The 55,205-nt window shown below is 41.8% G+C and carries 53 protein-coding genes, 1 tRNA gene and 1 pseudogene; 23 read left to right on the forward strand and 32 right to left on the reverse strand.

Features of this window, described 5'->3' with window-relative positions:
- Positions 1-137: 137 nt before the first annotated feature.
- Positions 138-617, reverse strand: a complete 480-nt coding sequence (locus tag MUN53_RS11470) for a phosphatidylglycerophosphatase A family protein (RefSeq protein ID WP_243325536.1) — start codon at positions 615-617, stop codon at positions 138-140.
- A 211-nt stretch (positions 618-828) separates the two neighbouring features.
- Between MUN53_RS11470 and pdxA the strand changes: the two genes are divergently transcribed.
- The 11 genes from pdxA to MUN53_RS11525 all read left to right on the forward strand — a co-directional run bounded on the left by pdxA (position 829) and on the right by MUN53_RS11525 (position 9,894).
- Positions 829-1,932: a 4-hydroxythreonine-4-phosphate dehydrogenase PdxA gene (pdxA, locus tag MUN53_RS11475; protein WP_243325537.1), complete on the forward strand. Its 1,104-nt coding sequence runs from the start codon at positions 829-831 to the stop codon at positions 1,930-1,932.
- 245 nt (positions 1,933-2,177) lie between these two features.
- Positions 2,178-2,645: an adenylyltransferase/cytidyltransferase family protein gene (locus tag MUN53_RS11480; RefSeq protein WP_022455595.1), complete on the forward strand. Its 468-nt coding sequence runs from the start codon at positions 2,178-2,180 to the stop codon at positions 2,643-2,645.
- A gap of 8 nt (positions 2,646-2,653) precedes the next feature.
- On the forward strand, positions 2,654-3,382 hold the full coding sequence (locus MUN53_RS11485) for an SDR family NAD(P)-dependent oxidoreductase (protein WP_243325538.1): 729 nt from the start codon (positions 2,654-2,656) through the stop codon (positions 3,380-3,382).
- 6 nt (positions 3,383-3,388) lie between these two features.
- Positions 3,389-4,279 (forward strand): CDP-alcohol phosphatidyltransferase family protein, encoded by an 891-nt coding sequence (locus tag MUN53_RS11490; RefSeq protein ID WP_022455593.1) that lies wholly within the window; start codon positions 3,389-3,391, stop codon positions 4,277-4,279.
- A gap of 6 nt (positions 4,280-4,285) precedes the next feature.
- Positions 4,286-5,119 carry a lysophospholipid acyltransferase family protein gene (locus MUN53_RS11495; protein ID WP_022455592.1) on the forward strand — a complete coding sequence of 278 codons (834 nt, stop codon included), beginning with the start codon at positions 4,286-4,288 and terminating at the stop codon, positions 5,117-5,119.
- A 96-nt stretch (positions 5,120-5,215) separates the two neighbouring features.
- Positions 5,216-6,397 carry a sigma-54 interaction domain-containing protein gene (locus tag MUN53_RS11500; RefSeq protein ID WP_243325539.1) on the forward strand — a complete coding sequence of 394 codons (1,182 nt, stop codon included), beginning with the start codon at positions 5,216-5,218 and terminating at the stop codon, positions 6,395-6,397.
- Positions 6,398-6,400: 3 nt separating this feature from the next.
- Positions 6,401-6,913, forward strand: a complete 513-nt coding sequence (locus MUN53_RS11505; RefSeq protein ID WP_022455590.1) for an LptE family protein — start codon at positions 6,401-6,403, stop codon at positions 6,911-6,913.
- Between the two features lie 11 nt (positions 6,914-6,924).
- A complete protein-coding gene (locus MUN53_RS11510) occupies positions 6,925-7,683 on the forward strand; it encodes a hypothetical protein (protein ID WP_243325540.1) in 759 nt (252 codons plus the stop codon).
- A gap of 9 nt (positions 7,684-7,692) precedes the next feature.
- A complete protein-coding gene (gene secG, locus MUN53_RS11515; RefSeq protein ID WP_022455588.1) occupies positions 7,693-8,067 on the forward strand; it encodes a preprotein translocase subunit SecG in 375 nt (124 codons plus the stop codon).
- 95 nt (positions 8,068-8,162) lie between these two features.
- A complete protein-coding gene (locus MUN53_RS11520; RefSeq protein WP_243325541.1) occupies positions 8,163-8,462 on the forward strand; it encodes a DUF4491 family protein in 300 nt (99 codons plus the stop codon).
- A gap of 211 nt (positions 8,463-8,673) precedes the next feature.
- On the forward strand, positions 8,674-9,894 hold the full coding sequence (locus MUN53_RS11525) for a PDZ domain-containing protein (RefSeq protein WP_243325542.1): 1,221 nt from the start codon (positions 8,674-8,676) through the stop codon (positions 9,892-9,894).
- Between the two features lie 77 nt (positions 9,895-9,971).
- Here MUN53_RS11525 and MUN53_RS11530 read toward each other — a convergent pair whose 3' ends face one another.
- Both MUN53_RS11530 and MUN53_RS11535 read right to left on the reverse strand, forming a co-directional pair.
- Positions 9,972-12,179 (reverse strand): BspA family leucine-rich repeat surface protein, encoded by a 2,208-nt coding sequence (locus tag MUN53_RS11530; protein ID WP_243325543.1) that lies wholly within the window; start codon positions 12,177-12,179, stop codon positions 9,972-9,974.
- A gap of 2 nt (positions 12,180-12,181) precedes the next feature.
- Positions 12,182-14,710, reverse strand: a complete 2,529-nt coding sequence (locus tag MUN53_RS11535; RefSeq protein ID WP_243325544.1) for a BspA family leucine-rich repeat surface protein — start codon at positions 14,708-14,710, stop codon at positions 12,182-12,184.
- Between the two features lie 524 nt (positions 14,711-15,234).
- Here MUN53_RS11535 and MUN53_RS11540 point away from each other — a divergent pair.
- The 8 genes and pseudogenes from MUN53_RS11540 to MUN53_RS11575 all read left to right on the forward strand — a co-directional run bounded on the left by MUN53_RS11540 (position 15,235) and on the right by MUN53_RS11575 (position 23,778).
- Positions 15,235-16,518, forward strand: a complete 1,284-nt coding sequence (locus MUN53_RS11540; RefSeq protein WP_004292952.1) for a site-specific integrase — start codon at positions 15,235-15,237, stop codon at positions 16,516-16,518.
- A gap of 67 nt (positions 16,519-16,585) precedes the next feature.
- A pseudogene (locus tag MUN53_RS11545) lies at positions 16,586-17,884 on the forward strand (PDDEXK nuclease domain-containing protein).
- Positions 17,885-17,889: 5 nt separating this feature from the next.
- Positions 17,890-18,927 (forward strand): hypothetical protein, encoded by a 1,038-nt coding sequence (locus MUN53_RS11550; RefSeq protein ID WP_004292950.1) that lies wholly within the window; start codon positions 17,890-17,892, stop codon positions 18,925-18,927.
- A 223-nt stretch (positions 18,928-19,150) separates the two neighbouring features.
- Positions 19,151-19,459 carry a DUF3853 family protein gene (locus MUN53_RS11555; RefSeq protein ID WP_004292949.1) on the forward strand — a complete coding sequence of 103 codons (309 nt, stop codon included), beginning with the start codon at positions 19,151-19,153 and terminating at the stop codon, positions 19,457-19,459.
- Positions 19,460-19,473: 14 nt separating this feature from the next.
- Positions 19,474-20,550 (forward strand): AAA family ATPase, encoded by a 1,077-nt coding sequence (locus MUN53_RS11560; RefSeq protein WP_004292948.1) that lies wholly within the window; start codon positions 19,474-19,476, stop codon positions 20,548-20,550.
- Between the two features lie 214 nt (positions 20,551-20,764).
- Positions 20,765-21,721, forward strand: a complete 957-nt coding sequence (locus tag MUN53_RS11565) for a toprim domain-containing protein (protein ID WP_004319668.1) — start codon at positions 20,765-20,767, stop codon at positions 21,719-21,721.
- A gap of 211 nt (positions 21,722-21,932) precedes the next feature.
- Positions 21,933-23,336 carry a hypothetical protein gene (locus MUN53_RS11570; RefSeq protein WP_004308779.1) on the forward strand — a complete coding sequence of 468 codons (1,404 nt, stop codon included), beginning with the start codon at positions 21,933-21,935 and terminating at the stop codon, positions 23,334-23,336.
- Positions 23,337-23,424: 88 nt separating this feature from the next.
- Entirely contained in the window at positions 23,425-23,778 is a 354-nt protein-coding gene (locus tag MUN53_RS11575) for a nuclear transport factor 2 family protein (protein ID WP_004308780.1), read from the forward strand.
- 71 nt (positions 23,779-23,849) lie between these two features.
- Here MUN53_RS11575 and MUN53_RS11580 read toward each other — a convergent pair whose 3' ends face one another.
- The 20 genes from MUN53_RS11580 to MUN53_RS11675 all read right to left on the reverse strand — a co-directional run bounded on the left by MUN53_RS11580 (position 23,850) and on the right by MUN53_RS11675 (position 45,251).
- A complete protein-coding gene (locus MUN53_RS11580) occupies positions 23,850-24,041 on the reverse strand; it encodes a hypothetical protein (protein WP_004308781.1) in 192 nt (63 codons plus the stop codon).
- 21 nt (positions 24,042-24,062) lie between these two features.
- Complete coding sequence (locus MUN53_RS11585; RefSeq protein WP_005786088.1) at positions 24,063-24,215, reverse strand: hypothetical protein; 153 nt, start codon at positions 24,213-24,215, stop codon at positions 24,063-24,065.
- Between the two features lie 10 nt (positions 24,216-24,225).
- Positions 24,226-24,738 (reverse strand): lincosamide nucleotidyltransferase Lnu(AN2), encoded by a 513-nt coding sequence (lnu(AN2), locus tag MUN53_RS11590; RefSeq protein WP_004308783.1) that lies wholly within the window; start codon positions 24,736-24,738, stop codon positions 24,226-24,228.
- A 24-nt stretch (positions 24,739-24,762) separates the two neighbouring features.
- Complete coding sequence (gene mef(En2), locus MUN53_RS11595; protein ID WP_005786079.1) at positions 24,763-25,968, reverse strand: macrolide efflux MFS transporter Mef(En2); 1,206 nt, start codon at positions 25,966-25,968, stop codon at positions 24,763-24,765.
- Between the two features lie 327 nt (positions 25,969-26,295).
- Positions 26,296-26,380: transfer RNA gene (locus MUN53_RS11600), tRNA-Ser, on the reverse strand.
- A 204-nt stretch (positions 26,381-26,584) separates the two neighbouring features.
- Complete coding sequence (trpA, locus tag MUN53_RS11605; RefSeq protein ID WP_243325545.1) at positions 26,585-27,367, reverse strand: tryptophan synthase subunit alpha; 783 nt, start codon at positions 27,365-27,367, stop codon at positions 26,585-26,587.
- A complete protein-coding gene (locus MUN53_RS11610; RefSeq protein ID WP_243325546.1) occupies positions 27,364-27,981 on the reverse strand; it encodes a phosphoribosylanthranilate isomerase in 618 nt (205 codons plus the stop codon). The genes trpA and MUN53_RS11610 overlap by 4 nt, the downstream gene beginning before the upstream one ends.
- On the reverse strand, positions 27,971-28,798 hold the full coding sequence (gene trpC, locus MUN53_RS11615) for an indole-3-glycerol phosphate synthase TrpC (RefSeq protein ID WP_243325547.1): 828 nt from the start codon (positions 28,796-28,798) through the stop codon (positions 27,971-27,973). The genes MUN53_RS11610 and trpC overlap by 11 nt, the downstream gene beginning before the upstream one ends.
- Before the next feature lie 4 nt (positions 28,799-28,802).
- Complete coding sequence (trpD, locus tag MUN53_RS11620; protein ID WP_243325548.1) at positions 28,803-29,798, reverse strand: anthranilate phosphoribosyltransferase; 996 nt, start codon at positions 29,796-29,798, stop codon at positions 28,803-28,805.
- A gap of 4 nt (positions 29,799-29,802) precedes the next feature.
- On the reverse strand, positions 29,803-30,369 hold the full coding sequence (locus MUN53_RS11625; protein WP_243325549.1) for an anthranilate synthase component II: 567 nt from the start codon (positions 30,367-30,369) through the stop codon (positions 29,803-29,805).
- A gap of 285 nt (positions 30,370-30,654) precedes the next feature.
- A complete protein-coding gene (locus MUN53_RS11630; RefSeq protein ID WP_243325550.1) occupies positions 30,655-32,058 on the reverse strand; it encodes an anthranilate synthase component I family protein in 1,404 nt (467 codons plus the stop codon).
- Between the two features lie 4 nt (positions 32,059-32,062).
- Entirely contained in the window at positions 32,063-33,256 is a 1,194-nt protein-coding gene (gene trpB / locus MUN53_RS11635; RefSeq protein WP_022455577.1) for a tryptophan synthase subunit beta, read from the reverse strand.
- A 268-nt stretch (positions 33,257-33,524) separates the two neighbouring features.
- Positions 33,525-34,385: an MBL fold metallo-hydrolase gene (locus tag MUN53_RS11640; protein ID WP_243325551.1), complete on the reverse strand. Its 861-nt coding sequence runs from the start codon at positions 34,383-34,385 to the stop codon at positions 33,525-33,527.
- 98 nt (positions 34,386-34,483) lie between these two features.
- A complete protein-coding gene (locus MUN53_RS11645; protein ID WP_022455575.1) occupies positions 34,484-36,184 on the reverse strand; it encodes an alkaline phosphatase in 1,701 nt (566 codons plus the stop codon).
- A gap of 17 nt (positions 36,185-36,201) precedes the next feature.
- Entirely contained in the window at positions 36,202-37,377 is a 1,176-nt protein-coding gene (locus MUN53_RS11650) for a M24 family metallopeptidase (RefSeq protein WP_243325552.1), read from the reverse strand.
- 183 nt (positions 37,378-37,560) lie between these two features.
- Entirely contained in the window at positions 37,561-38,481 is a 921-nt protein-coding gene (locus MUN53_RS11655) for a DUF368 domain-containing protein (protein ID WP_243325553.1), read from the reverse strand.
- Between the two features lie 159 nt (positions 38,482-38,640).
- Entirely contained in the window at positions 38,641-40,380 is a 1,740-nt protein-coding gene (locus MUN53_RS11660; RefSeq protein ID WP_243325554.1) for a glutamine--tRNA ligase/YqeY domain fusion protein, read from the reverse strand.
- Positions 40,381-40,501: 121 nt separating this feature from the next.
- Positions 40,502-41,260, reverse strand: a complete 759-nt coding sequence (locus tag MUN53_RS11665; RefSeq protein WP_243325555.1) for a phosphatase PAP2 family protein — start codon at positions 41,258-41,260, stop codon at positions 40,502-40,504.
- Positions 41,257-43,005 carry a DNA polymerase III subunit gamma/tau gene (locus tag MUN53_RS11670; RefSeq protein WP_243325556.1) on the reverse strand — a complete coding sequence of 583 codons (1,749 nt, stop codon included), beginning with the start codon at positions 43,003-43,005 and terminating at the stop codon, positions 41,257-41,259. Before MUN53_RS11670 ends, MUN53_RS11665 begins: the two co-directional genes overlap by 4 nt.
- 134 nt (positions 43,006-43,139) lie before the next feature.
- A complete protein-coding gene (locus MUN53_RS11675) occupies positions 43,140-45,251 on the reverse strand; it encodes a M3 family metallopeptidase (protein WP_243325557.1) in 2,112 nt (703 codons plus the stop codon).
- A gap of 93 nt (positions 45,252-45,344) precedes the next feature.
- On the opposite strand from MUN53_RS11675, the gene MUN53_RS11680 reads away from it, so the two are divergent.
- Together MUN53_RS11680 and MUN53_RS11685 are read left to right on the forward strand one after the other, a co-directional pair.
- Positions 45,345-45,650, forward strand: coding sequence for an FtsB family cell division protein (locus MUN53_RS11680; RefSeq protein ID WP_022455843.1), 306 nt, complete (start codon positions 45,345-45,347; stop codon positions 45,648-45,650).
- A complete protein-coding gene (locus MUN53_RS11685; protein WP_022455842.1) occupies positions 45,651-45,986 on the forward strand; it encodes a hypothetical protein in 336 nt (111 codons plus the stop codon).
- A 198-nt stretch (positions 45,987-46,184) separates the two neighbouring features.
- Here the strand turns inward: MUN53_RS11685 and MUN53_RS11690 are convergent, their stop codons facing one another.
- From MUN53_RS11690 to nusB, 5 genes are all read right to left on the reverse strand, one after another.
- Positions 46,185-46,646 (reverse strand): DUF5606 family protein, encoded by a 462-nt coding sequence (locus MUN53_RS11690; protein WP_243325558.1) that lies wholly within the window; start codon positions 46,644-46,646, stop codon positions 46,185-46,187.
- A gap of 63 nt (positions 46,647-46,709) precedes the next feature.
- On the reverse strand, positions 46,710-47,297 hold the full coding sequence (gene coaE, locus MUN53_RS11695) for a dephospho-CoA kinase (protein ID WP_243325559.1): 588 nt from the start codon (positions 47,295-47,297) through the stop codon (positions 46,710-46,712).
- A complete protein-coding gene (locus MUN53_RS11700; RefSeq protein WP_022455839.1) occupies positions 47,294-48,307 on the reverse strand; it encodes a CdaR family protein in 1,014 nt (337 codons plus the stop codon). The genes coaE and MUN53_RS11700 overlap by 4 nt, the downstream gene beginning before the upstream one ends.
- An 18-nt stretch (positions 48,308-48,325) precedes the next feature.
- Positions 48,326-48,637, reverse strand: a complete 312-nt coding sequence (gene yajC, locus MUN53_RS11705; RefSeq protein ID WP_022455838.1) for a preprotein translocase subunit YajC — start codon at positions 48,635-48,637, stop codon at positions 48,326-48,328.
- A gap of 61 nt (positions 48,638-48,698) precedes the next feature.
- Complete coding sequence (gene nusB / locus MUN53_RS11710) at positions 48,699-49,625, reverse strand: transcription antitermination factor NusB (protein ID WP_022455837.1); 927 nt, start codon at positions 49,623-49,625, stop codon at positions 48,699-48,701.
- Between the two features lie 284 nt (positions 49,626-49,909).
- On the opposite strand from nusB, the gene MUN53_RS11715 reads away from it, so the two are divergent.
- A complete protein-coding gene (locus MUN53_RS11715) occupies positions 49,910-50,287 on the forward strand; it encodes a DUF3276 family protein (RefSeq protein ID WP_022455836.1) in 378 nt (125 codons plus the stop codon).
- Positions 50,288-50,398: 111 nt separating this feature from the next.
- Here MUN53_RS11715 and MUN53_RS11720 read toward each other — a convergent pair whose 3' ends face one another.
- A complete protein-coding gene (locus MUN53_RS11720; RefSeq protein ID WP_022455835.1) occupies positions 50,399-50,569 on the reverse strand; it encodes a DUF362 domain-containing protein in 171 nt (56 codons plus the stop codon).
- A gap of 148 nt (positions 50,570-50,717) precedes the next feature.
- On the opposite strand from MUN53_RS11720, the gene porT reads away from it, so the two are divergent.
- Positions 50,718-51,419, forward strand: a complete 702-nt coding sequence (gene porT, locus MUN53_RS11725) for a type IX secretion/gliding motility protein PorT/SprT (RefSeq protein ID WP_022455834.1) — start codon at positions 50,718-50,720, stop codon at positions 51,417-51,419.
- Here the strand turns inward: porT and MUN53_RS11730 are convergent.
- The 3 genes from MUN53_RS11730 to rsfS all read right to left on the reverse strand — a co-directional run bounded on the left by MUN53_RS11730 (position 51,406) and on the right by rsfS (position 54,779).
- The gene (locus MUN53_RS11730; RefSeq protein ID WP_243325560.1) at positions 51,406-52,242 is read right to left on the reverse strand and encodes a phosphatidate cytidylyltransferase; all 837 of its coding nucleotides are present in this window, start codon (positions 52,240-52,242) and stop codon (positions 51,406-51,408) included. The genes porT and MUN53_RS11730 overlap by 14 nt on opposite strands.
- A gap of 120 nt (positions 52,243-52,362) precedes the next feature.
- Positions 52,363-54,390, reverse strand: coding sequence for an ATP-dependent zinc metalloprotease FtsH (ftsH, locus tag MUN53_RS11735; protein WP_243325562.1), 2,028 nt, complete (start codon positions 54,388-54,390; stop codon positions 52,363-52,365).
- Positions 54,391-54,419: 29 nt separating this feature from the next.
- The gene (gene rsfS / locus MUN53_RS11740) at positions 54,420-54,779 is read right to left on the reverse strand and encodes a ribosome silencing factor (protein ID WP_022455831.1); all 360 of its coding nucleotides are present in this window, start codon (positions 54,777-54,779) and stop codon (positions 54,420-54,422) included.
- Positions 54,780-55,205 lie beyond the last annotated feature (426 nt).

A 55,205-nucleotide genomic window follows, 5' to 3' on the forward strand; every position in this document is an offset into this window, starting at 1 on the left:
TTGCAACACTAAGATAAGTGAAAATTCTGACATGGCAAAATCCTGGGCAACTTTTTGTTGCTCAGGAACTTATAAATAAAGTTAAATTATAGTGTTGCGGAATTAAGGATGTATTGGTCTTATATGGATAGTTATTCTTAAGTGCAGATGAATCGATATGCATATAAGATGATCAGACTGTATATTCCGGATAAAATATCGTCGGCCATGATTCCGTAGCCGGAAGGAAACTTTTCCATTTGCCTTATGCCTAAAGGTTTGAGTATATCGAAAAAGCGGAAGAGGAGAAAGGCTGCTAACATATATCCCCATTGTAAGTGACTGGTCACAGCCAGTAACGCAATCCATGTTCCCACCATTTCGTCAATAACCACCTTCGAAGGATCTTTTCCCCAGTATTTTTCGGCAACGCTAGCCGACCATGTTCCTAAAACAGTAAAGATGATGACAAGCGAGAGTGTACATAGGAAAACAAGATGACTGGCATTTAAAAGTGTTGCATAAGCCCACCAGATCAGCATGGCTAGCAAAGCTCCGGCTGTACCGGGTGCTATCGGACTATATCCAGAACCAAAACCGCTGGCTATTAATTGATGTATAAGGGGTATTCTTGGCATATTCATGTGTTTAATACGTCGCTATTCCGAATAAATATGCAAACGTACTGCATTTATTCGAAGAATCATTTGATTGCTTCCGTTAAATTAGGCTAAATAAAAAGGAGGAATCAACCATATTCTGATAGGATTTTTGGTGGTTTGTATATGAAATTCGCCAATTTTTGTAACTTTGTCAGACAGATTTTTATTAATAGAAGTTTTTTATAGCATGGAAGATAAAATGATACGGGTGGGTATCACCCATGGCGATATAAACGGAATCGGATATGAAGTGATTCTGAAGACATTCTCTGATCAGCGGATGACAGAGTTGTGTGTACCTATTATTTATGGATCTTCTAAGGTTGCGGCTTATCACAGAAAGGCATTGGATCTGCCGGCTGTCAATATAAATGTAGTTTCACGGGCCGAAGAAGCCGGACTAAACCGGGTTAATATCATTAATTGTGTAGAAGATGATATTAAGGTAGAACTGACTCAGTCAACACCGGTTGCGGGTAGGGCAGCGTATAAAGCCCTGGAGGCGGCTGTAGCGGATCTGAAAAGTGGAGCGATAGATGTATTGGTTACAGCTCCTATCAATAAACATAATATTCAGAATGCCCAATTCCATTTTCCGGGTCATACGGAATATCTGGAACAAACCTTGGGAGATGGCCAGAAAGCATTGATGATTCTGATGACGGATACTTTGCGTGTGGCTTTGGTAACCGGGCATATTCCGGTTTCGCAAGTTCCTTCTCAGATTACGGTTGAGAATATTGTAACAAAGCTGCAAGTATTCAATCAGTCGCTGAAACAAGACTTTACGATTATCAAACCACGAATAGCCGTTTTGGCTCTCAATCCTCATGCCGGAGATAATGGTGTAATAGGAAACGAAGAGGCAGAAATTATTAAACCGGCGATGGAAGAAGCCGAGCGTCTGGGTGTCATGTCTTTTGGACTATTCCCGGCAGATGGCTTTTTCGGATCAAAGATGTATGAAGATTTTGATGGAGTGTTAGCGATGTATCATGATCAGGGATTGGCTCCGTTCAAGGCATTGGCGATGGAAGAAGGTGTGAATTACACAGCCGGTTTGCCTTTTGTCCGGACTTCTCCGGCACATGGTACGGCTTATAATATAGCAGGTCAGAATCTGGCTTCCGAATCATCATTTCGCCAGGCTGTTTATACGGCATTGGATGTATACCGGAGTCGTCAGTCATATCGGGAAGCAACGGCGCATCCTTTGCGTAAACAGTATTTTGACAAAGGCAGCGATAATGTCAAGTTGGATTTGACAAAAGATGAAGAGCCTGAATTATAAACAGTAAGAAGAATCGTCGGTTTCTTCCGATTGATAAGGATACACAACATAACAGATGTTTGCATGAAAATGATAAATGGCTGTTATGTTGTGTTTTTGTTTTATGTAGAAGATAATTGCTGTTTACTGTTCAATTTGTTTGATAAACTGTTCTATTGCTTGGTTGGAAATTCTTTTTCAAAGGATTTTTTTTCAGATAGCGAAAGATTATGTAAGTTTGCGGCTTAAAAACAAGTTTATAAACCATGTTTAAGGATAAAACAATTGTATATACTTCTGGAACATTTGATATGTTTCACTATAATCATCTTCGAATGATCAATTATGCACGTAGTTTGGCAGATATTCTGATTGTCGGAGTAAGTACGGATGAATTGGTTGAATCGTATAAACCGAAACCAATTATTCCGTTTCATGAGCGTTTGCAGATTATCGAAGCATTGAAAACACCGGATATCGTAATTCCCCAGCATACATTAGACCATACGGAAATAGTAAAGAAATTGAATATTGATGCTTTTGTGGTAGGTGATGATTGGTATGGTAAGTATGATTACCTGAAGGATTTGGGAGTTCAAGTCTTTTATTTCCCGTATGGAACAGGTGTCTCTTCATCAAATTTAAAGAAGACAATCCATGATTCGTATGAGGCTAATTTGCGTTCGCAGCGTCAGGCAAAACCGCAATCGGTAAAAGGCTTTTCTGAAAAATAAGGCAGGTTATGAGTAAATATGTATTTATAACCGGTGGAACCAAAGGAATTGGTAAGGCGGTAGCTGAATGTTTGGCAAAATCGGGTTATCATTTGATTTTAACCTATTCGGCAGATCAGAAGACAGCCGTAAATACTCAGCAGGAACTTCAGGTGAAGTACGGAATTTCTGTTTCTGTTATTCAGGCCGACAATTCGAATCTTCAGGCGATTGATACAATTGCCTCTTATCTGGCGGAAAAGGATTTGTATTTGGATGCCCTTGTGATGAATGCCGGAACAACCTGTCGGGATTCATTTGAACAAATGCAGTATGAAGACTGGGAACGAGTGTTTTGTACCAATGTGCATTTCCCTGTATTTTTGTTGCAACGGATTATTACCCGGATCAAGAAGGGAGGAAGTGTCGTATTCACCGGTTCTCTGATGGGAATTGAGCCTCATTCCGTCTCATTGGCTTATGGGGTGACGAAAAGTGCCGTTCATAGCTTAGTAAAGAACTTGGTCAAGTTTTTGGTTCCTTACGAAGTTCGGGTAAACGGGGTTGCTCCAGGGTTTGTAGATACGGAATGGCAGAAGAACAAGCCTGCCGAGATTCGCCGGAATATAGAACGGAAAGTCGCTTTAGGACGGTTCTGTGATCCAATGGAAGTTGCCGAGGTCTATAAAATGTTGATAGAGAATAGTTATTTTAATGGAGAGGTGGTCGTCGTAGATGGCGGTTATTCTTATAAATAAAAGAACATGGGAGAATTGAATAAAGAATATGAGGCTTCGTTGAAGTCTATTGAAACAGAAAACTTTGTCGATCGTATATTTTATCGTCCTATAGGTTTTCAAATAGCAAGGGCCTTACGTAATACCGGCGTGACACCGAACATGATTACCGTTATATCGATTTTTGTAGGTGCGGCAACCGGTTTTTTATTTTATCATAGCGATTTAAAATATACCGTGTATGGTATTTTATGTTTGGTCTGTGCCAATATTTTAGATTGTGTAGACGGACAGTTGGCTCGTTTGACTGGTATTAAATCAAAAATAGGGCGAATATTGGATGGCTTTGCCGGTGATATTTGGTTTGCCTGTATTTATATTGGTCTGGCTTTGCGGTTGGCGAATGAAACCGGAACGTATGCTTTCTTTATTCTGGCTGTGTTGTCAGGAATGTCACATTTACTACAAGCCAATATAACGGATTATTATAAGACGTTGCATCTTTATTTCATCAGTAAAGACAAAGGGGCAGAGTTTCAGTCGTTAGAGCAAGTTGTTGCCCAGCATAAAGAGATGAAATATGGAATTACGAAGTTCTTCTATTTTCTGTATCGGTGGTACACGTTGATACAAGTAAAGGCAACGCCAACCTTACAGTTAATGTTGAAGAATCTACACGCTAAATATGGTGATGATTTCCCGCAGGATGTTCGGTTGGATTTTCGTCGGCAAAGTAAACAATTGATGAAAATGATCGACTTGATGACATTCAACGGGCGTACGCTTATTATGTTTATTATTGTCTTGTCTGGCCATGTATGGGCTTATTATCTATATGAAATCATTGTTTTGAATATCGTGTTGATGATAAGTATGCGTCGCCATGAAAAGATGTGTCAATCTTTCTTGAATAGGTGATTCGTTATGAAGGAAACTGTTATAGACAGTAATGATTTGAAAGAACTTTCACCTTTCTTTAAAACTCGATTGGGTGTATGGATTGGAAAATTACTCATCAAGTGCTTAAAGATAGATAAAGTCAATCAAGCTCATAAGAATAGTTGTCATTTGCGAGGTGCAGATTTCACATCGGCCTTGTTGAAAGATCCATTAATTGACTTGAAATACCGGATTCACGGTGCTGAGCGGTTGGAACATTTGCCTGAAGGATCGTTTGTGACGGTATCGAACCATCCGATAGGTTCATTAGATGGAATTATGCTGATTGATATGTTTGCGGCCCGCCGCCCTGATTTTAAGGTGATGGTGAATGGTATTTTGTCGAAGATTGGAGCGATGAATGATAATTTTATAACCGTTCATCCGGATACTAAACGAGACGGGAAAGGAAACCGGAACAATATGAATGGTGTCCGACTATGTCTTCAGCATATTAAAGAAGGACATCCGATGGGATTTTTCCCGGCGGGAGCCATGTCTTTTTATAATAGTCAATATCATGCTGTACGAGATCTTCCTTGGACACGCAGCGTGATTCGCTTGATTCAGAAAGCCAATGTTCCTGTTTATCCTGTATATTTTGATTTTCTGAATTCCAAGTATTTCTATTTTTTAGGTTGGCTGAATTGGAAGTTGCGTACGATTCGGATAGTTCCAGAAGTATTCAATAAGCGAGGACGAACTGTTGATGTTTATATCGGAGCTCCCGTTTCTGTTGAAAAAATCCAATCGTTTACTTCTGATGAGGCATTGGGACAGTATCTGTACGACTTGACTTATTCTTGTAAGAATAGTTGAGGTCCATTCTGTTCTTTGGCATATTTTATCAGTTGTGAAGACGGTAATTTGATAGAATATTTATACTTTTGATACATTAATCAGTATCATTGAAAAATGAAAATAGATCTTCAGCAAATAAAACAGCGTTTTGGTATTATCGGTAATAGTGTTGGATTGAATCGGGCTATCGATGTCGCTTTGCAAGTAGCCCCTACAGATTTATCCGTATTGATTACTGGTGAGAGTGGTGTTGGTAAGGAGGTTTTTCCTCAAATCATCCATCAGAACAGTGCCCGTAAGCATGGATCGTACATCGCTGTCAACTGTGGAGCCATACCGGAAGGTACTATTGATTCGGAATTATTTGGTCATGAGAAAGGTTCTTTCACGGGAGCCTTGGCTGATCGTAAAGGATATTTTGAAGTAGCCGACGGGGGAACCATCTTTTTGGATGAGGCAGGAGAATTGCCTTTGCCTACTCAGGCCCGCTTATTACGTGTGTTGGAAACTGGAGAATTTATAAAAGTCGGTTCGTCGAAAGTACAAAAGACAAACGTTCGTATTGTGGCTGCTACCAATGTTAACTTGGTTCAAGCTGTGGCCGACGGTAAGTTTCGTGAGGATTTATACTATCGTTTAAATACAGTCCCTATTCAAATTCCGCCATTGCGGGAACGGTCGGAAGACATTATCTTATTATTCCGTAAGTTTGCAGCCGACTGTGCCGAGAAATACCGGATGCCTGCTGTCCGGTTGGATGATGATGCCCGTCAGTTATTGCTTTCTTATCGTTGGCCTGGTAACATCCGTGAGTTGAAGAACGTAACGGAACGAATTTCGGTCATCGAAGAGAAACGGGAAATAAGTGCAGACATTTTACGGCTATATTTACCGAATGTGAATGTAGTCAAGTATCCAGTTCTGGTAAAACAAGAAAACGAACAGCGTTCATTCAATAATGAACGGGAAATCTTGTACCAGATTCTGTTTGATATGCGGAAAGATGTCAATGATCTGAAAAAGCTGGTTCATGATATTATTGGTGGAACAGTGCCTGTTTCTGTTGATAAGAGTGAAACATATCCTTCTACTATTCATCCTGTGACAACAATTCAACCTCCTGTGCAGGAAGCCGAGACGGTAGAAGAAGAATCAATGTCGCTCGAAGATGTTGAGAAAGATATGATTCGGAGAGCATTGGAACGACATAATGGAAAGCGGAAGAATGCGGCTGCTGACTTGAAGATCTCGGAACGAACATTATACAGAAAAATTAAAGAATATAATTTGGAATAATCTATGAAGAAATCAGGAATCATTTATCTGTTTCTTGTCTTGTCTGTTATTATGGCAGGATGTACGATATCTTATAAATTTAATGGTGCTTCGATAGATTATACGAAGGTGAAGACTATTTCCATCAAGGATTTCCCTAATCAAGCACCTTTGGTTTATCCGCCCTTGTCTCAACAGTTCACAGAAGGTGTAAAAGATATTTATGTACGTCAGACCCGTTTGTCGTTGGTTCGGGATAATGGTGATTTGCAATTGGAAGGAGAGATCACGGGCTATGATCTGACTCCAATGGCTGTAAAGGAAGATGCTTATTCTTCAAAGACTAAGTTAACCATCACGGTGAAGGTCCGATATACGAATCGTACCAATGCTGATGAAGACTTTGAGCAATCATTCTCGGCCTATCGTGAGTTTGACAGTAATGTTATGTTACAAGATGTTCAAGACCAGTTGTGTTCGGAAATAATCGAGGAACTGGCTGACCAGATCTATAATTCGACAGTTGCCAACTGGTAATGGAGTGAGGCATGAATGCGGTTGAATTACATGAATATATGCAGAATCCGGATTTGCTGACGGAAGATACGTTGGCTGATATCCGGCAGACCATGAACTCATATCCGGCCTTTCCGGCCTTAAAGATGCTTTATTTGCAGAATTTATGGAAAGTGAATAGTCCGGATTTCAAACGGGAACTGGAACAGTTGGCAATAGGTATTGCCGACCGAAAGCGACTGTATGTTCTGTTGAAAGGTTCGCCATTCATGCGTGAAGAATCGGCCGTTGATGCAGCGGCTAAAAAGGATTCTTTTGCTTTGATTGATGCCTTTTTATCAGATACTTCGACTGGGAAAGATACCGTGGATGAAGATAAGCCTCTTTTGTTGGAATCTTCAGCTTCGTCTGATTATTTTCACTGGAAGGATGTAGCGCAGACCGATTCGACTTCTCGGTCGGAAACAGAGCCGGAAGACGTGAAGTTAAAACACCAGGATTTAATCGATTCGTTCCTGGAAAAGGACCATTCACAGAAACCGGTATGGAAGGAAAAAGAGATAGACGATAATCCGGTTCAGGAAGACGAGGAGGAAGAAGATGTTTCACTTAAGCAATTGGATGACTCTTATTTTACGGAGACTTTGGCCCGAATTTACGTAAAACAGAAAAGATATGATAAAGCTTTGCAAATTATTAAAAACTTAAGTTTGAAATATCCAGAAAAAAATATTTACTTTGCAGACCAAATTAGATTTCTTGAGAAATTGATTATTAACACTAAAAAATAAATTAAAAAAATGTACGTATTTATTTCGATCTTGATTCTGATCGCTTCAATCTTGTTGATTTTGATTGTTTTGATTCAGAATTCTAAAGGCGGTGGTTTGGCTTCAGGATTTTCTTCTTCTAATCAAATCATGGGCGTTCGTAAAACAACCGATTTCTTGGAAAAGGCAACTTGGACTTTGGCAGGAACAGTGGTTGTATTGAGTATCGTTATTACAGCATTCATTCCTCGTGGTGAACAAAATGCCAATCAGTCTGAAATCAAACAGCAAGTTAATGATGCAGTAACGATTGATCCGAATGCCGTTTCTCCAGATTTTGGTACAGCACAACAAGCTGAAACTCCGGCAGAAGAAGCTCCGGCTCAAGAAGCAGAACAAAAATAATAAAAGCTGTCTGAGAAAATATATAGAAGGCTGTTCGGCTGCAAAGCTGTACAGCCTTTATTTGTTTGATAACCGAATAAGATAAGAATAAAGAGATGAACTGGAATGGATTATTAATCGGAGTGGTTACTTTTTTGGTCATTGGTTTATTTCATCCACTTGTGGTAAAAGCCGAATACTATTGGGGAACAAAGAGCTGGTGGCTTTTTTTAGTAGGAGGAATCTTGGCCGCTATTGCTTCTTTGTTTATAGAAAATATATTGGGCTCTACGATTTGCGGAGTATTTGCCTTCTCTTCATTTTGGTCTATTAAAGAAGTCTTTGAGCAAGAAGAACGGGTTTTGAAAGGTTGGTTCCCTAAAAATCCGAACAGAACGTATCCGGACCGGAAATAAATATTCCTGTCTAAGCTTTTCATAGTCCCAATCTTGCAAATGATTCCAACGAGTTTCAAAAACAGTTCTCGTTATTTCCGTTTTCGATTCTAGCGAGTTTTGTTTTCCGAAGAAACAGGTATTAGCTGGGAGCTTTGCCGGCATTGATCATCTCCATTTATAACGGACTAAGTGAAGGTAGGTTCTACAAATTACAATTTGATAGATTTATATGAAACTCAAAAAGATTGTTTGTACTTTGTTTAAAGTACTACTTGCCTTGTTGGTTATAGCATTTGCTTATTTTGTATACGCTGTTATTTGGATTTATCGGTTTAATGCCGATCAGAAAAGAGCAGTAGAAAATATTGATTCCGATTTTTATCAAACTTCGCAGTTGATTCGTGATCCGAATGGCTATTTCGGGATCGTTGCCACAATCAATAATCTATGTGCGGATACATTGCTGATAGATACGCAAGCCTCGACTTCTTTGGCCAAGCAGGAACTATTAGACAAGTATGAAGCCGAATATTGGAAAAGGAAACCCATACCGACTTTTAACTTTTACAAGCAGGCCTATTTCTCAAAACTATATAGGGTAAATGAAATAGGTATCGGTGATTGTACGCTGAAAGATGTAGTTTTTACTTCCGTTCCGAAAGATAACGGGATGTATAATGCTTTATACCGAACGGTATTAGGACGTACCATAATCGAAAATATGGGTTGGAAGTTCGATTTGGATAAGAATGAAATGACTTTATTCTCTCTTGAGAATAAGAATTTATTGAAACGGGAAGCGGATGGCTTCACGTTAGTAAAGAATGGCATAAATGATTTATCGCTTTATGGCGAACAAACCGATAGTTTGCAGTTAATATTTGACTTAGGGTCTAATTATGATATGTTAATCGATCAAACTGTTTATGAGAAATTACGGAAACATCAGACGCCAAGACGGTATGCCATCTTTCGTAGAGAAGGATTAACGGATACGGTTGAAGAGTTCCATGGTATTACAATGTATTGCAACGGGATCGCTATTCCGGATTGTACATTAGATTATATACCTTCAATTAATAAAAATGTTGCAGGAAATATCTTTGCTGGGAAAATGAACTTCATACTTGCCGGTGAAGATTTATATATTAAACAACGAGTTGATACAATTCCAACTAATCAAGCCAAACTTTCTGTTCTCGGTTTAAGCTTTAATCTCCGCGGCAATGCTGTTTGTGTTACAGCATTGGAAATTAACGGATTGGCAGAAACAGTTGGATTAAAGTTAGGCGATAAGGTCATTGCTGTCGATAATGGGTCGATTTCTGTAGATGCGATGTCAGTATCGAGCGGTAAATTAGAAAGATATATTCAACAAGCGGATAGTCTTACTTTGGAAATAGAACGTAATGGGGAAAGGAAAAATTACATGATCGTACATAATGGGTGATTAAAACATATCAAATACTTTCAGAAAGAGTAAAAAGGATAATTCTTTTACTCTTTCTGCTTTGAGGTAGATTGTTCCTAATATTCCTTAAGACCATATTTAGCACTGTAAAGCTGCAGTGCATCTTTAACTGCCTTCTCTCCGAATATTTTTATCATATCTTCCAAATCGTATTTCATCGCTTCTTCGTTAAGAGGAGTGAGACACATGACGCGCGACTCCATGTCAAAGTAGTCAGGCAGTCTGAGGAACATACCTTTTGTAGATTGACCACACAGTCGCCATGCCGTTATCGGTTGCCGGAATGAGGTTGCTTCGCAGAACATATAGGCCATATCTTTGACATTTGAGATGTCCCATTTGTCGAGCGGCTGATTAAAACTTTTCGCCTCGTTGAACATACAGAACATATTCTGTACGTTCGAGACATTCCAATCGTTCAGTGGTTGGTTGAAGCTTGACGCTTCGCTAAACATCTCACGCATATCCTCTACATTTGAAACATCCCAATCGTTCAACGGCTGATTAAAACTCGTTGCTTCGCAGAACATCTCGCGCATGTTTTGCACGTTCGAGACGTTCCAATCGTTCAGAGGCTGGTTAAATGCCGATGCCCGTACGAACATCTCTCTCATATTTGTAACGGCTGATACATTCCACGCACCGACAGATTGGTTGAAGCTCTTTGCCATATCGAACATGTGGCACATATCAATAACGCTTGAGACATCCCACGAGTTAAGATTCTGATTGAAGGAGAAGGCACGGTAGAACATGTACTTCATACTGCGGACTTTTGAGACATTCCAACCATCGAGTGGCTGGTTGAAGTGCTCTGCACAGGAGAACATATTGCTCATGTCTGTTACGCTGATCACGTTCCATTTCCGTAAAGGCTGGTTAAAGCGTTCGGCTTCGTTGAACATGAAACTCATATCCGTAACAGATGAAACGTTCCACGCTTCAAGCGGCTTGTTAAATCTGTGCGCTCCTTCAAACATGTGTGACATATCACGCACGTTGGAGACATCCCATCCACTTATGTCATGGTTGAAGTAGATTGCTCCGGCAAACATGTGCCTCATCGTTACGACATTTGACGTATCCCACGTCTCAATACCGGCAAAGTTACTTCGTTTAGACTTTCTAAAAAGGCCTTCCATGTCAGTTATCAGAGAAGTGTCAATATTGGCGAGTGGCATTTTTGCGCCCAAGTCCAAAAGCTCTATAAGCTCACGTTTTGAACGAGGCTTATGCTTTTCCTCTCCCACGCCGGCACTGGCGGAGACTTGCAGCTCCGGATACGCCGTTTCAAGCTCATGCTTATATTCCGCTGTATGCTCGCTGCCGTAACGTGAAAGTTCCGTGCATACTTCCGCAGGTGAGAGTTTGTCCAGCTTTTCTTTCAGCCTTGCGCGGCAGTTCTTCCTAGTTGTAAGATGGAAACAGAGTGTCAACGTCTTCACGTCGGTGAAGAGCGGAGTATAAAGGAACATGTTGTTTACATCACAAAACCGTGGTATCAGCCACATATCTAGCGGCTGGTTGAAACTTCGTGCGTTTTTAAACATACGTTCCGCATCTTCGACGCGGCTTACGTTCCAGCGGTCGAGCGGCTGATTGAAGCTTTTCGCACCGTCGAACATGCGTAACATATACCGCACGTTCGAAACGTCCCAATCGTTCAGAGGCTGGTTAAAGCGTACTGCTCCCTCAAACATACCTTCCATTCTAAAGACTTTTGATGTATCCCACGAGCCGATATTCTGATTGAACTTGGTGCAACCGGCGAATGTCCACGCCATTTCACGGACTTCCGACGTGTCCCATTTGTCGAGCGGCTGGTTAAAACTCTCGGCTTCGCAGAACATACACGAAATTTTCTGGACCTTTGAGACGTTCCAATCATTAAGCGGCTGATTAAATTTGACGCAGCTGCCAAACATCGACTCCATATTCGTTACGGACGAAACGTCCCAATCCTCTAACGGCTGATTAAAATCACTGCAGCCACAAAATATGCATTCCATGTTCGTTACGGATGAAACATCCCAATTTCCTATAGGATGGTTAAAATGCTTTACCCTGTGAAACAAGCGTTCCATTGTAGTGACGTTCGACGTGTTCCACGTTTCAAGCCCGTCGAAGTTTGTACGTTTTGAATCGCAAAACAGCCAACTCATATCAGTTATCAGAGAAGTGTCGATGTCTCCGAGACAAATGCTATCATCTTTTACCAATTCCCTTAGTTCCTTACTACTGCAAGGTTTGTATTTTTTTATCATAATTACTCTCCATTATTTTGTAAATACTCCTTAAGACCGTATTTCGCGCCGTGAATCCGAAGCGCGTCCTGAACTTCCTTCTCTCCTAATATTTCTATCATCTCTTGAAGTTCGTATTCCCGGTTGTTCCCGTCAAGCGTGGCAAGGCACATGACACGTGACTCCATATCGCGATAGTCAGGCAAATCGAGGAAAATACCTCTCGTAGACTGGCTACTCAGCTTCCATGCTGTTATCGGTTGCCGGAAAGAGGTCGCTCCATAGAACATACAAGTCATATCTTTGACTTTCGATACGTTCCAGCGGTCGAGAGGCTGGTTGAAACTCGACGCATCGTCGAACATCTGTACCATATTCTCGACGTTTGAGACATTCCAATTATTCAGCGGCTGGTTGAAACTCGACGCTTTACAAAACATCTTACTCATGTTCCGCACGTTTGATACGTTCCAATCGTTCAATGGCTGATTAAATTTTTCCGCCCCTTCGAACATCTGCGTCATATTCTCAACGTTTGAAACATTCCATTTGCTAATTGGTTGATTAAAACTCAATGCGTTGAAAAACATCTTGCTCATGTCTTGGACGTTCGATACATCCCAATCGTTCAGTGACTGATTAAATTTTTCCGCTCCATTAAACATCTGTGTCATATTTGTAGCGGCTGAAACATTCCACGTACCGACAGGCTTGTTGAAACTAGATGCACCGTAAAACATGAGAGACATCTCCCGAACATTTGAAACGTTCCAATTATTCAGTGACTGATTAAAGCTCGACGCATTGTAAAACATTTCGAGCATGTTCTGCACGTTCGAGACGTCCCAATCGTTCAGCGGTTTGTTAAATTTCTCTGCTCCGCCAAACATACGACACATATTCTGTACATTAGAAACATTCCAATTATTCAAAGGCTGATTGAATTTTTCCGCGTAATAAAACATCTCAAACATGTTCTGTACGTTCGATACATTCCAATCATTCAATGGCTTGTTGAATTTGGATGCCCAAGCAAACATACGAGACATATTTTGCACGTTAGAGACATTCCAATTGTTTAGTGGCTGATTAAATTTTCTCGTCCAGGCGAACATCTCGTACATGTTCTGTACATTTGAGACATTCCAATCGTTCAGCGGTTGATTAAATCTTCTTGCCCCGTCGAACATGTGAGACATATCCCGTACGTTTGAGACATCCCATTTACTTATGTCGTGGTCGAAGTATTCTGCACCGGCAAACATTTTCTTCATCGTTACGACGTTTGAAGTATCCCATGTCTCAATGCCGGTAAAGTCTCGGCTCTTGGAGTTTTGAAAGAGACCTTCCATGTCGGTTATGCACGACGTATCAATCTTATCAAGCGGCATTTGAAGCCCCATACTCAAGAGCTCTATAAGCTCAGCTTTTGAGCGAGGCTTGTACTTTCCCGTTTCTGCAACGGCGCGGACGGGACCTTTCAGTTCCGGATGGGCTGTTTCAAGCTCGCGCTTATATTTCGCCGTGTGCTTATCGCTGTAACTTGAGAGCTCAGCGTACACTTGTGCAGCGTCGAATCTTCCGAGAACTTCTTTCAGATATTCTCTGTATCTCATTTTGTTGGTATGAGCGAAGTTAAGCGTCAAAATCTTGACGTCGGAGAAGCACGTGGCGTTCAGGAACATGTCGTTAACATCGCAATCTCTCGATATTTGCCACATATCGAGAGGCAGGTTGAAACTCGTCGCGTTCTTGAACATCATTTCGGCGGTTTCGACACGGCTTACATCCCATTTATCTAGTGGCTGGTTAAAGCTTGATGCCCCTTGGAACATACGCCTCATAAATTTTACCTTGCCTGTCTTCCACGAGTTAAGCGGCTGGTTGAAGTTTTTCGCACGGTCGAACATGCCATCCATATATGTGACCTTCGACGTATCCCACGAGTCGATGTTTTGGTCGAACTCGTAACATTCGGAGAAGGTGTACGCCATTTCTTGAATTCCCGACGTATCCCATTTGTCGAGCGGCTGGTTAAAGCTTTTCGCACCGCCAAACATACAAGTGATGGTATAAACCTTTGAGACATTCCAGTTGTTAAGTGGCTGATTGAAACTCTTTGCGAAATACAGCATCGCTCTCATGTTACATACGTTTGAGACGTCCCATCGCTCGATCGGCTGGTTGAAACTGTACGCCCAGGCGAACATGGACTCCATGCAACGAACGTTTGAAACGTTCCATTTATCAAGCGGCTGATTGAAGGCAGGGGCTTCGCAAAACATGAATGTCATATCTTCCACCTTCGCAACATCCCAGTCGCCTATGGGATGGTTGAAATATTTCGCTCTGTAAAACATGCCCTTCATCGTGGTTACGTTTGAAGTATCCCACGTTTCAAGGCCGTTGAAGTTTTTACGTTTTGAGTCTTTAAACAGCTCTGTCATATCCGTAATCAGGGAAGTGTCAATATCACCGAGATGAACGCTCTTGTCGTTCACTAACTCCTTCAACTCCTGCAGAGACTTGGGTTTGTATATTTTAGCCATCATTAATTCCCTTATTTTGTAAATACCAAATAAAAAGTACACATTCTACTAACTGAAAAGTGCACCAACAAAAGATATCTAAAGAAATAAAAGAAAGAGGAATTAATCAACTGGATAAATTAAATTTGATCTTCTTTAACTCTAAAGGAATGTTTGGTAATATTGAAAAGGAATATTATCATATAATTTACGAATAAATCATTATCGTTTTCGTCCGGTAGTGAATAGATAACTAGTAACGAAACTTAGGCTTTTTCGGTACTTTTAAAGTCTTGGAAGGTGGAATTTGTGGTAATAAAAAAAGCTACAAATCATTGATTTGTAGCTTTATATTCATTTACTTACATATTCTCTTGCGGAGAGAGAGGCTCTCGAACCTATGCTTTCAAGAAATATCATAAAATTGCAAATCACTGATAATCATATACTATCTAAAGCGCAGAGTAAATCTAAATCTTTCTGAATATCTTTTGCTATTCCAAATATTGGGTGTATATTTGGGTGTAGAATTTCAAACGCACCCAATTATGAATATCAAACGTAACATCATTTTTGCATTGGAAAGCCGGAAAAAGAACGGTGTGCCAATCGTAGAGAACGTACCCATCCGTATGCGTGTCATATACGCAAGCCAACGCATCGAGTTTACAACAGGCTACCGGATTGACGTAGCCAAATGGGATGCCGACAAACAACGGGTAAAGAACGGATGCACCAACAAACTAAAACAAAGCGCATCCGAAATCAATGCGGACTTGCTGAAATATTATGCCGAGATTCAAAACGTGTTCAAGGAGTTTGAGGTACAGGAAACCATACCGACCACCCAACAGCTAAAGGATGCGTTCAACCTGCGGATGAAAGACACCAGCGAAGAGCAGCAGGAAGAAACACAAATAAGTTTTTGGGAAGTATTCGATGAGTTTGTAAAGGAGTGTGGCAATCAGAATAACTGGACGGCATCCACCTACGAGAAATTCTCAGCAGTGAAAAACCACCTCAAAGAGTTCAAGGAAGATGTAACCTTTGAATACTTCAACGAGTTCGGCTTGAACGAGTATGTAAATTTCCTGCGTGACAAAAAGGATATGAGGAACAGCACCATCGGCAAACAGATGGGATTCCTCAAATGGTTTCTGCGCTGGAGCTTCAAGAAAGGGCATCATCAGAATATTGCATACGACACTTTCAAGCCCAAATTGAAAACCACCTCTAAAAAGGTGATATTCCTGACTTGGGACGAATTGAACAGGCTGAAAGATTATCGGATACCGAAAGACAAACAATATCTGGAACGTGTCAGGGATGTTTTTCTGTTCTGTTGCTTCACAAGCCTGCGATATTCAGATGTTCGTAATCTGAAAAGAAGCGATGTGAAACCCGACCACATCGAAGTTACCACAGTCAAAACGGCAGACAGCCTGATAATTGAACTGAACGACCACAGTAAAACCATACTCGAAAAATACAAGGAAGTCCATTTTGAAAACCACATGGCACTGCCTGTTATCAGCAATCAGAAGATGAATGATTATCTGAAAGAACTGGGGGAACTGGCTGAAATCAACGAGCCTGTACGGGAAACATATTATAAAGGAAATGAACGTATAGATGAAGTCACCCCGAAATACGCATTATTAACCACCCATGCAGGAAGAAGAACATTCATCTGTAATGCGCTGGCTCTCGGTATTCCGGCACAAGTCGTGATGAAATGGACGGGGCACAGTGACTATAAAGCCATGAAACCCTATATTGACATAGCGGATGATATTAAGGCAAATGCCATGAACAAGTTTAACCAACTATAAAAGTATCAATCAGTTTCATAGATTATCAGCTATTTGAATTATATTTGCGACAACAATAAACATTAGAATGGAAAATAACAGAGAATATCATATAGGAAGAACGGACTTTGACGCATTTGTTCATGCCGTCGGTTCGGAAATAGAACAGGCGCAAGTCCGGCTGATTGCCGCAGCCAATGCGTAAATGCTGTTCCATTACTGGAAAATGGGCAACTATATCCTGTATCATCAGAACTTGCAAGGCTGGGGAAGCAAAATCATCAAGCAACTGGCAAAGGCTATCCGGTTCAATTACCCCGAAAAGAAAGGTTATTCGGAGCGTAACCTTACTTATATGTGCCAATTTGCACGGTCATATCCGTTGAACGTGCTACGAAGTTTCATTGATACAGACACAAGGCTGTCTGTTCCAAGCATACAGAATGTTACAGATGAAGTATTGAAACTGAACAACGGACAATTTACGCAGGAACTTACTGCGCAAATACAATCCGCTGATTGTCAATCTTTAGAAATTACGCAGGAAGTTCCTGCGCAAATTCAGGATGTGGAGAAAACAGTTTCTGCCATTTACAGGATGGAGATTAGGGAAATAGAAAAAGTTTTCCTGAAATCCCCTGTTGCCAAAATAAACTGGGCAAGCCAAATGGTCATACTTAACGGTTCGTTACCGTTAGGCATAGGATATTGGTATATGAAACAGGCTGTAGAAATGGGCTGGAGTAGCAATGTGCTGAAAATGCAAATTGAAAACAACCTATATAACAGACAAATCAACAACAACAAGGTAAACAATTTCACAGCCACACTTCCAGCACCACAAAGCGACCTTGCCAATTACCTATTGAAAGACCCGTACATCTTCGATTTGGCTGGAGCGAAAGAAAAGGCAGACGAAAGGGACATAGAAGAGCAGCTGGTAAAGCACGTTACCCGTTATTTGTTGGAAATGGGCAATGGTTTTGCCTTTGTCGCCCGGCAGAAGCATTTTCAAATAGGTAACAGTGATTTCTTTGCCGACTTGATTCTATATTCTATTCCGCTACACGCATACATTGTTGTAGAACTGAAAGCTACTCCATTCAAACCGGAGTATGCAGGGCAACTGAATTTCTACATCAATGTGGTGGATGACAAACTGAGGGGAAAAAATGACAACAAGACTATCGGGCTGTTGCTGTGCAAAGGAAAAGATGAGGTGGTAGCACAATACGCATTGACAGGCTACGACCAACCGATAGGCATCAGCGATTATCAACTGAGCAAGGCTATACCCGAAAACTTGAAATCAGCTTTGCCAAGTGTGGAAGAGGTGGAAGAAGAACTGGCATCTTTCCTTGACAAGGACAATAATCCCCAAAATTGAAGTCTATGGCAGGAGAAATAAACAAACTGATTCCCCAATATGGAGAACTCAATAGAATATATAATGATTGGGTAACCAATTATGCTTTTTCTTTTGACAAGCAGAAATTCATCACCGACTTTTACAGGCAGCACAATGATACAAAGGCTTTTGAAGCCGCTATCCTTGAACTGGTACTTGACAAGCAGAAAGAACAATACACATTGATTCTCAATAGTCTGAAAATCGAAATAGAAAAAAATATACGGGCTTATGAAACAAAACCGCTGAATGATGACGTCATAAAGCGTGTGTGTTTTCACTACGCAGACAGGCATAATTCTGCAATTAAAGACCAGTTGGAGATTACCACCAAGTTGCACGAGCCTTTGAATGACGCATACCACAGATATGATTTCATTGGTTTTCGGGAGCATACGGACGAAGAAGAAATACAGGCAGAAAAGGAATATGAACGCTGCAAGGCTGAATACGACAAGGAAAAGAAAGAATTGGATAAACTTTATGAACTGCAAAAGCAAGACAGGAAAGAGGCTTTTCAATATATAGAAAACCTTTCCGGCAATGTTTACCGCCTAAGTCTTCTTTTTATGGAAGTCCTAAAAAAGTACCTTCCTAATGATAGGGAAGAAAAACAGCAGGATGAACCAGTCAAGCAAAACGAACAAGAAGAAGTACAGAATAGCCCGGAGGGACAACATGAATATTTTGACATGAAGCAGCTTTCGCCCATTCATGAAACCTGTGTCGGGGAACAGTTCGAAGCCATTACCATAGCGGATTTCTATGCCAATATAAACCTGTACCCCTGCAAGAATAAACTAAAAATCAAGGCAAGGGAAAAGATACGGGTGTGTTACCTGATATTCCTGATGAGCGAGAAACTATCCAAGCAATACAGGGATGAATGGAGAAGCCAAATATTAAAATTGTTGGATATTGACGAGAGCTATTACAGGTCGAAATACAAAGAACCTGTTTCCGATTTTCCGAGTGACAGCAACCAGAAATTCGCAAAGGAAATGGAAAGCATATTCGGATAATTCGTGATATAACCTGACATTCTACGAAATTACCACTTTTACCACTCAAATTAATTTTTGAGTGGTATTTTTATTGTCTGATATTTAATGAGATAGCGCAGTATCCCATTTGTATTATCCACATCCTTACCACTTACAGCCATACCTAATTTTGCATCGTTCGAGAACAGAAATAACAGCCAGTGCGCAGGGCTGATTGTTTAACGACTAAATAGATTGGACGATGACAAATCTTCAAGAGTTATTATTAAAACCCGTCTGGCAGATGACAGGCGAAGAGTTCATATTTCTAAGCAAGTACGCTTCCAACCAAACGGAAGCGCAGCCACAGCCCGTTACGGACACAGAAAGAAAGTATGTGTACGGAATACTTGGCATTGCCAAATTGTTCGGGTGCAGTCTGCCTACCGCCAACCGTATAAAGAAAAGCGGAAAGATAGACAAAGCCATTACGCAAATAGGGCGCAAGATTATCGTGGATGCGGAACTTGCCCTTGAACTGGCTGGAAAGAAAACCGGAGGACGAAAATAACGGGAGGTGTACTTATGGATTATATGAAAGATATAAAAGAAATATCGGCGGAAGAAGCCGTAATCCTTTGGCAAGCCTCACGCCTGAGCCTGTCGAAAATCTATGAGAAAGCACCTGAGATTCTAAAAGTGCAAGGTTCGGTCATTGGTACACTGGGTAATTTCAGTGCATCAATCGGCAAAGCCAAAAGCAAAAAGACTTTCAATGTGTCGGCTATCGTGGCGGCAGCATTGAAGAATGGTACAGTGCTAAGATATGTGGCGGAACTACCCGAAGAGAAACGGAAAATCCTGTATGTGGACACGGAACAAAGTCCTTATCATTGTCTGAAAGTCATGAAACGTATTTTACGGATGGCTGGGCTTCCAGATGACAGGGACAATGAGCATCTGGAATTTCTTGCTTTGAGGAAATACACGCCCGAACAGCGTATCAGGATTGTAGAGCAGGCTATTTACAATACGCCTGACATAGGGCTTGTAATCATAGACGGCATCCGTGACATGGTATATGACATCAACAGCCCCGGTGAATCGACACGCATCATATCAAAGCTGATGCAGTGGACGGACGACAGGCAGATACATATCCACACGATACTCCACCAAAACAAGGGCGATGAGAACGCAAGGGGGCATATCGGTACGGAACTGAACAACAAGGCTGAAACTGTCCTTCTTGTGGAAAAGGACAAGAGCAATGGAGATATAAGCAATGTTTCAGCCATGCACATACGGGCAATGGACTTCGAGCCTTTTTCATTTCGCATCAATGACAATGCCATACCTGAACTGTTGGAGGGTTACAAGCCCGAAACCAAGAAACCGGGAAGACCGGAAGAGGAAAAGTTCGACCCTTACAGGCATATCACCGAACAGCAGCACCGCATCGCATTGGAAGCAGTTTTCGGGCTGAAAGAGGAATATGGCTACAAGGAACTGGAGGACACCTTAATTAAGACTTATGTGTCTGTGGGGGTAAAGTTGAACCACAAAAAGGCGGTATCGCTCATCACCATGCTTCGGAACAAACGAATGATAGTGCAGGAGAACGGCAGAAAGTACACGTTCATGCCCGACTTCCACTATTAGCCCACACCTTGCAATCGCTTCACTTTATTCCGGGGGTCTATATATTAGGGATAAAGCGAAGTGGTTGCGAAATGTGGCAAAACCGCTTCACTTTATTACCGTACTCTATATATACGAAAATAAAGTGAAGTGATTATACAGACCGTACTTCATAAAGAGGTACGGGCGAAAAGAGAAAATAAACCAATTCAACTATCATTAAACCTATCGTCTTATGGATATACAGACAGCGAAACAAATCAAAATAGCGGATTATCTGCACAGTTTAGGATTTTCACCCGTCAAACAACAGGGCATAAACCTGTGGTATAAGTCACCACTAAGGGAAGAAACGGAAGCATCGTTCAAGGTAAATACAGAACGTAACCAATGGTATGATTTTGCACTCGGCAAAGGTGGGAATATCATCGCACTGGCACAGGAACTTTATTGTTCCGACCATGTGCCTTACCTCTTGCAAAAAATCGAAGAACAGACACCCCGTATTCGCCCCGTGTCTTTTTCTTTTGGCAAGCAATCATCTTCCGAGCCAAGTTTTCAACAACTGGAGATTGTACCGCTTTCTTCTCCTGCCCTGCTTGCTTATTTGCAGGAAAGGGGAATAAACATTGCAATGGCGAAAAGAGAATGCAGTGAAGCGCACTTCACCCATAATGGCAAACGGTATTTCGCCATCGCCTTTCCCAATGTGTCGGGTGGGTATGAAATCCGCAACCAGTATTTCAAGGGATGCATCGCACCGAAAGAGATTTCTCATATCAAACAGCCGGGAACAGCGAGGGAAACATGTTATGTGTTTGAGGGATTTATGGACTATCTTTCATTTCTTACTTTGAGATTGGAGAATTGCCCGAAATATCCCGAACTGGACAGGCAAGATTATATGGTGTTGAACTCAGTAGCCAATGTTTCCAAAGCAATCTATCCGTTGGGAAGCTATGAGCGCATCCACTGTTTCTTTGACAATGACCGTGCAGGAATGGAAGCCATGCAGCAAATCTATAAGGAATACGGCAGGGACTTATACATCCGTGACGCTTCGCAGACATACAGCGGATGCAAGGACTTGAACGAATACTTACAGAAACAGACTGAAAGAAACAGGCAAGTTCAATCTGCAAAAGGGGTGCGCAGCCAACCACCGAAAAAGAAAAACGGCTTTCGGTTATAGCCCACTATAACTACACGCTTCGCTTTCGTAGTTGTGGGCTCTCCCGAGGGGATTAGGGCTTTGCCCTAATGACCCACTCAGGGCGTTTCACCCCTGAGAACCCCGAGCAAAGAGTGACCCTCTCTTTGCAATCTCCGCTTATGGGTTACCCCTAAGAACCCCTCTGCGAAAGCGAGCAAAGTAAATCAATTGTAAACAAAGGAAAGAAGCTATGGCAACAAAATCAAGCATACATATCAAGCCTTGCAACATCGCATCGAGCGAGGCACACAACCGAAGGACTGCCGAGTATATGCGTAATATCGGGGAGTCCAGAATCTATGTCGTTCCCGAACTTTCCACCGATAACGAACAGTGGATAAATCCCGACTTCGGCACTCCCGAACTGCGAACTCATTATGACAATATCAAGCAAATGGTCAAGGAAAAGACCGGACGTGCCATGCAGGAAAAGGAAAGGGAACGCAAGGGAAAGAATGGAAAGATTATCAAGGTGGCGGGATGCTCACCCATCCGTGAAGGAGTATTGCTTATCAGACCGGACACCACACTGGCTGATGTACGCAAATTCGGTGAAGAGTGCCAAAGACGCTGGGGCATCACTCCGCTACAGATTTTCCTGCATAAAGACGAAGGGCATTGGCTGAACGGTCAGCCGGAAGCAGAAGACAAGGAGAGCTTCCAAGTCGGTAACAGATGGTTCAAACCAAATTATCATGCTCATGTCGTATTCGACTGGATGAACCATGAAACTGGAAAGAGCCGAAAGCTCAATGACGAGGATATGGCAACCATGCAGACCCTTGCTTCCGATATTCTCCTGATGGAACGTGGACAGGCAAAAGCTGTCACAGGTAAAGAGCATCTGGAACGAAATGATTTCATCATTGAGAAGCAGAAAGCCGAACTGCAACGTATAGAGGAAACCAAGCGACACAAGGAACAACAAGTAAGCCTTGCCGAACAGGAACTCAAACAGGTAAAAGCAGAGATACGCACGGACAAACTAAAGAAAACAGCCACCAATGCTGCTACCGCCATAGCAAGCGGTGTAGGTTCTCTTTTCGGAAGCGGTAAGCTGAAAGAACTGGAACATCACATCGAGCAGCTACATCAGGAAATTACCAAACGGGACAAAGCTACTGATGAATTAAAAATTCAGATACAACAAATACAGGAACAGCATAGCAGACAAATTCGTAATCTTCAAAGAATACATAATCAAGAACTTGAAGCCAAAGACAAGGAAATATCACGATTGAGCACCTTGCTTGAAAAAGCCCACAAATGGTTTCCCATGTTCAAAGAGATGTTGAGAATGGAAAAATTATGCGCTGTTATCGGGTTTACCAAAGACATGATAGAAAACCTCTTGACAAAGAAAGAATCCATACAATGTAGTGGCAAAATTTATTCCGAAGAACACAGGTGGAAATTTGACATCAAGAATGATATTTTTAGGGTTGAGAAACATCCGATGGATAGTGGTAAGCTTATGCTGACCATAAACCGACAACCCATAGTACAATGGTTTAAGGAACAATGGGAAAAGTTACAGCAGAATCTACGTAACTCGGTGCAGAGAGAGCAAAAATCCAGAGGATTTAGAATATAGAATAGCCTATTATTAATAAAATCAAGTATCTATGCATCCAAACAGATTGTTTTTATTACAGAATCAAAATCCTAAGAATTTATAAAAAATGAAGCCTAAAGAAGTTTTGGAAAAATGGATAGATTGCTTTAACAAAGCAGATGCTTATCATATAGCAGAGCTGTATGCTACTAATGCAGTAAATCATCAAGTCGCAAACGAACCAATAATTGGTAAAGAATCAATCTACAAAATGTTTGTGAATGAATTTGCCACTGCTAAAATGGTTTGTATGGTGGAAAATATTTTTGAAGATGGCGAATGGGCTATCATGGAATGGAAAGACTCTCTTGGACTTCGTGGATGCGGATTTTTTCATGTAAAAGATAACAAAATCGTCTTTCAAAGAGGGTATTGGGATAAACTTTCATTCTTGAAGCAACACAATCTTCCAATTGAATAAGTACTATCAGAATACGGACTGGGAAATTGAAATACCCAGTCCGAGTTATATAATGAATTTTACTTGTTAAACTATTTAAAGTCAGTTGGATAACAAACCATACCTTTCACATTCTCAGTAGCTCCAGGTATTAATTCAGCCACCATGCAATATTCATGAGAGACTTCGAAAGGAAATTCAATTCCTAAATCGATAGCCTTGCGATAGCCAAATCGAGGATAATACTCTTTATGCCCCAATACGACTGCTGTGCCGTAACCCAAAAGTGCTGCCCTCTGATGGGCTTACTGAATCAACATCCCCCCCCCAATTCCCTTACGCTGGAATTCCGGCAAGACTGCCAATGGAGCTACACTCAGGGATGTGACAGACTGGGTGTCACTATCTATCTTTACTTCTGTAAGTAAGATATACCAGACAATTTGTTTTTCTGTCATTTTCTTGTTCTTATCTAATTGTTAGGCTCATTGTTGTTATACATTGTTTAATTATAGATAAATCGTGAATATCCTTCTCTCTTAAATCGTAGCCCGAATGGAATACTTGTTGCCCTTTTGCAGAAATGCAAGGGATGCTTCTGCCTTCAAAGACTGCTGTTCCAAAATAGTCCGGTTGAAATTCATACCAGCCTCCATCCAAGTCGGCTTGTTTGGAAGTGCCGTCCGCATTCAAGACAAAAGGATGGATATCAATATAGCCTAATTCTTTGCTATACAGTTCCACACGGGTGGGCAACCAATTTGTTTCAATTTGATATCCTCTCTCCTGCAAAAGATCAAGGAGTTGGTCTGTATAATTGGCATCAAAATCAATGTCAATATCTCTATGCAAGCGGGTTTGCTGTCCGTACAAGACATCCACTCCCCAGCCTCCATCCAACCAAAACTGCATGTCCAGGCTTTCCAACAAGTCCAAAACTTGAAATAACTCTGTAATCGTAGTGTGTTCTTTCTTTGTCATATAATAATTCTTTAATAAATAATACTATGCGTAATTATCCAACTGCTTGATTGAAGAAATAAAATTTGCACCCACTCCAATCAGAAAGATAACCCATCCGCTGATCATAAAGACGGATGTGATACCCCATGCTTCCACCCAATATCCTGAAGCTACGATACCCAGCATTGATGGAAAGGTACTCAAACTAAAGATGAGAGAAAAAGTCCGTCCAAGCATGTCCGAAGCCAAGTTCTGCTGAATAATAGCGATGAAAAGCGCATGGTAAATGGAATAGGCTATGCCTCCTGTAAATGTTAGGCAAACAAAACCTATAAATGCGCTTGATGGTAAATAACTGGCGCTAATCAGATACAATCCCAATATCACATAAGCCGTATGCATCACTAATGTTTGCTTGCTTTTCAAAGCCTTACAGGCAAGTACTAAACCGCCCAACAATGCCCCTGAGCCCCAACCCATTTCCACAACTCCCATTTGCAAAATGTTTCCGTTGAAATGCAGAAGCGTCATAAAAGGAAATAACGTAAAAACAGGCATAAGGACAAAAGTCACCAGCGTAAAGCATACGAATAAAGGCAAAATGCCCATTGTACGCCGCAAGGTATGCCAACATTCCGTCAGTTCTTTTTTGAAATCTGGAAGAACTTTCGTTTTTTGAAGAGAAGGAATCTGGACACAAAGTAAGGTCAGACAAGCAGCAACAGCTCCGATCACATCTATGAGCAGAATATACTGTATGGGAAGCCAAACAACGAGGCTTGCCCCTACAACGGGAGCTATCACCTCACTGAAGGATTGAATGGAATGGTACAAACCTGATACCCTGACAAGATGGTGCTTGGGAACCAGTAGAGGGATGCTTGCCTGTAAAGCAGGTGCATGAAACGTACTGCCTATTGAACGACAAGCAGTCAATAGATAAAAAAAAGAAAGGTCTTTATAACCCTTGGTTATCACAATAAAAAGACATAGGGTACAGAACGCGATGAACAAGTCCGAATAAAACATCGTTTTCTTTCGATTCCATCTGTCAACATAGACCCCGGCAAACAAGCCTAATACAAATTGTGGTAAAAATCCAGCTAAAATAGCCAGAGATAAAGCTGTCGGGGATTTAAATTCGTTGCTAATCCAAAAAATAATGGAGAAGCCAACAATCGTACTTGTTAAAATAGATATGAGTTGGCCTATTCCTATCACGGCCAAAGTTGATTTCCAATGATTCATTGTGCTAATATTTCATGCGTTTATAGATAAGTACTTTCGTACATTAAGCAAAACGAAATTCTATCCACACAAAAAACTTGTATTATAATCCACTCCTGACGTTGGAATACAATAACAAATACTTTCAGGACGATGTAAAGTCCTGAAAAATCAAAGTGAATGGATAGATAAATATTAGTCTTTTCTCATCGGATTCTTTTAATATCGCTACTCTTTTATTATGTAGTGGTTGTATTATCTTAAATAAAACAAAAACACCCGACTTTACATTCTTGGGTGCAAAACTGGGTGTTTGTTTTGCAATCTGCTGATTTTCAGCGTTTGTTGCGGAGAGAGAGGGATTCGAACCCCCGGAACCTCTCAGTTCAACGGTTTTCAAGACCGCCGCAATCGACCACTCTGCCATCTCTCCAGTCGTTTTCAATATGTTTTGCAATCGTTTTGCTCTCAATTGCGGTGCAAAGGTAAGGATTATTTTTGATTGTGCAAACTTTCTGAAGAAAAATTTATCATTGGGGATGAATTTTTCTTTCTTTATAAATGGAAAATCCGGTAAAAGCTCCTGTGATAGAGTACTTTTACCGGATTCGCTTTTCTATTGAAAATATTTGTGCCTTTAACAGTCGGCGTGGATAATTTGGAGTAGTTTGTCGACTGCAGCTTCAATGCTGGGTTCTGTTTTTAAGAGTTGGACAAATTTACTTCCGATAATGCCTCCGGATGAATTTTGGCTGGCAGCTTCGTAGGTAGCTTTGTTGCTGATACCGAAACCGATCAAATACGGATGTTTGAGTTTCAGTTCCTTGATTCGTTTGAAGTAATGTCGCTTTTGAGACTCAAAGTCTTTTTGCATACCTGTCGTAGCGGCACTGGAAACCATGTAGATGAATCCGTCGGTATGTTCGTCGATTTGACGGATACGTTCATCGGATGTTTCGGGTGTAATTAGCATAATCATATTCAGGCCGTATTGGTCGGCGATTGGTTTGTAGTTTTCCAGATAATCGGCAAAAGGAAGATCGGGAATGATCACACCGTCTATTCCGATCTCTGAGCAAGTCTGACAGAAAGATTCAAAGCCGAATTGCATGATTGGATTCAGATAACCCATCAGAATAACTGGCATGGTAATTCCTTCGTTCCGGATGTCTTTTATTTGCTGGAAAAGTAATCGCAGACTGATGCCGTTTCGTAATGCCTGGGTAGAAGCTTCTTGAATGACTGGACCGTCGGCCATCGGATCCGAAAAAGGAATTCCGATTTCTACCATATCAATACCTTTCTGCTGTAAGGTATGCAGAACAGTTGTTGTATCATTTAAGTTGGGATAACCGGCCGGATAATAAATGGAAAGTACCGGTTTGGTTCTATTTTGAAGTAATTGATTGATTCGATTCATACGTTTGTTTGCTTTAATTGGTTGATAAATGATTGAATACGTTTCGCATCCTTAAGACCGGGTGCTGACTCAAAACCACTGTTCAGGTCGAATCCGATGAGTTGCGGATGACTGAAACGAAGCAGTTGCGGAAGCAGCTCGAGGCGGATTCCTCCACTGAGCAGGAAAGGAGTCTGACCTTTGTAATGCTTCAGTACGGACCAGTCGAAGGCTTGTCCGGAACCTCCATAACCTGTGCAGCGGGTATCAAACAGAAAGTAGTCGACTGCCGATTCATATGCTTCGGTTTTCCGGATGTCTTCTTCGGAAGAAACGGAGATAGCCTTGATGATTTTGTATCCTTTCTCCCGAAGCTTTCGGCATAATTCCGGCGATTCGTTCCCGTGTAGCTGTAGGTAATCCAGTTTATACCTATTATATATAGATAACATTTCTGCCGGATCTGCATTGACAAAGACTCCAACTTTACAGATATTGTCTGGTACTTCAATGACAGTTTCCTGAAAATACCGCGGAGACTGTGGATAAAAGATAAAACCCATCCACTGGATTCCGCAGGCTGCGACGTCAAGCATATTGTTGGCGTCGCGCATGCCACAGACTTTAATCAGCATGATTCGTACAGGTTTGGATGAAGCTTCGTAAAGTTTCACCCGGATTTGCTGTTTTCATGAAGGTTTCGCCTATCAGGAAGCCTCTAAACCCTTCCTGGCGCAGACGGATTACATCGTTTGGATTGTGAATACCGCTTTCGGTAATCAACAACGGCGTGCATTCCTTTTCTTTTTCTAAGTAGGCTTGTACGGCCGGAAGCAAATCGAGGGAATGATTGACTTGTGTGTCGAACGATCCTAAGTTCCGGTTATTGATACCCAGCATATCAACGTAAGGATTCAGACATTCCAGTTCTTCTGCCCGGTGAATTTCCAGAAGAACTTCCATGCCTAAGGTATGGGCTGTGCTGGCAAGTATCTCGCAATCCTCCGGATTCAAGACAGCAGCGATCAGCAGGACAGCATCGGCTCCCATCGCTTTTGCCTGGAAAAGCTGGTAACTCTCTAGAACAAAATCTTTACGGAGCAAAGGTAAAGATGTTTGTCTGCGGGCTTTTTTCAGATCACCCAGCGAACCTCCGAAGAACAGCTCGTCTGTCAGGATGGAGCAGGCTGCTGCTCCATTGGCTTGATAGGCTGGAATGATATCTGAAACCTTTGCCTTGGGGTGCAACCATCCTTTTGACGGACTCTTTCTCTTAAATTCCGCGATGATACCACAGGTTGAATTTTCCAATGATTCCCGCATGGAGACGGTATTCCGGTCCATGGCTTCGCTGGCCAGTCCGAGTAAGGTCTGTAAAGGTACCGCTTTCTTCTGGTGTTGTAGTTCGATCTGCTTATGTGCTATGATGTCTTCTAGAATATCGTGTTTCATACATTTACTGATTTAAGCTTAAAAACTTCCGAAAGGTAGCTAATGCTTGCTTACTTTCCAAAGATTCGCGGGCTTCATACAAACATTCTTCTATCTTTTTCTCCGGATGGATGACCTGAATGGCAAAAGCGGCATTGGCTATGACGCAGTTGGTTTGTGCTTCGGTTGCTTTTCCTTCCAGGATCGCATCAAAGATACGGGCAGCGGCTTCGGTTGTTTCACCTCCGTCCAAGTCTGCTTCCTGGCATCTCTTGAAACCTAACATCTCCGGCGTATAAAGTTTTTCCTTATCCGGTGTAGCCAGTTTGAATTCGCCGGTCAATGATATTTCATCATATCCGTCGAGACTGTGAACAATGGCGAAGCGTGTACCGCTTTCCTGGTAAGTATAATTATACAATCGGAGGAGCGGTAAGTTATAAACGCCCAGCAGCTGATAGGCTGGAATGACCGGATTGACGAGCGGACCCAGCATATTGAAGAAACTGCGGACACCGAGGTTCTTGCGGACGGGTGCGACAGCTTTCAAAGCCGGATTGAACAAAGGGGCATGCAGATAAGCAATGTGGCATATATCCAGCGACTGTTTCAGCCGGTTTATATCGGAAGTAAACCGGACGCCGTGCTGTTCCATGACGTTGCTGGCTCCACTTACCGAAGTAGCTCCGTAGTTTCCATGCTTGACTACGTTGTAACCGGCTCCGGCAACGACGAAACAAGCTGCCGTACTAATGTTGAAAGTGTTCTTGCCGTCGCCACCGGTGCCTACAATATCGATGGGCTTGTATGCATGCAGATCTACCGGTTTACGCATTTCCAGCAAAGCTTCCCTGAATCCACAGAGTTCATCTACCGAGATATTCCGCATCAGAAAGACCGTAATCAGACTGGCAATCTGTGCGTCGTTGTACTTGCCCTGCGCGATTTGTTGCAGGACTTGTCGGGATTCTTCTTTCCCGAGGTATTGATGTTCGAAAAGTCTGTATAATATATCTTTCATTTCTTTATGCTTTTAACCAGTTACGAATAATTTGATTTCCTTGTGGTGTCAGTACCGATTCGGGATGAAACTGAATTCCCTTTACATCGTAGGTCTTATGTCTCAGTCCCATGATTTGTTTGCCTTCTGCATCTTGGGCGATTACTTCGAGGCAGGATGGAAAATCTTCCGAATCGACTACCCATGAATGATAACGTCCGGCGGTAAAGGTTTCGCCCATGCCGGCAAAGATCGGGTCGGGAACGGTTACTTGTATAGGCGAAGCGATCCCGTGATAAACCTCTTTGAGGTTAATCAGCCGAGCTCCGAATGCCTGCCCGATGGCCTGTTCGCCTAAACATATACCCAGAATACTTTTCGTCGGCGCGTATTCCTTGATCAGCGGCAACAGGATACCGGCTTCTTCGGGTATGCCCGGACCGGGCGATAAGAGTATTTTGTCGTATTGCCGGACTTCTTCCAGCCTGATCTGATCATTTCGTCTGACTTCAACGGTTGCACCCAGTTCATTCAGTATGTGCAGCAAGTTGTATGTAAATGAATCATAGTTGTCGAATAATAATACTTTCATACTTGTTCGTTTGATAAAAGATGAATACTTCCAGTTTCTTTTGATTTCCTTCCGGCAAATACTTCCAGACCATGCATGCTATTCTTTAGTTCACGCCGCGGATTACTTAGTTCACGTCGTGGATTACTTAGTTCACGCCGTGGATTACTTAGTTCACGCCGTGAACTAAAGAATTCCATACAGGATTGACAAGAATTTCTTACTGCCTGCATATATTGGGACAAGGAACTAAGTGAGAATATCTGGCGGTTGGATCTGAGTCGGAAAGAAGATTTGTCCGCAAAGTCAATTTTCTAATGATTCAGCCAGGATGATGGCTTTTTTAAGAGCTCCCAGCTTGTTATTGACTTCCTGTAATTCTCGTTCGTCATGGCTTTTGGCTACGATACCGGCTCCGGCCTGATAGTACAGGACATTGCCGCGGCTGACAAACGAACGGATAGTAATTGCCTGATTTAAGTCTCCATTGAATCCGATAAATCCGATACATCCGCCGTATGCGCCTCGGTTATGAGATTCGATTTCGGTAATCAATTGCATGGCTCTTACTTTAGGAGCGCCGCTTAAAGTACCGGCCGGGAATGTATCCATATACGTCTTAATCGGATTACTATCCGGCTTTATCTCTCCGCTAACCCGTGAAACCAGGTGAATTACGTGACTGTAATATTGTACTTCCCTATAGAAATCGACCTGTACATGCTGGCAATTGCGCGAAAGATCGTTGCGTGCCAGATCGACCAACATGACATGTTCGGCGTTTTCCTTCGGATCATCCAGTAAGGCATTTGTTCGTTTACGATCGGTTTCCACGTCACCACTACGGAAAGCTGTCCCGGCAATAGGATCAATACTGGCGCGTCCGTTACTGATCTTGCAATGTGTTTCAGGCGAAGAACCAAAGATCCGGAAACCACCGAAATCAAAATAGAACAGATAAGGAGAAGGGTTGATGCTTCGTAATGCCCGATAGACTTTGAAATCGTCGCCTTTGAAAGCCTGTTCGAAGCGACGGCTGAGGACAATCTGAAAGACATCGCCCCGCAGACAATGCTGGACACCTTGTCGAACCATGGCTTTATACGTTTCATCGCTGATAGGAGAGTGTTCTTCTCCTACGGTATGGAAGTTATAAGAAGCGAAGTTCCGGTTGTTGATCAAGGTTTCAATGTCTTTCAGATGCGGTGTCTCTCCTTCGGAAAGCAGCTCGATCAGCGTCAGTTCATTCTTGAAATGATCAAAGACAATGAGGTATTTGTAAAGGATATACAGAATATCCGGTGCGTCGTTCTCTTCATGATGTGATTCTGCAACGGGAATCGGTTCCATATATTTAACGGCATCAAAAGACGTATAACCGAAGAGTCCGACATACCGAGCCTCATTTCCCTGAATCTCAAAGCAGGAGAGAAACTGGTTCATGGCATCTTGTACCTGGAAGTCCGGCTGTAACGGTTGGGTTTCTTCCTGTCCGTCGGGATATTTCAGGGTGGCTGTTCCCCGGTTAATCCCGATACTTCCCAGTGGGCATAAGGCAATAAACGACAAACTGTTGGTGTTTCCGTGGAAATCCGAGCTTTCCAACAAGGCTGATTCCGGGTAAATATCCCGTACTTTCAGGTAAATGCTGACGGGAGTCTGCAAATCTCCCAGCACTTGTTTGCTGATGGTATGAAACTGATAAGTCATTGTTTTAAAGTGAATATTGGTTCTTATATTTGATATAGGTCTCCATATCCTTGTCGCCGCGTCCAGAGACTGTCAAGACAACTACGTCGTTCGGTTTGAACTTCATCTTAGGTAAAGCTCCCAAAGCATGTGCACTTTCAAGCGCCGGAATGATACCTTCTAGTCGAGTCAGAAGGAAGGCGGCATCCAATGCCTCGTCATCATTGATAGCAAATACCTGCGCTCTACGGGTTTTTGCCAAATTAGCATGCATTGGTCCGATACCCGGATAATCAAGTCCTGCCGAAATAGAGTAAGGTTCTTCTATCTGTCCGTCCTCATTCTGCATAACCAGTGTTTGTGAACCATGAATAACTCCTTTCTTTCCCAAGTGAATCGTGGCGGCGCTCTTTCCGGAAGTGATGCCTAATCCACCGGCTTCGGCAAGAACAATCTTAACGCGCAAGTCGTCCAGATAATGATAAATAGTTCCGGCTGCATTACTTCCGCCTCCAACGCAAGCCATCAGGTAATCCGGATAATCCCGGCCTTCTTGTTCGAGTAGTTGCTTCTTGATCTCCTGACTGATAACCGATTGTAAGCGGGCAACCATATCCGGATAAGGATGCGGGCCGACTGTTGATCCGATTACATAATACGTATCAGCCGGATGACAGCACCAGTCGCGGATAGCTTCGTTGGTAGCATCTTTCAAGGTCATATTACCGGAAGTGACCGGTACGACCCGTGCTCCGAGCATTTCCATCTTCTGTACATTGGCATGCTGGCGTTCAACGTCAGTTTTCCCCATATAGACAACACATTCCAGATTCATCAGAGCACAGACGGTTGCTGTAGCAACTCCGTGTTGTCCGGCTCCGGTTTCAGCAATAATACGGCTTTTTCCCATCCGCTTAGCCAACAGAATTTGTCCGATCGCGTTATTGATCTTATGAGCTCCCGTATGATTCAGATCTTCGCGCTTCAGATAGATTTTACATCCGTATAATTCGCTGAGCCGTTTAGCCAGATAAAGCGGAGAAGGACGACCTACGTAATCTTTCAACAGTTGATGAAACTCTTGCTGAAAACTGGGATCATCTATCACTTTCCGATAATTGATTCGGAGTTCTTCCACACAGCGGTGAAGGATTTCAGGAACATAAGCTCCACCAAATTCACCGTAATACCCATTTTGATTCACTTGATACGTTTCCATATTGCTTGTATATTTTGATTTTATTTTTGCCGATTGGACATAAAAAAAGCGGTCTGTCGCAAGTGCGACAGACCGCTCATATCTTTTATCTTATTTATTTACTGAAATACATATAGAGGTCTTCGTCTCTTACGACTACTTGAGTTGTACGAGGCGCCACCACCAATTTGTATTTACTGTAAATGTTCTCATTTGTTTTCTTCCTTCTATTCTGACGGCAAATGTAGGTATTATTTGATAATATGCAAATATTTTGCAGGAAAAAATATCATATTTTCTTCCAATCCATAAAACCTGGAACTGGTAAATGCATACCGGCCAAGGTTAAATGCTTGTCTTTTACATATTGCAGGTATTGTTTTCGGCACTGAATAGCCAGCTTTTTATCCATGTCAAACGAGGCACAGACTTCCGGATGCGGTATTTGTATGGCTGCGCCATGTAACAAATCTCCCGCAATCAGTGTGTTTTTAACCTGATAGATGGTATGTCCGGGTGTATGTCCGAAAGCATTCAGGGCAATAATTCCTTCAGGCAGTTTGTCGCCTCCGTTGATTTTATGCAATTTCTTTTCATACGCTTTCATTGTCTTGACCACCTGTTGGTTTTTATCTGCGGGCATTTGTATCCAGGCATCGTATTCCTGTTGGGGAACATAGACTTCCGCCTGAGTAAAAACTACTTTGTCTTGAGATAACATACCGCCGATATGATCACCATGGAAGTGTGTCAGAAACAGATAATCGATATCTTCAGGTTGGATTTGTAAAGAAGCCAAATTGGGTAACAGACGGCTGTCTGCTTTACCATTGCCTGTATCAAACAGGATATTCTTGCCATTGGATTGCACCAGGAAGCAACTGATGGTAGCCAAAGCTCCACCTTCGGGCGACAAACGTTGGATCGTTTCCGCATCTGCTCCTGAGAATAAAGAATTAGGCATTCGTTTCTCGCCGTTATTGTCTTGAAGCCAGGTGAAACGGATATTACCTTGTGTCCATGATTCAGTTTGTTTTTCTTCTTCCTGTAGTAGTATTTTAGGAAGGGATTCAGCTTTTTTGTTGGCATAAGCAGAAAGTCCGGAGAAGGCCAAAGCTGTCAGACTGCCAATCCATTCACGTCTTTTCATAGGTAGTTTATTTTATAGTATTTGTAGAATAACCCTTCTGTGGCCTATGTTTCCACAGAAGGGTTTATAAGATTAGGCTGTTGGGTAACAGCTTACTGTTATTTCAGGAAGTCTACCAGAGATTCCGGCAGATAGAACGTATTGTTCTTGTCCACATAAACAACGACCGAATTCAGGATAATATCCTGATCTGCTTTCTTACCTGCTTTGACAATATTCGTATAAGCATGGATCGTCAGTTGTTTTTTCTTGTCTTTCTTATTCTTTACAACTAATGTAGGAGCCAATTCGCCTTCTTTGGCCGGGATGATTTCACAAGTATAGTCGCTGAATACATCGGTATGGCGGGCAAAGTATTTATTACTCATGTCGCTCAGGAATGTAGGTTCAAAGCCATACAGACTACACATATAATGATTCAGCTCGATATTGGTATGCATACCCATCGGACGAGTTCCTTGTGGATGATAGCTGGCCAGGAATACTTCTTCGCCAGTGTGTCCGTGTGTCGTGAATCCCATGCAGGTACGGCTTGTAATGATTTGTGACATTAAGCCGGATAAAGAATTGCTGTACATGGAAGCCTGACTTTTCTCGTGGCGTTCAGCTTCCGGAATCGGACTGAACTTATAATCTTTACAGTTATTCAAAGCATCCAGTTCTTCTTTAGTCAGTTCAAAACCTGCCTGTTCACGGAACAGACTTTGTACTTCAGAGTTAGGAATCGTATTGACCTTTTTAGCGAAGCCTTCAGCTGTCAGTTTGAATTGTGACAGGTTCTTGAATAATTGGTCTTTGGTCAACTTGTCATAACCTTTACATGATTCGCGGCCAATGCTGACTCCGCTGTTACCATGGTCAGAAGTAATGATTACAGTTGTCTCACCATTCTGTTTAGCAAATTCGAGAGCTGCTCCTACTGCACGGTCGAATGCCAGGAAGTCTGTAGCCATTCCGACTGGATCATTAGCATGAGCTGCCCAGTCCACTTTACTACCTTCCACCATCAGGAAGAAACCTTTGTCGTTCTTGGAAAGCTTTTCAATGGCTTTCTTCGTCATCTCTTCGATAGAAGGTTGTTCGTCCGGGTTACGATCCAGATCGTAATCCATTTCGCGGTCAGCATACAACGCCCACATTTTACTGTTGGTATCAGCACGCATACCTTTCAGATCGTTTTTATAGACGCTATATCCGTTTTCTTTCAGATGTTCTTCCAAGTTGTTTGTCAAAATAGATACACCACCACCGATCACAACATCCAGATTATTGTGTACCATCTGTGAAGCTATCCATTCATATTTTCCGCGGTTATAGCTATGCGCTGAGCAGTCGGCCGGTGTAGCGTGAGGAAATTCACAGGTAAATACTAATCCGGTAGAACCGCCTTTAAACATCTTAACGGCTTCAAGGATTGTCATGGTCGGTTGATAAGCCCGATTCGGATCTGTCGGATAAATATCATCATTCCCGCGGTGAACAGGATAAGTAGATACAAATCCAGTCTGGCTAGGCTGGCCGGAAACATAGCATGAAGTCGTTGGGGCTGAGTCGCCGATAGGTGCATCTGATGAATGCGTACGTACTGTACCACAAATATAAGGGTCGATATTCAGATTCGGTTTATCCGGATGAGAATACCATTGCAGCCAGCGGGCTGTTGAAACCGTTGCCAAAGAAGTTCCATCACTAATAAACAAGATCACATTTTTGGTCGGCTTGACGTCTTGAACGTCTGCTGCTCTTGCCGGAATAATAATCAGGGCAAGCAATAACAACAGGGATAATGTCTTTTTCATATCTTTTGAATTAGGATTTATATTAAGTTTATGATCTCTTCAGGTGCATGAGTGAGCTTTTCACAACCTTGGGCTGTTACTAGATAAGTATTTTCAACTCCGACTGCACCAATACCGGGCAGGACAAACTTAGGTTCGAGAGCGAAAATCATATTCTCTTCCAGGATTTCTTTGGAACGGGGTGTTAATACCGGAAGCTCATTGATTTGAAGTCCTACACCATGACCTACAAATTTGGCTTGCTGCTTCGTTCCCATAAAATAAGAAGCTAAACCTTCTTCTTCCACAATATGGAGAGCCAACTGATATAAATCAGCGCAAGCGACACCCGGGCGGGCGGCAGCTTCCGTTTCCTGATGAATTCGGCGAGATACTTCGTGGGCACGATAGGCTTCATCACTTAATTTGCCTACCGAATAAACACGAGTCATATCAGTCATATACGGAGTGTAGTTTCCAGCCATATCTACCATGATAGCCATACCTTCTTCAAGCGGTGTACCGTTCGCCCCTAACGGACAAGAAGCATCCATGCCACCGCCACCTAAAGCAAAGTCGAAAGGAGAAGGAGTTTCGGCATTCGGACCAGCTAGAATACTGCCCATATAAATATCCATATTAGGACCAAAAGCGCGGAACAAACCCAGCGAACCGTGCTTTCTCATCCGTAATTCGATTTCATATTGGAATTCCAAATCCGTCATACCCGGACGGAAACACGACGGTATTTCCTGATAAACTGCTTCATGCCGACGGGCGCATAAGCGGGTCTGTTCAATTTCCCAAGGCGTTTTTACCCTTCTGATTTGCCGCAGCAGAGCTGTGGCGTTGCCTGTCGTTTGAGGTTGGAATATAGACTGTAAGCGCGTATAATCAGAGTAAGTCAATTCGTCGGCTTCCAATAACAAATGTTGTGGCATTGAAAGACCATTCTCTCGGAATAAATCCGGCAGTTGCTCCGGTTTGCGTAAGTAAACGACGTGTTCGCCGACCAATCCATTCGGACGTTTGACGAAGTACCACGGTTCACCTTCGGCGGGAAGATAAAAATATCCGCTATAAATATGTCCGGTTGTATAAAAGAGATTAATTCCGTTGGTTAAGAGGCAGCCATCGGCTCCTTTTTCCTGCATAACTTTTTGGATGCGCATCCATTTCATTTGATAGTCATGGATCAAGTTCTGTGCAATCATTGTCTTTTTGTTTATTTTGGTCTCAAAGGTACGGATTTTATAATGGGAAAAATAAGTAGAAAATTGAAAAAATAAGATTTTAGCGTTAAAAAGTAATTAGCATTCAATAATAAAAAATCAGCCTCTCCTGAACTTTCGGAAAGGCTGATTCATCTTTTATAGTGTATAAATAATTTAACCGACTTATTGGGATACTTGCTCGTGTCCCTTCATTGACAGTTTTTCCAGGAAATAAACTAAAGCAAAACCTACAACCATCAATATAACTGCTTCGATAATATGGGCATTCGGTAAAATATTCTGCTCAATCAGCGGTTTGACTTCTCCGCTGGAAGTCGTATAAGTCTCGACCACTTCTTTCCAGGGCCAGACCTTATTCAGTGATCCCAGCATGAAGCCTGCCAGCATGGCAATAGTTATGTCGTGGAAATGTTTGAGCGCGTATGAAAGAACACGGGAGAAAGATGTGATACCAATGATCGCTCCACAACCGAAAATACTCAATGTGAGGAAATCGAGTTGCTTGACTGCTTCCATGATGTAGAAATATTTACCCAGTAACACCAAAATGAAGCTACCTGAGATTCCTGGAAGAATCATGGCACAGATGGCAATCATACCGCATAGAAAAATGAATAAAGGATGTGAAGGTGTTTCAGCTGGTGTGGCGATCGTCACATAATAAGCAATGATACCGCCGATGAGGAAACTTAGAATCGTCTTCCAATTCCACTGTTTAATATCTTTCGAGACAAACCAGGTAGAAGCCAATACCAATCCGAAAAAGAAGGCCCAGATCAGAATGGGCTGATGGACGAGTAGGTAAGTGATTACGCGTGCCAACGACAATACACTGACGCCGATACCGAAAAGCAAGGAGAAAAGGAAGTTTCCGTTGATAGCTTTCCAAAATTCTTTTAGTCGTCCAGTGAAGAAAAGTTTCAGGCTATGGATGTTGATGCTTTTAATCGAATCGAGCAATTCTTCGTAGATGCCGACAATAAAGGCAATCGTTCCACCAGACACACCGGGAACGACGTCGGCTGCCCCCATTCCCATTCCTTTTAATGCGATAAATGCGTAATCTTTCAGTTTTCTGTTCATGTTCATTTGCTTGTTGTTTTCGTTGATTGTTTGTGTGTAAAGAAAGGATTGTGCAGGGATTTCTCCATGAAAGTAAAATAGGCTGTATTGGAAAATTCTTTCTCAGACGAAATGTAGAGGGCAGATTTTCAATACAGCCTGTTTTACGGACGGATTCGTTTATTTATTCTTGATCTTACTCCATGTATCTTTCAGAGAAACGGTCCGGTTGAATACCAATTTACCGTCTTTGCTGTCCGGATCAAGATTGAAATATCCGATACGTTGGAACTGGAAGTAGGAGAGTGGTTTCTGTTCGGCCAGGAACTTCTCTACATAACAGTTGGTCTTCACTGTTAATGAATCCGGATTAATCATTTGCTTCATGGCATCCAAAGCACTTAAACCTTCATCTTTCAAACGTGCCAATTCGTCACGCGGATTCTCAACTTGCCACAAACGGTCGTATAAACGGACTTCAGCAGGCAAGCAGTGTGCGCAACTTACCCAATGAAGTGTTCCTTTCACCTTCCGGTTGCTGTCTGGCATACCGCTGCGAGTATTCGGATCGTATTCACAATAGACTTCTACTACGTTTCCAGCCTCGTCTTTCTTGCATCCCGTACATTTTACGATATAAGCATTCTTCAAACGAACTTCTTGTCCCGGTGTCATGCGGAAAAACTTCTTCGGAGCGTCTTCCATGAAGTCTTCGCGTTCCATCCATAATTCGCGACTGAACTCGATGATATGGCTACCTGCTGTTTCGTCTTCCGGATTATTGATGGCTTCCATTTCTTCCACTTGTCCTTCCGGATAATTGGTAATGATCAGCTTCACCGGATCCAATACGGCTGAAACACGGGTAGCACGGATGTTCAAATCTTCACGAACTGCACTTTCCAACAATGAAAATTCATTCAGTGCGTCGTAGGTTGTATAACCAATCTTATCGATGAACTTGCGGATAGACTCCGGAGAATAACCACGACGGCGGAATCCGCAAAGTGTCGGCATACGAGGATCGTCCCAACCGTTTACCAGCCCTTCCTTTACCAATGTAAGCAAGTTACGCTTACTCATTAAGGTATAATTAAGGTTCAGCTTGTTAAATTCGGTCTGACGTGGACGATTGTCATCCAGATCTTCTCCTTTCTTCAACCAGTCAATGAATAAATCATATAACGGACGGTGAGGAACGAATTCTAAAGTACACAATGAATGTGTCACACCTTCAAAGAAATCACTCTGTCCGTGTGCGAAGTCATACATTGGATAAACTTTCCAATGTGTTCCAGTCCGGTGATGAGGTGTTTTTAGAATACGGTAAATGATCGGGTCGCGGAAGTGCATATTACTGTTTGCCATATCAATTTTGGCACGCAAAGTCATACTTCCTTCTTCAAATTCACCGGCATTCATACGCTGGAACAAATCTAGGCTTTCTTCAATCGGACGGTTTCTGTAAGGGCTTTCCACACCCGGTTGTGTAGGAGTACCTTTTTGTTGTGCGATCAGTTCCGAGCTTTGTTCATCTACGTAAGCCTTACCTTCTTTGATTAGTTCGATGGCAAAATCATATAATTGCTGGAAATAATCGGATGCATAATATATGTTATTCCAGTGGAAGCCTAACCATTCGATGTCTTCCTTAATGGAATCAATGTATTCAACGTCTTCTTTAACCGGATTGGTATCGTCGAAACGCAAGTTACATACTCCGTTGTGACGTTCAGCGATGCCAAAGTCCAAACAGATAGCTTTTGCGTGACCGATGTGAAGGTATCCGTTCGGTTCCGGAGGGAAACGGGTCTGTACACGTCCGCCGTTCTTACCTTCAGCCAAATCCTTTTCTACGATTGCTTCAATGAAGTTCAAGTTCTTTTTACTCTCGACTTCGTTCATGTTGATCTCGCTCATATATAAACATTATTTCATTTCTGACGGGACAAAGGTAATGATTTCTATCTGAATTGAATCCTTTTCGATATAGAAATCAGTCTGAATGCCTCAATTCCGGTAAACAGATTTTCCGGCTGGCTTAAAAGGTATAGGAAAAATACAATCCGCCGCCTTGTTCATTCAAAACAGGAGAAACTAGCAGCTTCCTATCTCTTCGTAAGTTTATTTTCTCAGCAATTGCGTTACGAATAGGAAAATAAATCAGGTAAGATAACTCGGCTGCCAGGATTCCGTATCCGGCTCCGGCAATGACGTCGGCTACCCAATGTCGGTTGTTATAGATACGTGAACCAGCTACAAACAATCCGAGGGCATAACCGGAATACGCCAGCCAAGGGTTTGAATCTTTGAACTCTTTGTAGGCAATGTGAGCACCTAGGAAAGCATTGGCAGTATGTCCGGAAGGGAAAGAGTACTTACCTCCATCCGGTCGCCGCTCATTAACCAAATACTTGGTACCTCGTGTTAATCCGGCATTAATGATTTCTCCTAATCCAACCAGACAAAGCTGATCCACCCAACTGTGTTTTTCTTTTCCCATCAAGTCACAGATGAAGACCCAGCCGAGCATACCCCATTCCATATAATCATCGATATGAATCCGGTTGACAGAGTCTTTCCGATGAATCAAGTGGAAATCGTTCATCCCGTCAATGGCTGTGCCAACGGCTCCAACAGCTATCAACGAGGCGGGTAGGATCAGCGATTTAGGTTGGAATTTATAGGATGTAATAGGTATGTGATGAACAGACAGACTATCGGTTTCTGTCTGAGCCGAAACAGGTTGGATAAATGTCCAAAGAAGTAATAGCAGGCAGATAAAGTATTTCGTTTTCATTCTGTCCGTAAATCAAAATCTTTTCTAAGTTTATCGATAAGCGGATTGATTTCCATCATATGTTGGTATTTCTCCGCACTGGTATAGGCGAGATGCTTCTCATTTGATTCCATGATACGTACTCGCATTTGGATATGAGTATTCTGAAGCTTTTTCCGAAGAGCTGCCAGAATATCTATTGCATTATTGATCAATTCTTCCTGCATTCCTGGATTATGAACGCCTACCTCGAAGTAGAAGTTATCTTGCAATTGGGGTTGGCTGTTGCTCATGATATTCTTCAGATAGACTTTCTTCTCAATCGCATTTGCATATTCATTCCAAGCCTGTTGTAATTGTTCTTGATTGAAATTCGTCCGTAAGTCTGTTGTTGGAACTTGTGCAGAAGTTCCCTGTGGATTTTGCGGCCGTGTTTTGGGTTGCACCATTTCCTTCAACGATGTTCCCATAGGCGGACGACTCGGACGTTTAACCGTTGTTGTAGGAGTCGCTTCAGGTACTGTTACATGAATATGAGCCGGAGGCTCTTGTACCGTTACAGGTTGCGGTTGAACATTTTGTACTTGAACTACAGGTTGTACAGCTTGTTGCTTGCTTGGTTCAGGCGTATTAATGGGCGCTAACTGAGCTTTTTTTTTATCGTCGGCAGAAGCAAGTGTCAACTGGCAGAGTTGGATGAGCATCAACTCGACAAGCAGACGTTTATTTCGGCTTGTCCGATAGCTTTGGTCGCAAGTGTTAGCTAATTCAATCGCTTTGAAAAGGAAAGTTTCCTGACAGCGTTGTGCCATTTCCTTGTAACGTTCACGGATGGAAGCCCCGACTTCAAATAAAACCAGCGTTGCCGGATCTTTGCAAACCAGTAGGTCTCGGAAATGACTGGCCAGTCCTGTAACGATATTCTGGGCATCAAATCCTTTGTTGATAATCTCGTTCAGTAAGAGAAGAGATGCACGAATATTTCCGCTTAAAATTAAATCTGTCAGCCGGAAATAATAATCATAATCGAGGACATTCAGATTCTGGATGACGGCCTGGTAAGTGATGTTCCCGTTTGTATAACTAGCCACTTGGTCGAAGATCGAAAGCGCATCTCGCATACCTCCATCAGCTTTTTGGGCGATGACATTAAGGGCTTCCGGCTCTGCCTGGATTCCTTCTTGCGAAGCAACGTATTCCAAATGTTCCACCATATCAGCAATCGTGATGCGTGTAAAATTATACGTCTGGCATCGGGAAAGAATGGTGGGTAACACTTTATGTCTTTCGGTCGTTGCCAAAATGAACAGCGCATGATGTGGCGGTTCTTCAAGTGTCTTTAAAAAGGCATTGAAAGCGGCGGGACTAAGCATGTGTACCTCGTCGATGATGAATACTTTGTATTTCCCAAGTGCCGGCGGAATGCGTACCTGGTCGATCAGTGAACGGATGTCATCGACTGAGTTATTGGATGCAGCGTCCAATTCATGGATATTGAGCGAACGCTGCTCGTTAAATGCCTGACATGATTCACAAACGTTACATGCTTCGCTGTCGGCAGTCGGATTCATACAGTTGATTGTCTTGGCAAAGATACGGGCACACGAAGTTTTTCCGACACCTCTTGGTCCGCAGAACAGATAGGCATGTGCTAATTTCTGGTTCTGGATCGCATTTTTCAGGGTCGTCGTCAACGCCTTTTGTCCGACAACATCCTTGAATGTCCCCGGACGGTATTTTCTTGCCGATACAATATAGTTATCCATACGTTTCCGTGCCTCTTTTTATGATTGCAGAACAAAGATAGTAGAAAAAAAGCCTGCCCGAAAACTTCAGGCAGACTTTTTTATTTCCTGATCATGTGATCAGACTTCCGATAATATAGATTAGGAAGGTGTTTTTATTTTAAGCCTCGGTTCTTCAACAGAGGATCAGTTCCGGGTTCTTTCCCTCGGAAATTCTTGTACATATCCATGGCATCATCAATTCCGCCTGGTGTAAGAATGTAGTTACGGAATTTGCCAGCTACTTCCTGATTGAAAATATCTCCTGTCTCTTTATAGGCTTCATAGGCATCAGCATCCAATACTTCTGCCCAAATGTAACTATAATAACCGGCTGTATATCCACCTCCCATGGTGTGATTGAAATAGGTTGTGCGGTAGCGAGACGGGATTTGCTTCAACAATCCACGTTTACCAAGAGTTTCTTCTTCAAACTTCATTACGTCCAGATCGGCAGGAACATCGGTCAGTACATGGAAATCCATATCCAATAAAGATGCTGCCAGATATTCTGTGGTAGCAAAACCTTGTCCATATTTACCACTCTTGTCAAGTTTTTCAATCAGGTCGGCCGGGATGACTTCGCCTGTCTGATAATGCTTGGCATATACTTTTAAGACTTCCGGTTCAAATACCCAATGTTCCATCACCTGAGAAGGTAATTCAACAAAGTCGCGGGGTACACCTGATACACCATAATAATGAACGTCTTTAAATAGATTATGCAATCCGTGTCCAAATTCATGGAAAAGGGTAGAGGCTTCGTCGGCACTCAGCAATGCCGGTTGTCCGGCTGCCGGTTGGGTAAAGTTACAAACGATTGTTACGACCGGACCTTGACGTTTCCCGTCTACATATGTCTGTGACCGGTAGGTTCCGCACCATGCACCTCCTCGTTTGCTGGCACGAGGGAAGAAATCCATATACAAAACTCCCAGGTGTGTACCGTCTTTGTCTTTACATTCGAATGCCAAAGCATCGGGGTGCGGCAGGGGAATGTCTTTCAATTCGGTGAAAGTAATACCATACAACTTGTTGGCTACATAGAAAGCTCCTTCGCGTACCTGGTTGAGAGGCAGGTATGGACGTATCTGATTTTCGTCTAAATCAAATTTGGCTTTTTTCGCCTTTTCGAAATAATAACGCCAATCCCAGCCTTCAGCTTCGAAGGACTGACCTTCTTTCTTGATTTCTGCCTGGATGTCTGCCAATTCTTCTTTCGCTTTGTTCAGAGCCGGAGTCCAGACTTCGTCCAACAGCTTGTATACATTTTCTGAATTTTTAGCCATACGATCTTCCAATACAAACGAAGCATAATCTTTGTATCCCATCAGCTTCGCTTTTTCCAGTCGTTTGGCTACTAGTTTGCGGACTACTTCTTTGTTGTCAGCATCATTATTATTGTTTCCGCGGTTGATATATCCTTTGAAAATCTGCTCGCGTAATGCCCGGTTGTCTGCATATTGTAAGAAAGGCATAACACTTGGGTTGTGTAACGTAAAGATCCACTTACCTTCCTGGCCAGCTGCTTTGGCTGTTTCGGCTGCATTGGCGATGAGGCTTTCCGGCAGACCTGAAAGATCTTCTTTCTTATCGACAATCAGTTGGAAATCGTTGGTCTCTTTCAGCATATTCTGTCCGAAAGTCAGCTGTAGCATCGCGATTTCGCTATTCAATTCACGGAGTTTGGCTTGCTTTTCTGCATCCAGATTGGCACCACCTCTGACGAAATCCTTATACGTTTCTTCTAGTAATTTGGTTTGTTCCTTATTCAAACCCATCTTGTCTCTATTTTCATAGACTTGTTTTACCCGTTCGAAAAGTTTCGGATTCAAGCTAATGTCATCTTCATGCTTTGAGAGCATCGGAGAGAGCTGTTTGCTCAGTTCTTGCATCTCGTCGGATGTATTGGCGCTGTTCTGTCCATAGAAAACGGCACTCACTTTTCGCAATAGTTTTCCACTTTGGTCCAGAGGAACAATCGTATTTTCAAAGTCAGGAACAGACTTTTGGTTGACAATGGCTTCAATTTCCTGAGCTTGTTCCTGCATTCCCTTTTCGAAAGCAGGCAAATAGTGTTCAATCTTGATCTGGTCGAACGGAGGAACTCCAAACGGAGTCGTATATTCCGTAAAGAAAGGGTTTTCTGTCTCCACTTTCTGTTCTTTAGGAGCATTACATGCCGTCAAGGCAAAAGCTGCTCCGGCTATTAGTACTAGTTTATTCATACAGATTAATAATTTTTAATTTGCGCGTAAAGATAAGAAATCCTTTTATTTTTTTCGCAAATCTTTTACCTTTGCGGAAAAGAAATACAACAGATGTCGAAACTTAAAGAATTTTACAATAAATATTTAGCTTGGATCAACAAGTATGTGTTGGTGACAATCGGTGTATTTATTCTGATGTGTCTGGACAGTGACAGTAATCTGTATAAACGGTGGATGTACGACGAGAAAATCAGAAGCTTGGAGAAAGAAATCAAGTTCTATCAGAAAGAAATCGAAGTGAACCGTAAAAAGCTGGAAGACTTACATACCGACAAGGAAGGATTGGAGCGTTTTGCCCGTGAAGAATACTTCATGAAACGCCCGAATGAAGATGTTTTTATCATAAAGGAAAAGTAAATGAATTCCCAAATACGTACGTATCTGTTTACTGTCTCTGCCATTTTACTGTTGGGTGGAGCTGTTTTGTATTTAACTCAATGGTTCGTTGCGCCTTATCTGTTTGCTGTTGGTGCGGCAGGTATTACGGTTTGTTATCTGACGGAATCGGTGGTTGGTTTGGACTTCCGGCAGAAACGTTTGCATCGCTTCAATGTCTTATCAGGACTTCTAATGATTGCCGCATCTGCTTTTATGTTTAAAGGCAAAATGGAATGGGTTATTTTGTTGGCCATATCTGCTATTTTCCAGACGTATGTGGCTTTTGTAGGTGGAAAAGGGAAAAATAATTCTTAAAGAAAACCGGGGAATACCCATTTTGATTCTCGTTACTTTTGTTTTTGATTCTCGTTAGAATCTATTTGGTTTTTCGTTGGTTTGATTTATCCGGCTTATGGCATTATAAATGCGAAGGTTGGAATCGGATAAAATAAAGAAGCCAGGATTGATTGTTAGTAACAATATCCTGGCTTTTATAGGTTCTTATTCTATACTTTATTCTTCTGTTTTAGGAGCTTCTTCTCCTTCAGCTTTGTTTTCAGCTTCTTGTTGTTCCATTTTTACTTCAATAGAAGTGAAGTCGTTGATGCCACTGCTAATTAACAGGTTATACCAGCTGATCAACTTCTTGATGTCACTAGGATAAACGCGATCCCGGTCAAATTCGGGTAACACTTCAGCCATGTAAGCACGAAGTTCATCCGGTTTGGCAGAAGTTTGGATAGAAGCCTTTTCTCCGTTTTCTTTATTTTTGATGTTGGTCAATACTTCATGTAAGGGTATTTCTCCATCGTTTGTATAAATGGCAATATCACCCAGTGAGATGACCTTATCTTTTGCATATGCAGGTACTTTCTTCTTGTCTGTCAATGATTCAACGATCAGCATATTTTTCCCGTGAGAAACCAGTCTGAACAGGCCTGGACGTCCAGAAATAGACAAAATAGTCTTCAACATAATTGTTCGTTTTTTCTTTGTTTGGATTTGAATTAATTTAAATATCACGCAAAGGTAACATAACTACCGGATATTATCGAAAATTTGACTTAAAAACTTTTCAACTTGCGGTAACAAGGGTTGTTTTCCGTCATTCGTAATGATGTAGTCTGCCCATAATTTCTTGTCTTCATCAGATACCTGGCTTTCGATGCGTTTCCGTAACGCTTCTTCTGTAGAATGGTCCCGTTGTAAAGCCCGTTGGATGCGGATCTCGAGCGGAGCATATACCATAAGACTAACATCTACTATTTGGTTAAAGCCTGATTCAAATAAGATGGCCGATTCGATGGCACAACCATGCTGCTGTTGATGTTCACTCCATGTCAGGAAATGTTTATTCACTTCCGGATGGATGATTTGGTTTACCTGCAAAAGTAAGTCTTTGTTCCCGAAGATAGCTTTTGCCAACGCGGGTTTATTCAGACCTTCGGGAGTGTAAATATCCGGACCGAAGAGGTGAATCAAACGTTCCCGGATGACAGGAGAGGTGTTTGTCAGTTTCTTACTCTCATCATCTGCAATGTAAACCGGTATTCTATGAACAGACAGAAGCTGAGCAACGACTGATTTCCCGCTTCCGATTCCTCCGGTGATTCCAATCTTTATCATTTGAAACTGGTATTTTGTTCTAATAAAAACTCTATTTTGGTGGGCGTTGTATGGCAATAACGAACCCAGTCCGGTTTCTTGGTAACTTGAACTTCGATGGTACCGGAAACATTTTCTTCCAGTTGGGCATAAGGAACTTCTACGGCAAACATGTCTTCCGTTAACTCTTTAAACCGGGAGATCGGAATGTTACAGGATACTTCTACAATCTGTGGAAATGTTCTGATTTTGTAGTTGGCTGGAACTCCGGTAACTTCCACAGGGATAGAAAGAGCCTTTTCCGTATATTCCTCGATAGGAATGGTGACTGATACATTATTAGTTTCGAAGTTCGTTCCTTCGATTGGTTGCAGCCCCACTACACGCGTGATACTCTTTTTCCCGTTTTTGATTTCTGTATAAGCCGTCTTAACTTCTTCAATCGAGTTGAGTATGGAATCGCTGGCGTAAACCGTTACATGCGATGGCGATATTTGTATGTCGGAAGATACCAGGAATCCTTTTTCTGTTTGTATGTTTCCTTCGAAAACAACCGGAAACTCCCGGCTTTCTCTCATGCCGTATCTAAGGGTAAACGATTGTGGCTCGATGCTGTAAAGCGTCGTCGTGGCCAATACTTGCTTTTGGATCTCGGCTTCAATCTTTTTCTTGTCAACAACAAACTTTCCGGTTTCTTTGGAAGCTCCGGTCATATCAATAGTGATTGATCTGAATTTCTGACCAATCATATAGTTAAGCAGCGCACTTCCTTTATCTTTTATCCGAATGGATATTTCCTGCGGAACTTTGTTTGTGAAAATAATATCTTCCGGAACGTTATTGTATCTGAGTGGTATAGACATGACTGTTTCGTATTCTTGTTGCAGACTTTGCAACAGCCAGAATCCAAAAGATAACAGGACGAAACAAGAAAAAATTAAAGCTTCTTTCCATCGTTGGCGATGCAAAAAAGCTTTAATGTCTGCCAAAACAGTATGATATGTCCGGACACAATTAGTAAGCCATGACATATATAGAAAATCTTTTAATTACTTTTGTTTTGCATCTTCTGATGAAGCAAAAACAGATGTCTTGTCAATCTGGATATTTACGCCGTTAGCGATTTCGATGACCATATATACGTCACCAATCTCTTTGATCTTTCCATAAATACCACCTGCAGTGATTACCTTATCGCCTGTTTTCAATGCTTCACGAGCTTTCTGGATTTCTTTTTGTCTTTTTTGCTGAGGGCGTATCATGAAGAAATAAAAGATTGCTACAATGACAACCATCATGATAATACCAGACCATTGAGATTGTCCGGCTGCCGCTTGAAGTAGAATACTTAAGTTCATCATATTTATATTAGTTATACATTATCAATTGTGTATTTGACGGACACAAATGTAATGATAAAATTTAATCTTTCAATATTAGCTTCTCATTTTTTAGTTCATTGACAATGGAATCCAAAATTCCGTTGATGAAAGTTCCACTTTTCGGTGTACTGTAATATTTAGCCATGTCAATGTATTCATTCAATGATACATTGGTCGGGATTGTGGGGAAAGTCATGATTTCGGCTAATGCAACTTGCATAATCAGCATATCGATGTTGGCAATTCGTTCGGATTCCCAGTTCTTCATGTGTTTGCTGATTCGCTCGCGGTATTCTTTTCCCTTTAAAATAGTTTGGTGGAACAGTTTAGTGGCAAATACTTTGTCTTCCTTGTCTTTAAACATCGGTAATAATTCCTGTTTGCTACCTTCTGTTTCCTTGAATTTCTTGATTGTTTTGAGGACGAATGTTTCGACGATAGCGATATCATCATTCCAGTAGATACTTTTATCCTCCAGGTATTCTTCGATATATTCGCTGCTGCAAATGATTTTCTTAAAGATCTGACGCCAGAATTCACGATCCGTTTCGTAATTGTCTTCTTTGTTTTCCAAATACTCCGCGTAAATGTCGGAAGCAAGAATCAGTTCTAATACTTGTTTGATGAAGTCTTCATCATTGGCCCATGAAATACCTTCTGCAGCAACATATTGATTCAATGCCTCATTGTCGGCCAATTGTTTGATAAAACGATTATCGATCAAACGCGTATTGGGTGTTAAGTCTTCCGGTGTCGGCATGAATTTGTGTTTGCGGATATCAAGATTTCTTCTGTGTAAATTGGTTACTTCAATCATCAGAAGAAGTAAGTAATGATATAGGTCGTACGATTTTTGAAGACTGAACATGAGCTCGTTTTCTGCAACTTTTAAATCACCATGTCCGTTTTGATAGTATGAATAAACTATCTGTAAGACTTTAATACGGATTAAAATTCTGTTAATCATTGTTTGAAGGAACTACTTTGTGTTTAATATTTTCAGTTTGCAAAGGTAATGATTCTTTTTGGAATAGTGAATTTAAAAGATATTCTTTCTATAAATTTGATTTTTGGCCATTATTTTTTAGGTTAAAATGATTGAAGATTAGAAAAAAATGCGCATATTTACACCCTAATAAGTTGAGCTTGTCAAACACAACTGATAAGACTCTGTTTATTATGTTGTGAAGGAAATGGCTTGCAGAGCTTAGTTAATAATGAATGAAGACGAAATAATTTAAAAGTTATGCCATGGAAGAAGGAAAGAAGAAAAACATTGTTGAGGGTGGCGATAAAGAAATTCTGTATTCGAAAGCCATAAAGGCCGGTAAACGCATTTATTACCTGGATGTAAAGAAAAATTTGAAGGAGGATTTGTTTTTGGCGATTACTGAAAGTAAAAAGATCCAGTCAAAGGAGAGTTCGAATGTAACCTTTGAGAAGCATAAAATTTTTCTTTACCGCGAAGACTTTGATAAGTTTGTGGATGGGTTAGTGGATGTGATCGGCTATGTTAAATCTCATAAGGGAGAAGTAACGCGTTCGGAAGAAAATGCTCCGAAGAAAAAGGAAGCTCCTGCTGAGACGGATTCAGACATTAAGCTGGATATTAAATTCGATGCAGAATAAGCTTTTATTCACCTTGCAGGAAGATGAAAAAATAGGATGCCTAAGTATTTAGACATCCTATTTTCTTTTAAGCATGTATGATTGTCATATATGCTTATTTGTTTTGCGGAATTAAGCACCCGGGTGAATTGCTTCTGTAGGACATGCTTCTGCACATGTTCCACATTCTGTACACATATCAGGGTTGATACTGTACTTATCACCTTCAGAAATTGCTCCTACCGGACATTCGTCGATACAAGTTCCGCATGCAATACAATCATCGCTAATTACGTAAGCCATATTCTTAAACGTTTAAATGTTAACTATTAGTCGTGCAAATGTAGGATATTATTCGGATTAAAAAAATAGCTAAGGCTATATTTTTTTATATTTTCCCTTTGTTTGCAATAAAAACAATGTATCTTCGTTATATAAAAAAACAAGAAAGTTGAGACGTTTTATAGTTATAGTAAGTGTGCTCTGCTGTTTTTCAGCAGTCGTTTGGGGACAACGGGAGAAGGTGAAGAATCAGCCGTATGTGGATAATAAGTTATTTCACTTAGGTTTTCATGTGGGGATTCATGCGCAGGATATGTTATTAACGCATACCGGCGTTTCTACAAACGGTGAGACTTGGTTTGCGGAAATACCAACTTATTCTCCGGGATTCAGTGTCGGTGTGATTGGTGATATGTTCCTCAATCCTTATTTTAATTTGCGTTTTATTCCAACCATTAACTTTGGTGACAAGCGTTTCGTGTTTCGTGAACAGGAAACCGGTGAAGAGTTTCGTACATCTGTTCGATCGAGTTACCTGACGCTGCCGTTGAGTGTGAAGTATTCTTCTTTCCGATTAAACAATTGCCGCCCTTATTTGACGGCAGGAGTTTATGGTGCCATGGATTTAGGTCGCAAAAGAGGAAATCCTTTATACCTGAAAGGCTTTGATTATGGGTTGGAATTCGGTATCGGCTGTAATATCTATTTGCCCTTTTTCCGGTTATGTCCGGAGTTGAAGTTTAGTTTCGGTTTGCCGAATTTGCTTGTAAAAGACCGTCCGGATCTGGAAGGACAAGAAACAATCAAATATACCGAAGCCTTGTCTAAAGCGACTTCACGTATGGTTACGCTGACATTTAATTTCGAATAAAGAGTTCGATGTAGATATATGCGGCAGGCGTAGCCATCAGCACACTGTCAAAACGATCAAGAATTCCACCATGACCGGGTAAAAGATTTCCTGAATCTTTTACTCCCAGTGTCCGTTTTAATAAAGATTCTGTCAGATCTCCCCAAGTAGCAAAAAGGACAACGACGGCTGCCAGTCCTAGCCATTGAATACGACTTATTTCAGGAGCGTACCAGGCAAATCCTTGCGAAGCTAATAAAACTACAATCAGTCCGCCCCAAAATCCTTCCCATGATTTCTTGGGTGATATGCGTTCGAATAATCTTCTTTTCCCAATTTGTGAGCCTACCAGGAAAGCTCCTGTATCATTCAACCAGACGAATATAAAGATGGCTAGTATATATAAAGGTACATAGATCTTGGATGTTGTTGCAGGGTCTTGCTGAATGGATATGAAATTCAATAACGAAAACGAGCCGGCGCAGTAGATTTGTGCCAGAAAAGTAAAGGCCCAGTTATTGATTGGATTCGGAGCTTTGGTATAAAGTTCGCTGATCAGTGTGTACATGATAAATAACAGGTAAGGGAAGAAGATTTCTTCTCCGGCGAATCCTTGCACTTTCATGAAGCAGGCAAAGAACAGATACATACCTCCGGCAGTACTGATCAGCCGGCGTAATGTTGCATTTTCGTAGTGCTTCAATAATCCGTAGAATTCCCATAAGGCAAATCCTGTTATGATACAAAACAGGATAGCGAATGAATATGCATTGTATAATATTGCTCCCAGTAAGATTCCAACAAAGATAATCCCAGTAAGCGTCCGTTTGATGAAATTGTTCAAAATGTTTTCCTTTTTAATGATTGATGTGCAAAGATAGGCATATAAACGAAACGTGAAAGAAAAAATCCCTGTTTAATTCAGTCGAATCAAACAGGGATGAATCATTTGTTTTGTTTTTTATTACTTGTCTTCTTCCGTTTGGGGAGCTTCTTCACTTGTTTCTGAAACAGGTGACTCCTCTTTTACATTCTTCTTGTCGTTTTTATCATCTTTATTCTCTTTTTCGAGAATTTCTTCTGAACGGGAAGCCCACGGACGTTTACCGAAAATATGTTCTACGTCTTCCCGGTAGATGACTTCGCGTTCCAGCAATACATTTGCTAATTCATTATGACCTTCTGCATTTTCGGCCAGAATTTTCTTGGCACGTTCGTATTGTTCCGAAATAATCTGCTGGACTTCTTCGTCGATGATGCGAGCTGTACTTTCACTATAGGGTTTGGTAAATCCCCATTCCTGACCACTTGAGTCGTAGTAGTTGATGTTGGGTAACTTATCGCTCATACCATAATAAACGACCATTGCGTATGCTTGTTTGGTAACGCGTTCCAAATCGTTGCTGGCTCCGTTGGAAATCTGACCGGAATAGAGTTCTTCGGCAGCACGTCCTCCCAGGGTAGAACACATTTCGTCGAGCATTTCTTCGCGGGTTGTGATCGGACGTTCTTCAGGCAGATACCAGGCTGCGCCTAAGGCTTTTCCACGAGGTACGATCGTCACCTTCACCAGCGGATTGGCATGTTCCAGCTTCCAGCTGATTGTTGCATGACCTGCTTCGTGGATCGCAATGCGTTTCCGTTCGGTTTCTGTCATGACCGTTGTTCTTTTTTCCAAACCGCCGACGATACGGTCCACTGCATTCATGAAGTCTTCTTTCTGAACAAACTTTTTGTTGTTTCGGGCTGCAATCAATGCGGCTTCATTACATACATTCGCTATATCGGCTCCCGAGAATCCCGGAGTTTGTCGAGCCAGGAGTTCGGCATCAACACTGTCATCTATCTTGATCGGACGCAGATGAACGCCGAATATTTCCTTTCGTTCATTCAAATCCGGCAATTCAACATGAATCTGACGGTCGAAACGTCCGGCACGCAATAAGGCTTTATCCAGAATATCGGCACGGTTAGTTGCCGCCAGGATAATCACACCACTGTTCGAACCAAATCCATCCATTTCGGTCAGCAATTGGTTCAATGTGTTTTCGCGCTCGTCGTTACTGTTCATATTCGCGTTTTTCCCACGGGCACGGCCTACGGCATCAATTTCGTCGATAAATACGATACAAGGAGCTTTTTCCTTGGCCTGACGGAACAAGTCGCGTACACGAGAGGCTCCAACTCCGACGAACATTTCTACGAAATCAGAACCCGATAAAGAGAAGAACGGGACATTCGCTTCGCCGGCTACTGCTTTTGCCAATAAAGTCTTACCTGTTCCCGGAGGACCTACTAACAAAGCTCCCTTCGGAATTTTACCTCCCAATTCTGTATATTTGGAAGGATTCTTCAGGAATGATACAATTTCTTCTACTTCCTGCTTGGCTCCAGCCAAACCAGCCACGTCTTTAAAGGTAACTTGCGGATTGTTGTCTTTGTCAAACAACTGAGCCTTGGCTTTTCCAACGCTGAAAACACCGCCCGGACCACCGCCGGCTCCGCCAGACATCCTTTTCATTAAGAATATCCAAACCAGAACGAAGAGGATAATAGGGCCAAATGATATGAGAAAACTCCACATCGCATCGTCGCCTTCCTCGAAGCTTACTTGCGTATCAATTTTATCATCGGATACTGCATTGTCATAGAAGTCGGAGAACTTATCGGCCGACGGGATTTTAATATATACTTTAGGTGACAAGCTGTCGGTCATCTTTTCTCCCGGAAAGACAATACCTATCTTATCACTTTTAACCGTAGCCTCTACGACATTCTTTTTGTTATAGACAACCATCTTGTCGAATACGTTTTCTTTGGCCAACTTTTGGAATTCTGTCCAGCCTATTTCTTTAGAACCGGTCGAATCGTTGGTCATATACAACGCAATCAACAGCAAAAAGATGATTCCGTACATCCAATAGAAATTGAAGCGGAACATCTTTTGTTTGTTGTCCTTGGGTTTATTCGGATTCATTCTATTGTTTTCCATATGCTATGTTTGTAAATGCAAATTCAATATTAGTCCAGGTTGGGGATTTCTGTAATCTTGGCATCTTCCCAAAGCGTATCCAGATTATAGAACTTGCGTTTTTCGGGTAAAAAGATGTGGACCATTACGGTTCCATAATCCATACCGATCCATTCCGCACGTTGTTCGCCGTCGATCGACAATGTCTTTTCTCCGGCTTCCCGGCGGGCGAAATCCCAAACGGAATCACATAATGTGGAAACTTGTGATGGAGAGTTTCCTTCTCCAATAACCATGTATTGGCAAATCGCTCCTTCTATCGAGCTTAAGTCAACTACAACAATATTTTTCCCTTTCTTTTCTTGCAGGCCGTTTACGATGGCCTGTACTAAAACTTGTGTTTGATCCATTCTTATCTTACTAAAATTCTAATTTCCAAAGTTGCAAAGATACTTGGAATAAATTTATTTCAGGCATCTTGTCAGGTAAATTCTTTTTATCAATTCATTTTTCTTTACAAAAACAACTGGGATGCCCGAAAAGTTCATTCGTTTGTTTCCTTTCCACCAATAGGGGGAATGATTCTTGTCTGATAGGAAAAAGATGTGTGTAGGTTTATATTTTTAGACCGTTTCACCCTTGTGAAGAGATCGTTTCACCTGGGTGATACGATCGTTCCGCAACTGTGATACGATCGTTCCACCCAGGTGGAACGATATAAAATATGTCATTTAACGGATTTAGTTGACTTAAAATCTCTTTATAAATAAAAGGGGTTGACTCTAGTTTAACTTATTTATATACTGAGTTGACTCATATTTTTGTTAATCACTCAA

Origin of the sequence: Parabacteroides faecalis (assembly GCF_022809355.1) — a bacterium.
GTDB lineage: Bacteria > Bacteroidota > Bacteroidia > Bacteroidales > Tannerellaceae > Parabacteroides > Parabacteroides faecalis.

Coding starts and splice junctions, on each gene's coding strand:
- yajC (WP_022455838.1), bottom strand. CDS start 48,637: ATGATGAACTTAAGTATTCTACTTCAAGCGGCAGCCGGACAATCTCAA.
- MUN53_RS11720 (WP_022455835.1), bottom strand. CDS start 50,569: ATGGCTTACGTAATTAGCGATGATTGTATTGCATGCGGAACTTGTATC.
- MUN53_RS11495 (WP_022455592.1), top strand. CDS start 4,286: ATGAAGGAAACTGTTATAGACAGTAATGATTTGAAAGAACTTTCACCT.
- trpA (WP_243325545.1), bottom strand. CDS start 27,367: ATGAATCGAATCAATCAATTACTTCAAAATAGAACCAAACCGGTACTT.
- MUN53_RS11530 (WP_243325543.1), bottom strand. CDS start 12,179: ATGATAAAAAAATACAAACCTTGCAGTAGTAAGGAACTAAGGGAATTG.
- MUN53_RS11670 (WP_243325556.1), bottom strand. CDS start 43,005: ATGGATAACTATATTGTATCGGCAAGAAAATACCGTCCGGGGACATTC.
- MUN53_RS11655 (WP_243325553.1), bottom strand. CDS start 38,481: ATGAACAGAAAACTGAAAGATTACGCATTTATCGCATTAAAAGGAATG.
- MUN53_RS11645 (WP_022455575.1), bottom strand. CDS start 36,184: ATGAAAAAGACATTATCCCTGTTGTTATTGCTTGCCCTGATTATTATT.
- MUN53_RS11570 (WP_004308779.1), top strand. CDS start 21,933: ATGGCAACAAAATCAAGCATACATATCAAGCCTTGCAACATCGCATCG.
- MUN53_RS11685 (WP_022455842.1), top strand. CDS start 45,651: ATGAATTCCCAAATACGTACGTATCTGTTTACTGTCTCTGCCATTTTA.
- MUN53_RS11510 (WP_243325540.1), top strand. CDS start 6,925: ATGAATGCGGTTGAATTACATGAATATATGCAGAATCCGGATTTGCTG.
- MUN53_RS11555 (WP_004292949.1), top strand. CDS start 19,151: ATGACAAATCTTCAAGAGTTATTATTAAAACCCGTCTGGCAGATGACA.
- coaE (WP_243325559.1), bottom strand. CDS start 47,297: ATGATAAAGATTGGAATCACCGGAGGAATCGGAAGCGGGAAATCAGTC.
- MUN53_RS11525 (WP_243325542.1), top strand. CDS start 8,674: ATGAAACTCAAAAAGATTGTTTGTACTTTGTTTAAAGTACTACTTGCC.
- MUN53_RS11690 (WP_243325558.1), bottom strand. CDS start 46,646: ATGTTGAAGACTATTTTGTCTATTTCTGGACGTCCAGGCCTGTTCAGA.
- MUN53_RS11660 (WP_243325554.1), bottom strand. CDS start 40,380: ATGAGCGAGATCAACATGAACGAAGTCGAGAGTAAAAAGAACTTGAAC.
- trpC (WP_243325547.1), bottom strand. CDS start 28,798: ATGAAACACGATATTCTAGAAGACATCATAGCACATAAGCAGATCGAA.
- MUN53_RS11650 (WP_243325552.1), bottom strand. CDS start 37,377: ATGATTGCACAGAACTTGATCCATGACTATCAAATGAAATGGATGCGC.
- trpD (WP_243325548.1), bottom strand. CDS start 29,798: ATGAAAGATATATTATACAGACTTTTCGAACATCAATACCTCGGGAAA.
- MUN53_RS11675 (WP_243325557.1), bottom strand. CDS start 45,251: ATGAATAAACTAGTACTAATAGCCGGAGCAGCTTTTGCCTTGACGGCA.
- MUN53_RS11640 (WP_243325551.1), bottom strand. CDS start 34,385: ATGAAAAGACGTGAATGGATTGGCAGTCTGACAGCTTTGGCCTTCTCC.
- secG (WP_022455588.1), top strand. CDS start 7,693: ATGTACGTATTTATTTCGATCTTGATTCTGATCGCTTCAATCTTGTTG.
- MUN53_RS11700 (WP_022455839.1), bottom strand. CDS start 48,307: ATGTCATGGCTTACTAATTGTGTCCGGACATATCATACTGTTTTGGCA.
- MUN53_RS11585 (WP_005786088.1), bottom strand. CDS start 24,215: ATGACAGAAAAACAAATTGTCTGGTATATCTTACTTACAGAAGTAAAG.
- MUN53_RS11565 (WP_004319668.1), top strand. CDS start 20,765: ATGGATATACAGACAGCGAAACAAATCAAAATAGCGGATTATCTGCAC.
- MUN53_RS11625 (WP_243325549.1), bottom strand. CDS start 30,369: ATGAAAGTATTATTATTCGACAACTATGATTCATTTACATACAACTTG.
- MUN53_RS11485 (WP_243325538.1), top strand. CDS start 2,654: ATGAGTAAATATGTATTTATAACCGGTGGAACCAAAGGAATTGGTAAG.
- MUN53_RS11665 (WP_243325555.1), bottom strand. CDS start 41,260: ATGAAAACGAAATACTTTATCTGCCTGCTATTACTTCTTTGGACATTT.
- MUN53_RS11490 (WP_022455593.1), top strand. CDS start 3,389: ATGGGAGAATTGAATAAAGAATATGAGGCTTCGTTGAAGTCTATTGAA.
- MUN53_RS11470 (WP_243325536.1), bottom strand. CDS start 617: ATGCCAAGAATACCCCTTATACATCAATTAATAGCCAGCGGTTTTGGT.
- MUN53_RS11520 (WP_243325541.1), top strand. CDS start 8,163: ATGAACTGGAATGGATTATTAATCGGAGTGGTTACTTTTTTGGTCATT.
- MUN53_RS11610 (WP_243325546.1), bottom strand. CDS start 27,981: ATGCTGATTAAAGTCTGTGGCATGCGCGACGCCAACAATATGCTTGAC.
- MUN53_RS11550 (WP_004292950.1), top strand. CDS start 17,890: ATGGCAGGAGAAATAAACAAACTGATTCCCCAATATGGAGAACTCAAT.
- pdxA (WP_243325537.1), top strand. CDS start 829: ATGGAAGATAAAATGATACGGGTGGGTATCACCCATGGCGATATAAAC.
- rsfS (WP_022455831.1), bottom strand. CDS start 54,779: ATGGATCAAACACAAGTTTTAGTACAGGCCATCGTAAACGGCCTGCAA.
- ftsH (WP_243325562.1), bottom strand. CDS start 54,390: ATGGAAAACAATAGAATGAATCCGAATAAACCCAAGGACAACAAACAA.
- MUN53_RS11540 (WP_004292952.1), top strand. CDS start 15,235: ATGAATATCAAACGTAACATCATTTTTGCATTGGAAAGCCGGAAAAAG.
- MUN53_RS11535 (WP_243325544.1), bottom strand. CDS start 14,710: ATGATGGCTAAAATATACAAACCCAAGTCTCTGCAGGAGTTGAAGGAG.
- MUN53_RS11500 (WP_243325539.1), top strand. CDS start 5,216: ATGAAAATAGATCTTCAGCAAATAAAACAGCGTTTTGGTATTATCGGT.
- MUN53_RS11630 (WP_243325550.1), bottom strand. CDS start 32,058: ATGACTTATCAGTTTCATACCATCAGCAAACAAGTGCTGGGAGATTTG.
- MUN53_RS11560 (WP_004292948.1), top strand. CDS start 19,474: ATGGATTATATGAAAGATATAAAAGAAATATCGGCGGAAGAAGCCGTA.
- trpB (WP_022455577.1), bottom strand. CDS start 33,256: ATGGAAACGTATCAAGTGAATCAAAATGGGTATTACGGTGAATTTGGT.
- MUN53_RS11480 (WP_022455595.1), top strand. CDS start 2,178: ATGTTTAAGGATAAAACAATTGTATATACTTCTGGAACATTTGATATG.
- MUN53_RS11505 (WP_022455590.1), top strand. CDS start 6,401: ATGAAGAAATCAGGAATCATTTATCTGTTTCTTGTCTTGTCTGTTATT.
- MUN53_RS11680 (WP_022455843.1), top strand. CDS start 45,345: ATGTCGAAACTTAAAGAATTTTACAATAAATATTTAGCTTGGATCAAC.
- MUN53_RS11715 (WP_022455836.1), top strand. CDS start 49,910: ATGGAAGAAGGAAAGAAGAAAAACATTGTTGAGGGTGGCGATAAAGAA.
- nusB (WP_022455837.1), bottom strand. CDS start 49,625: ATGATTAACAGAATTTTAATCCGTATTAAAGTCTTACAGATAGTTTAT.
- MUN53_RS11575 (WP_004308780.1), top strand. CDS start 23,425: ATGAAGCCTAAAGAAGTTTTGGAAAAATGGATAGATTGCTTTAACAAA.